The sequence below is a fragment of the Exiguobacterium sp. KKBO11 genome (assembly GCF_001644945.1).
GTDB lineage: Bacteria > Bacillota > Bacilli > Exiguobacteriales > Exiguobacteriaceae > Exiguobacterium_A > Exiguobacterium_A abrahamii.
In genome coordinates, this window is the sequence record NZ_LUCU01000022.1 from 343434 (window position 1) to 401104 (window position 57671).

56 protein-coding genes and 1 other annotated feature (2 of these 57 cut by a window edge) are annotated in these 57671 nt (G+C 49.2%); of the genes, 15 read left to right on the forward strand and 41 right to left on the reverse strand.

What is annotated here, in order from left to right; genetic code table 11:
- The 3 genes in view from dhaM to dhaK are tightly spaced (at most 24 nt apart) and all read right to left on the reverse strand, a layout consistent with a single transcriptional unit that may run on beyond the window.
- On the reverse strand, nt 1-313 hold the 5' portion of the coding sequence (gene dhaM, locus AYO36_RS08810) for a dihydroxyacetone kinase phosphoryl donor subunit DhaM (RefSeq protein WP_064300202.1). The gene continues 56 nt to the left of window position 1, outside the view; only the first 313 of its 369 coding nucleotides appear in the window; its start codon is at nt 311-313; its stop codon lies off the left edge, out of view.
- Entirely contained in the window at nt 306-908 is a 603-nt protein-coding gene (gene dhaL / locus AYO36_RS08815; protein ID WP_029341247.1) for a dihydroxyacetone kinase subunit DhaL, read from the reverse strand. Before dhaL ends, dhaM begins: the two co-directional genes overlap by 8 nt.
- Nucleotides 909-932: 24 nt before the next feature.
- A complete protein-coding gene (dhaK, locus tag AYO36_RS08820; RefSeq protein ID WP_064300203.1) occupies nt 933-1901 on the reverse strand; it encodes a dihydroxyacetone kinase subunit DhaK in 969 nt (322 codons plus the stop codon).
- Between the two features lie 155 nt (nt 1902-2056).
- Between dhaK and AYO36_RS08825 the strand changes: the two genes are divergently transcribed.
- The 3 genes from AYO36_RS08825 to AYO36_RS16765 all read left to right on the forward strand — a co-directional run bounded on the left by AYO36_RS08825 (nt 2057) and on the right by AYO36_RS16765 (nt 3327).
- On the forward strand, nt 2057-2758 hold the full coding sequence (locus AYO36_RS08825) for an AzlC family ABC transporter permease (RefSeq protein ID WP_023467762.1): 702 nt from the start codon (nt 2057-2059) through the stop codon (nt 2756-2758).
- Entirely contained in the window at nt 2737-3063 is a 327-nt protein-coding gene (locus AYO36_RS08830; RefSeq protein WP_064300204.1) for an AzlD domain-containing protein, read from the forward strand. Before AYO36_RS08825 ends, AYO36_RS08830 begins: the two co-directional genes overlap by 22 nt.
- 87 nt (nt 3064-3150) lie before the next feature.
- A complete protein-coding gene (locus tag AYO36_RS16765; RefSeq protein WP_156501845.1) occupies nt 3151-3327 on the forward strand; it encodes a hypothetical protein in 177 nt (58 codons plus the stop codon).
- A gap of 49 nt (nt 3328-3376) precedes the next feature.
- Here AYO36_RS16765 and AYO36_RS08835 read toward each other — a convergent pair whose 3' ends face one another.
- The 6 genes from AYO36_RS08835 to hflX form a co-directional block, all read right to left on the reverse strand.
- Nucleotides 3377-3652, reverse strand: coding sequence for a GNAT family N-acetyltransferase (locus AYO36_RS08835; RefSeq protein WP_064300205.1), 276 nt, complete (start codon nt 3650-3652; stop codon nt 3377-3379).
- Nucleotides 3627-3863 carry a (4Fe-4S)-binding protein gene (locus AYO36_RS08840; protein WP_064300206.1) on the reverse strand — a complete coding sequence of 79 codons (237 nt, stop codon included), beginning with the start codon at nt 3861-3863 and terminating at the stop codon, nt 3627-3629. Before AYO36_RS08840 ends, AYO36_RS08835 begins: the two co-directional genes overlap by 26 nt.
- 116 nt (nt 3864-3979) lie before the next feature.
- Entirely contained in the window at nt 3980-5326 is a 1347-nt protein-coding gene (gene glnA, locus AYO36_RS08845) for a type I glutamate--ammonia ligase (protein WP_023467759.1), read from the reverse strand.
- 45 nt (nt 5327-5371) lie between these two features.
- Nucleotides 5372-5770, reverse strand: a complete 399-nt coding sequence (locus AYO36_RS08850) for a MerR family transcriptional regulator (protein WP_023467758.1) — start codon at nt 5768-5770, stop codon at nt 5372-5374.
- Between the two features lie 140 nt (nt 5771-5910).
- Nucleotides 5911-7188, reverse strand: a complete 1278-nt coding sequence (locus AYO36_RS08855) for a methionine gamma-lyase family protein (RefSeq protein ID WP_029341241.1) — start codon at nt 7186-7188, stop codon at nt 5911-5913.
- A gap of 2 nt (nt 7189-7190) precedes the next feature.
- Complete coding sequence (hflX, locus tag AYO36_RS08860; RefSeq protein WP_034785946.1) at nt 7191-8432, reverse strand: GTPase HflX; 1242 nt, start codon at nt 8430-8432, stop codon at nt 7191-7193.
- A gap of 138 nt (nt 8433-8570) precedes the next feature.
- Between hflX and AYO36_RS08865 the strand changes: the two genes are divergently transcribed.
- Nucleotides 8571-9542, forward strand: coding sequence for a site-specific integrase (locus AYO36_RS08865; RefSeq protein ID WP_064300207.1), 972 nt, complete (start codon nt 8571-8573; stop codon nt 9540-9542).
- Between the two features lie 108 nt (nt 9543-9650).
- Here AYO36_RS08865 and hfq read toward each other — a convergent pair whose 3' ends face one another.
- Nucleotides 9651-9899 (reverse strand): RNA chaperone Hfq, encoded by a 249-nt coding sequence (hfq, locus tag AYO36_RS08870; protein ID WP_023467753.1) that lies wholly within the window; start codon nt 9897-9899, stop codon nt 9651-9653.
- Between the two features lie 48 nt (nt 9900-9947).
- On the reverse strand, nt 9948-10874 hold the full coding sequence (gene miaA, locus AYO36_RS08875) for a tRNA (adenosine(37)-N6)-dimethylallyltransferase MiaA (RefSeq protein WP_029341237.1): 927 nt from the start codon (nt 10872-10874) through the stop codon (nt 9948-9950).
- Nucleotides 10875-11381: 507 nt separating this feature from the next.
- Between miaA and AYO36_RS08880 the strand changes: the two genes are divergently transcribed.
- Nucleotides 11382-11909 (forward strand): P-loop NTPase family protein, encoded by a 528-nt coding sequence (locus AYO36_RS08880; protein ID WP_029341236.1) that lies wholly within the window; start codon nt 11382-11384, stop codon nt 11907-11909.
- A 37-nt stretch (nt 11910-11946) separates the two neighbouring features.
- On the opposite strand, the gene AYO36_RS08885 is transcribed toward AYO36_RS08880, so the two are convergent.
- Nucleotides 11947-12945: an ABC transporter permease gene (locus AYO36_RS08885; RefSeq protein WP_034785942.1), complete on the reverse strand. Its 999-nt coding sequence runs from the start codon at nt 12943-12945 to the stop codon at nt 11947-11949.
- Complete coding sequence (locus AYO36_RS08890; RefSeq protein ID WP_029341234.1) at nt 12938-13858, reverse strand: ABC transporter ATP-binding protein; 921 nt, start codon at nt 13856-13858, stop codon at nt 12938-12940. The genes AYO36_RS08885 and AYO36_RS08890 overlap by 8 nt, the downstream gene beginning before the upstream one ends.
- Nucleotides 13859-13984: 126 nt before the next feature.
- On the opposite strand from AYO36_RS08890, the gene AYO36_RS08895 reads away from it, so the two are divergent.
- Nucleotides 13985-14749: an SGNH/GDSL hydrolase family protein gene (locus AYO36_RS08895; protein ID WP_023467747.1), complete on the forward strand. Its 765-nt coding sequence runs from the start codon at nt 13985-13987 to the stop codon at nt 14747-14749.
- Nucleotides 14750-14787: 38 nt separating this feature from the next.
- Here the strand turns inward: AYO36_RS08895 and AYO36_RS08900 are convergent, their stop codons facing one another.
- On the reverse strand, nt 14788-15138 hold the full coding sequence (locus AYO36_RS08900) for a DoxX family protein (RefSeq protein ID WP_029341233.1): 351 nt from the start codon (nt 15136-15138) through the stop codon (nt 14788-14790).
- A 207-nt stretch (nt 15139-15345) separates the two neighbouring features.
- Between AYO36_RS08900 and AYO36_RS08905 the strand changes: the two genes are divergently transcribed.
- Nucleotides 15346-16476 (forward strand): S1C family serine protease, encoded by a 1131-nt coding sequence (locus AYO36_RS08905; RefSeq protein ID WP_023467745.1) that lies wholly within the window; start codon nt 15346-15348, stop codon nt 16474-16476.
- A gap of 77 nt (nt 16477-16553) precedes the next feature.
- On the forward strand, nt 16554-17801 hold the full coding sequence (locus AYO36_RS08910) for a lysine N(6)-hydroxylase/L-ornithine N(5)-oxygenase family protein (protein ID WP_064300208.1): 1248 nt from the start codon (nt 16554-16556) through the stop codon (nt 17799-17801).
- Between the two features lie 277 nt (nt 17802-18078).
- Here AYO36_RS08910 and AYO36_RS08915 read toward each other — a convergent pair whose 3' ends face one another.
- A complete protein-coding gene (locus AYO36_RS08915; RefSeq protein ID WP_064300209.1) occupies nt 18079-18939 on the reverse strand; it encodes a DUF4003 family protein in 861 nt (286 codons plus the stop codon).
- A gap of 124 nt (nt 18940-19063) precedes the next feature.
- A complete protein-coding gene (locus tag AYO36_RS08920) occupies nt 19064-20776 on the reverse strand; it encodes an ABC transporter ATP-binding protein (protein WP_064300210.1) in 1713 nt (570 codons plus the stop codon).
- Between the two features lie 195 nt (nt 20777-20971).
- On the opposite strand from AYO36_RS08920, the gene AYO36_RS08925 reads away from it, so the two are divergent.
- Together AYO36_RS08925 and AYO36_RS08930 are read left to right on the forward strand one after the other, a co-directional pair.
- Entirely contained in the window at nt 20972-22405 is a 1434-nt protein-coding gene (locus tag AYO36_RS08925) for a C40 family peptidase (RefSeq protein WP_064300211.1), read from the forward strand.
- 89 nt (nt 22406-22494) lie between these two features.
- Entirely contained in the window at nt 22495-22674 is a 180-nt protein-coding gene (locus AYO36_RS08930; protein ID WP_064300212.1) for a hypothetical protein, read from the forward strand.
- Nucleotides 22675-22703: 29 nt separating this feature from the next.
- Here the strand turns inward: AYO36_RS08930 and AYO36_RS08935 are convergent, their stop codons facing one another.
- Nucleotides 22704-23894, reverse strand: coding sequence for a helix-turn-helix domain-containing protein (locus AYO36_RS08935; protein WP_064300213.1), 1191 nt, complete (start codon nt 23892-23894; stop codon nt 22704-22706).
- Nucleotides 23895-24014: 120 nt separating this feature from the next.
- Here AYO36_RS08935 and AYO36_RS08940 point away from each other — a divergent pair, with 120 nt between their 5' ends.
- A complete protein-coding gene (locus AYO36_RS08940; protein WP_064300214.1) occupies nt 24015-25283 on the forward strand; it encodes an MFS transporter in 1269 nt (422 codons plus the stop codon).
- 19 nt (nt 25284-25302) lie between these two features.
- Here AYO36_RS08940 and AYO36_RS08945 read toward each other — a convergent pair whose 3' ends face one another.
- The gene (locus tag AYO36_RS08945; protein ID WP_023467737.1) at nt 25303-26313 is read right to left on the reverse strand and encodes an LLM class flavin-dependent oxidoreductase; all 1011 of its coding nucleotides are present in this window, start codon (nt 26311-26313) and stop codon (nt 25303-25305) included.
- Nucleotides 26314-26476: 163 nt separating this feature from the next.
- On the opposite strand from AYO36_RS08945, the gene AYO36_RS08950 reads away from it, so the two are divergent.
- From AYO36_RS08950 to AYO36_RS08960, 3 genes are all read left to right on the forward strand, one after another.
- Nucleotides 26477-26962: a pyridoxamine 5'-phosphate oxidase family protein gene (locus AYO36_RS08950; RefSeq protein WP_023467736.1), complete on the forward strand. Its 486-nt coding sequence runs from the start codon at nt 26477-26479 to the stop codon at nt 26960-26962.
- Nucleotides 26963-27079: 117 nt separating this feature from the next.
- A complete protein-coding gene (locus AYO36_RS08955; RefSeq protein WP_029341224.1) occupies nt 27080-28048 on the forward strand; it encodes a cation diffusion facilitator family transporter in 969 nt (322 codons plus the stop codon).
- Nucleotides 28045-28341 (forward strand): MGMT family protein, encoded by a 297-nt coding sequence (locus AYO36_RS08960; RefSeq protein ID WP_064300215.1) that lies wholly within the window; start codon nt 28045-28047, stop codon nt 28339-28341. Before AYO36_RS08955 ends, AYO36_RS08960 begins: the two co-directional genes overlap by 4 nt.
- Before the next feature lie 63 nt (nt 28342-28404).
- Here AYO36_RS08960 and AYO36_RS08965 read toward each other — a convergent pair whose 3' ends face one another.
- From AYO36_RS08965 to AYO36_RS09005, 9 genes are all read right to left on the reverse strand, one after another.
- Entirely contained in the window at nt 28405-28926 is a 522-nt protein-coding gene (locus AYO36_RS08965) for a pyrophosphohydrolase domain-containing protein (protein ID WP_064300216.1), read from the reverse strand.
- A 61-nt stretch (nt 28927-28987) separates the two neighbouring features.
- The gene (locus AYO36_RS08970; RefSeq protein WP_064300217.1) at nt 28988-30637 is read right to left on the reverse strand and encodes an aromatic amino acid hydroxylase; all 1650 of its coding nucleotides are present in this window, start codon (nt 30635-30637) and stop codon (nt 28988-28990) included.
- A gap of 60 nt (nt 30638-30697) precedes the next feature.
- Nucleotides 30698-30902 (reverse strand) — a binding site (T-box leader).
- A 70-nt stretch (nt 30903-30972) separates the two neighbouring features.
- The gene (locus AYO36_RS08975; RefSeq protein WP_023467731.1) at nt 30973-32118 is read right to left on the reverse strand and encodes an FUSC family protein; all 1146 of its coding nucleotides are present in this window, start codon (nt 32116-32118) and stop codon (nt 30973-30975) included.
- A gap of 105 nt (nt 32119-32223) precedes the next feature.
- A complete protein-coding gene (locus AYO36_RS08980; RefSeq protein WP_064300218.1) occupies nt 32224-34158 on the reverse strand; it encodes a PTS fructose transporter subunit IIABC in 1935 nt (644 codons plus the stop codon).
- Between the two features lie 17 nt (nt 34159-34175).
- Nucleotides 34176-35096: a 1-phosphofructokinase gene (gene pfkB, locus AYO36_RS08985; protein WP_064300219.1), complete on the reverse strand. Its 921-nt coding sequence runs from the start codon at nt 35094-35096 to the stop codon at nt 34176-34178.
- Nucleotides 35093-35839 (reverse strand): DeoR/GlpR family DNA-binding transcription regulator, encoded by a 747-nt coding sequence (locus tag AYO36_RS08990; RefSeq protein ID WP_029341218.1) that lies wholly within the window; start codon nt 35837-35839, stop codon nt 35093-35095. Before AYO36_RS08990 ends, pfkB begins: the two co-directional genes overlap by 4 nt.
- A gap of 287 nt (nt 35840-36126) precedes the next feature.
- A complete protein-coding gene (locus tag AYO36_RS08995) occupies nt 36127-36951 on the reverse strand; it encodes a fumarylacetoacetate hydrolase family protein (protein ID WP_064300220.1) in 825 nt (274 codons plus the stop codon).
- 131 nt (nt 36952-37082) lie between these two features.
- On the reverse strand, nt 37083-38525 hold the full coding sequence (locus AYO36_RS09000) for a SulP family inorganic anion transporter (RefSeq protein WP_023467725.1): 1443 nt from the start codon (nt 38523-38525) through the stop codon (nt 37083-37085).
- A gap of 72 nt (nt 38526-38597) precedes the next feature.
- The gene (locus AYO36_RS09005) at nt 38598-39506 is read right to left on the reverse strand and encodes a TetR/AcrR family transcriptional regulator (RefSeq protein WP_035398167.1); all 909 of its coding nucleotides are present in this window, start codon (nt 39504-39506) and stop codon (nt 38598-38600) included.
- A 169-nt stretch (nt 39507-39675) separates the two neighbouring features.
- Here AYO36_RS09005 and AYO36_RS09010 point away from each other — a divergent pair, with 169 nt between their 5' ends.
- Nucleotides 39676-41148, forward strand: coding sequence for a DHA2 family efflux MFS transporter permease subunit (locus tag AYO36_RS09010; RefSeq protein ID WP_023467723.1), 1473 nt, complete (start codon nt 39676-39678; stop codon nt 41146-41148).
- Here AYO36_RS09010 and AYO36_RS09015 read toward each other — a convergent pair.
- From AYO36_RS09015 to AYO36_RS09080, 14 genes are all read right to left on the reverse strand, one after another.
- Nucleotides 41127-41657: a 4Fe-4S single cluster domain-containing protein gene (locus AYO36_RS09015; RefSeq protein WP_064300221.1), complete on the reverse strand. Its 531-nt coding sequence runs from the start codon at nt 41655-41657 to the stop codon at nt 41127-41129. The genes AYO36_RS09010 and AYO36_RS09015 overlap by 22 nt on opposite strands.
- Complete coding sequence (locus tag AYO36_RS09020; protein WP_064300222.1) at nt 41629-43458, reverse strand: anaerobic ribonucleoside triphosphate reductase; 1830 nt, start codon at nt 43456-43458, stop codon at nt 41629-41631. Before AYO36_RS09020 ends, AYO36_RS09015 begins: the two co-directional genes overlap by 29 nt.
- Nucleotides 43459-43698: 240 nt before the next feature.
- A complete protein-coding gene (locus AYO36_RS09025) occupies nt 43699-45738 on the reverse strand; it encodes an ATP-binding protein (protein WP_064300223.1) in 2040 nt (679 codons plus the stop codon).
- A 101-nt stretch (nt 45739-45839) separates the two neighbouring features.
- Nucleotides 45840-46364 carry an AAA family ATPase gene (locus AYO36_RS09030; RefSeq protein ID WP_064300224.1) on the reverse strand — a complete coding sequence of 175 codons (525 nt, stop codon included), beginning with the start codon at nt 46362-46364 and terminating at the stop codon, nt 45840-45842.
- A gap of 101 nt (nt 46365-46465) precedes the next feature.
- Nucleotides 46466-47149 (reverse strand): LrgB family protein, encoded by a 684-nt coding sequence (locus AYO36_RS09035; protein WP_023467718.1) that lies wholly within the window; start codon nt 47147-47149, stop codon nt 46466-46468.
- Nucleotides 47142-47531 carry a CidA/LrgA family protein gene (locus AYO36_RS09040; protein ID WP_050677344.1) on the reverse strand — a complete coding sequence of 130 codons (390 nt, stop codon included), beginning with the start codon at nt 47529-47531 and terminating at the stop codon, nt 47142-47144. The genes AYO36_RS09035 and AYO36_RS09040 overlap by 8 nt, the downstream gene beginning before the upstream one ends.
- 428 nt (nt 47532-47959) lie before the next feature.
- Nucleotides 47960-49792 carry a DNA mismatch repair endonuclease MutL gene (gene mutL, locus AYO36_RS09045; RefSeq protein ID WP_064300225.1) on the reverse strand — a complete coding sequence of 611 codons (1833 nt, stop codon included), beginning with the start codon at nt 49790-49792 and terminating at the stop codon, nt 47960-47962.
- A 10-nt stretch (nt 49793-49802) separates the two neighbouring features.
- Complete coding sequence (gene mutS / locus AYO36_RS09050) at nt 49803-52334, reverse strand: DNA mismatch repair protein MutS (RefSeq protein WP_064300226.1); 2532 nt, start codon at nt 52332-52334, stop codon at nt 49803-49805.
- A 62-nt stretch (nt 52335-52396) separates the two neighbouring features.
- A complete protein-coding gene (locus AYO36_RS09055; protein WP_023467714.1) occupies nt 52397-52834 on the reverse strand; it encodes a YlbF/YmcA family competence regulator in 438 nt (145 codons plus the stop codon).
- 111 nt (nt 52835-52945) lie between these two features.
- Complete coding sequence (locus tag AYO36_RS09060) at nt 52946-53773, reverse strand: DNA-3-methyladenine glycosylase family protein (protein WP_064300227.1); 828 nt, start codon at nt 53771-53773, stop codon at nt 52946-52948.
- On the reverse strand, nt 53770-55038 hold the full coding sequence (locus AYO36_RS09065; RefSeq protein ID WP_064300228.1) for a DUF445 domain-containing protein: 1269 nt from the start codon (nt 55036-55038) through the stop codon (nt 53770-53772). The genes AYO36_RS09060 and AYO36_RS09065 overlap by 4 nt, the downstream gene beginning before the upstream one ends.
- Nucleotides 55039-55143: 105 nt before the next feature.
- On the reverse strand, nt 55144-55431 hold the full coding sequence (locus tag AYO36_RS09070; RefSeq protein WP_029341204.1) for a hypothetical protein: 288 nt from the start codon (nt 55429-55431) through the stop codon (nt 55144-55146).
- 124 nt (nt 55432-55555) lie between these two features.
- Nucleotides 55556-57010 (reverse strand): phytoene desaturase family protein, encoded by a 1455-nt coding sequence (locus tag AYO36_RS09075; RefSeq protein ID WP_082874217.1) that lies wholly within the window; start codon nt 57008-57010, stop codon nt 55556-55558.
- On the reverse strand, nt 57007-57671 hold the 3' end of the coding sequence (locus AYO36_RS09080) for an alpha/beta hydrolase (protein WP_064300424.1). The gene runs 952 nt beyond the window's last position; only the last 665 of its 1617 coding nucleotides appear in the window; the start codon falls outside the window, past its right edge; it ends in the stop codon at nt 57007-57009. Before AYO36_RS09080 ends, AYO36_RS09075 begins: the two co-directional genes overlap by 4 nt.

The window sequence follows — 57671 nt, forward strand, 5'->3', positions numbered from 1 at the left end:
GTCCGCTTAAGACTGCCGCTAAAAACGCGCCTTCGACGAGTGGTACGTCGATAAACCGAACCGTCCGTTCGCCACTATATAGTTCAAGGGCCAGTTCCGTGTTCATCGTCGCAGAACCGATATCCGTTAAGACGACTCCATCGTCGTCCAGTGTATTCAATGTTTCTTCGATGCGCGTCGCGTCCGTTCCGATGCTACCGTCCTCAAGACCTGCTGCTATTAAGACTGGTGTATCCGGCGCCATCTCTGCCAGCAGTTCCTTTAGTCCAGTCGCGAGCTTTTCACTATGGGAAACGAGTACAAGATTAACCATGAAGCACCTCCGCGATTTCGCCAAGTAACAACGCACTCGATAGACTTCCTGGGTCCTGGACGCCTTCCGTCGCTTCACCGAAATAAGACGCACGCCCTTTCGTTGCGATACGCGCTTTCGTATCAGCAAGCGCTTGATCGATTGCCGCTTTCAAATCCCCTTCTTGCGAGAGCGCCTCTTGGAACGGTGTCCAGATATCGACCATCGTCTTTTGACCGAATTCCGATTTCCCACGCGATTTGATGCCTTCCGTCGCTTCATGGAAAGCATCCGCGAGTTCTGCACCTTCGACTTCTGTTTTCCCTTTGAACGCACCAGCGAACTTAACGAATGCCGTACCGTACAAAGGACCGGATGCCCCACCGACCGTCTTGATCAGCGTCATCCCGACCTCTTTCGATAAAGCTCCTAAGTCCTCATACTCGCCGTGTTCTTCTAACGTCTTTTGGACTGCTTGGAAGCCACGTGACATATTGATCCCGTGGTCCCCGTCCCCGATTTCCCGGTCAAGGTCCGTCAATTCATCCTTGTGCTGTTCAATCTGTTCCGCTGCTTTGATGAGCGCGCTTCGTAACTGTTCCGTCGTCAACTTCATCTTTGTACACCCCGTTTATCTAAATTAGAATCCAATCGCTTTCGTTTCTGCATCGAGATAGCCGAGCAGTTCATCATCCACTGGTAAGAGCGTGATTGAGAATCCGTGCATCTCGAGCGACGTCATATAGTTTCCAACGAACGAACGGGCAATCTCGTAACCGTGTGCCTGAAGTTCTTCCGCGACGTATTTATACGTGATATACAGTTCGGATTCTGGCGTTCCACCCATCCCATTCACCATGACGGCGACTTTTTTGTCTGGTACCTCTTTCGTCAGACGATCGAGCAACTCTTTGACGATCGCATCCACGGAAGCGACCGCTTTTCGTTCAAGTCCTTTTTCACCGTGGATCCCGATTCCGATCTCCATCTCGTCATCATGCAACTCAAAGCCTGGCTTGCCACTCTCCGGCATGTAACATGGTGAGAGTGCCATTCCGATCGAACGAACGCCCTGGATGACTTTTTCCGCAACTGCTTTGACTTCACTCAGTGATTTCCCTTCTGCAGCCGCAGCTCCGGCAATCTTATGGACGAAGACCGTTCCCGCAACCCCACGACGATCCTCTTCCTTTTTGATCGCGATGTCATCATTGACGACGACCGTGTCGACTTCGATGTCCTCGAGTTCAGCGAGTTCCTTTGCCATATCGAAGTTCATGACATCACCCGAGTAGTTCTTGACGACGAGTAAGACACCTTTTCCACCATGAGCTGCCTTGATGCCTTCGAGCACCATGTCCGGTGTCGGTGACGTGAAGACTTCCCCACAAACAGCCGCAGCAAGCATACCGTCCCCAACGAATCCAGCATGTGCGGGTTCGTGACCACTTCCTCCACCAGAGACAAGACCGACTTTTCCATCGAGCGGTATTTTCCGTGCGACGACATTAACACCTTCGACCTTCTTATACAAATCAGGGTGAGCTAGTACGAGTCCGTCGACCATGTCTGACACGAACCGGTTTGAATCTTTCATTAATTTGTGCATGAAAAACGCTCCTTTACCAATCTGATTTTTGCCGTACCACTTACTCTTTACCACTAAATCAAGCCGAGTATGTCGAAAAAAACGATGAAAATATTGACCAGTTGGTGACGATATTCCGCATGAGTGCTATGCTCTTAAAAAAGAGGAGGAATCGAATGTCATCAGCCTTTCAAGCAGGCGTCCGTGCCTGTCTACCCACTGTCCTCGGATATATCGGCATCGGTTTTTCAGCTGGGATCGTCGGTCGTGCCTCCGGCTTATCCCCTCTTGAAGTCGGATTCATGTCCGTCTTCATCTATGCCGGCGCCGCTCAGTTCATCATCACGAGTCTCTTACTCTTAAATGGTCCTGCTTCTGCCATCATTCTGACGACGTTCATCGTCAATCTCAGGCACTTGTTAATGAGTCTGACGCTTGCGCCACATGTTGAGACACGTCATCTCCGCGACCGCCTCGGTACCGGAACGCTACTGACGGATGAGTCGTTCGCTGTCGCGATGAACACTGCCCAAAAAGGGAAGCTCTCCCCGTCCTTCATGCATGGCTTGAATCTGACTGCTTACTTCAGCTGGATCGTCGCAACCGTTCTCGGCGCCCTTGTCGGCAGCTGGTTCCCTGATCCCGAGCGCTTCGGTCTCGATTTTGCCCTGACAGCGATGTTCATCGGCTTATTGTACTTACAGTTTGAAGGGGAACGTTCCCGTATTGCCGTGAATAGTTGCCTTTTACTGATTGTCTTACTATTGCTTTACATAACCATGCGCTACTTTTCTCCAGAAGTCGCCGTTCTTTGCGCGACGCTCGGTGGTGCAAGTATAGGAGTCGTGATCACACGATGGAAATCCGCCCGGAATTAATTGCTCTTTTTTTAGCTTGTGGACTCGTTACATGGATTCCACGCGTCTTACCGTTTCTCGTCCTTCATGGACTGACGTTACCGCGCCTCGTAACAGAATGGCTCTCGTTCATTCCGGTCTGCCTGCTTGGTGCCCTCTTTTTTCAGAATCTCCTCATCGCTCAAGATGAGGCGTTTCCGACGGTTTCGACGCTTCATGTCTTCGCTGCCCTCCCGACCATGGCGGTCGCGATTTTCAGTAAAAGTTTATCCTGGACGGTCGTGACTGGTGTTATCACGATGGCGTTTCTACGATTGTATCTATAAGCAAGTCATTCATCTTTAGCCTATTTCGATGCATATCTTGTGTTATCCTTATAATAGAAATAAATGGATAGTGAAGGAGGTCCTGATATGCCAAATAAGCAGTTCATACCCTATTTGATATTGCTGTGCGCCATTTTTCTGATCGCGAGTCAAATGGATCTACCTTATCTGCTAAAACAAGGATTGATTGTGTTGTACGCCATCGCCTATTTCGGCACGCTGATGGTTTCTCGCAAAATGAAAGTTAGGGATCATAAACAATGACTCGAAAAAATCTCCTCTGGTCTTGAGAGACTAGAGGAGATTTTTGTGTTCACGTATTTGCTTGTACGTCCTGATAATCGGATTGATGTTCAAACTCTTTTTTCGCAAACGGACATAGCGGTAGCAGTTTGACGTTTGCTTCCCGGGCCCAGTTGACGATCTCGGCAACGAGTTGTTCCCCAATCTGTTGATTGCGGTGCGCGGGATCGACGTATGTGTGATCAATGACCCACATGCCGTTGTTCGTATCGCTGTAAGTGATTTCCCCAATCACTTCACCTTCCTGATGGGCTTCGATTTTACGTTCCGCTCGTTTCAGCTCCATTTGCTTCCCTCCGTTCGTAAGATAAGGCGCCGCTCGGACAACCGTCGACGACCCGCATGATATCTTCCACCGGTGCCCCGTCCGCTTCAATCCACGGACGCCGCTTGACATCAAAGACAGTTGGTAGACTTTGTACACAATGACCAGAGTGAATGCAGACTTCCGAATCAAAATAGACCGTGATCTCTTTGCCTTCATATCCTTTTTTCATGATGTATCGTCTCCCTTTCTTTGTACTCTTGTATCTTTCCACATCCTTGACTCAATCCCTGTCTGCGCTATGAAAAAAGCACTTCCGGACAGAAGTCCGAAAGTGCTTGAGTTGGATTAGAACAAGACCATGTACTGATCGCGTTCCCATTCCGTGACTTGCGTCCGGAACATATCCCATTCGATTTCTTTCAATTCAACGAAGTGCTCTGCGATGTGATCGCCGAGAGCGTGCATGACGACGTCATCCGCTTTCAAGACTTCGAGTGCGTGGCTGAGTGTTGATGGAAGATCATCAATTCCGTTTGCAACGCGTTCCGGTTTGTCCATGACGTAGATGTTGCGGTCGATTGGAGCCGGTGCTTTCAAGTTATTCTTGATTCCGTCAAGACCTGAAGCGAGCAATGTTGCAAGCGCAAGGTACGGGTTCGCTGCTGGGTCGACTGAACGAACTTCGATCCGAGTCGAGAGTCCACGTGCTGCAGGAACACGGACGAGTGGTGAACGGTTACGTGCTGACCATGCGACGTAGCAAGGTGCTTCGTAGCCAGGAACAAGACGTTTGTATGAGTTGACTGTTGGGTTACAAACCGCTGTGAACGCACGAGCGTGTTTGAGGATACCTGCCGTGAAGGCACGTGCATCATCCGACAATTGCATGTCTTCGTTGCCTTCATCGAAGAAGACGTTCTCGTTGCCTTTGAAGAGCGACATGTTCGCGTGCATGCCTGATCCGTTGACACCGAAGAGTGGTTTCGGCATGAATGTCGCGTGCAAGTTGTGCTTCGCAGCAATCGTCTTGACGACGAGTTTGAACGTTTGGATGTTATCCGCTGTCGTGATCGCATCCGCATATTTGAAGTCGATTTCGTGTTGACCTGGAGCAACTTCATGGTGTGATGCTTCGATTTCAAAGCCCATGTTCTCGAGCTCGATGACGATCTCTTTACGGCAGTTTTCGCCGAGGTCGACTGGTGCGAGGTCGAAGTATCCACCTTGGTCGTTCAATTCAAGTGTTGGACGACCTTTTTCATCTTTCTTGAAGAGGAAGAATTCTGGCTCTGGTCCAACGTTGAATGATGAGAAACCGAGCTCTTCCATCTCTTTAAGTACCCGTTTGAGCTGACCACGTGGGTCTCCTGCGAACGGCGTGCCATCCGGATTGTGGATGTCACAGATTAAACGTGCAACTTTCCCTGTTCCATCTTCTGTCCATGGGAAGACGACCCATGTGTTCAAGTCTGGGAAGAGATACATATCTGATTCTTCGATTCGAACGAATCCTTCGATCGATGAACCATCGAACATCATTTTGTTATCAAGTGCTTTTTCCAATTGGCTTACTGGAATCTCAACGTTCTTGATCGTTCCGAGGATATCTGTGAACTGTAAGCGAATAAAGCGTACATCCTCAGCTTTAGCGATTTTCAAAATGTCTTCTCGTGTAATGTTGCGACGTGTCATGTGACAAATCCCCTCTCCGATTCGTTTTTATATGGTTACAGGTCCTTACTTGAAGAAACGCCCGAGCTCACCTTGGATGAGCGACGTCTTTCCATGTCGTCCTGCTTCCTTCAATTCATTTTTCAGGAGTTTATACAATTCGCCGTCAGATAGTTCCGGGCGCGTCTCGACGACGCTCTCCGCAACGCGTTCGCGTTTGACGAGATCGTTTTCAAAAATCAATTTGATCCCTGCGATATTCAGTCCCTGATCCAGGTATTCCTTGATCGACAACAAGCGATCGACATCGTTGAACGAATAGAGGCGACGCTTCGTCTCTGTCCGCTCCGGTTTGATCAGTCCTTGTTCTTCGTAGTATCGGATCTGGCGGGCAGATAACGCGGTCAACTCTTGAACGACTCCGATGGGAAATAGTGGCTTGGACTGGCGTGATGAGTCTGCCATGTGGTTCCTCCTTTTTCCTTACTCCATGAGAATAAACCTCTGTCAGGCAACTTGTCAAGCGATGTAAGAAAAGTTAACACAACTTTTTTAATCACTTTACATGAAGTCGTTCAGAGGTCTTTTCACGAGATATTCTAGTATTAAACGTTTTTTTCTGGAATTAATTGTTTTTCCATCAAGTGATTGACGGCTGAGATGATGGCAATCTTAACGTGGCTATACGTCAAACCACCTTGGACGTACGCGGTATAGGGCGCACGGATCGGACCATCCGCTGACAACTCAATCGATGATCCTTGTACGAATGTTCCTGCTGCCATGATGACATCGTCCGCATATCCCGGCATATAATCCGGAATCGGTAACGCATGTGCATTGACGGGTGAAGCAGCTTGAATCGCTTGACAGAAGGCAATCATCGGCTCCGGCGCATGGAACGAAACCGATTGAATCAAATCCGTCCGTTCTGCCGTATGATGCGGTGCCGTATCAAAGCCGAACTGACCGAGCATGCTCGACGTGAACATCGCACCCATCAACGCTTGGCTCACCGTATGTGGTGCCATATAGAAACCTTGATACATATCCGGAAGTGCGGATAACGATGGACCGGCTTCGGCGCCAATCCCTGGCGTCGTCATCCGGAACGATGCCCGTTCGATCAAGTCCGTTCGACCGACGAGATAACCGCCAGTCTTCGCAAGACCACCACCCGGATTCTTAATCAACGACCCTGCCATCAAGTCTGCCCCGACGTGCGTCGGTTCGATTGTCTCGACGAATTCACCGTAGCAGTTATCGACGAAGATCAGTACGTGCGGATGGACAGCTTTGATGGTGGCAATCGCTTCTCCGATCTCGTTGACCGGCAGACTGCGTCGCGTCGCATACCCTTTTGAACGCTGAATCCCGACGACCTTCGTCTGCGGTGTGATCCGTTCGAGAACGGCCGGTACGTCGATCGTCTCGGCGTTTTTCATCTCGACGACATCATACTGGACGCCCAGTTCCTTTAATGAACCGCGTCCGTCACCACGAATTCCGACGATCTCTTCAAGCGTGTCGTATGGTTTTCCTGTGATATAAAGCAATTCATCGCCAGGCAATAACAAACCGAACAACGCGATACCGATTGCATGGGTTCCGCTGATGATTTGCGGACGACAAAGACCGGCTTCCGCACCGAAGACATCAGCATAGATCCGTTCGAGCGTATCGCGTCCTTCATCGTTGTAGCCGTAACCTGTTGACGGCATGAAGTGAAAATCACTGACCTTGTGACGTCGGAACGCATCGAGGACACGGAATTGATTGTATTCCGCGACCTCTTGCGCTTTCTTGACGTACGGGGCGATCTGTTCCTCCGCCCGGTCAATGAGCGGACGGAGCGTTTCGTAATGGGTTAATTCTGAAAACATGTTTACACCTCGTATTGTTTCAATGTCGCGTATAGACGCGTATCTTTACGCAAGTAACCTTTTAAGATGACAGAGCCATCTTCTTCGAACGATTCCTTCAAGTTCATCATGACTTCCTTCGCCGGATTGTAGTGGGCAAAGCCGTCAACCGGAATGCGAATCTCGAGATACTCGAGGATTTCGCTGATCGAACGTTCGATCTCTTCGATCAAGCGCTCGATATCTTGCGGATCAAGCGCAGAAATCAACAGCTTTCCACCGGTGAACAAGCGGTTCAGTTGATCCTTTTTGTTGTAGACTTCGAGCTGCGGAATGTCACCGGCACCGAGTTCATCGAGGACATCGTTCGTCGTCTGCATCTGATTCAAGTAATGCTCACTCGACGCATCAACAACGTGAAGGATCAAGTCTGCTTCCAACACTTCCTCGAGTGTCGAACGGAACGCCGCGATCAACTTCGTCGGGAGATCTTGAATGAAACCGACCGTATCCGTCAGGAGGATTTGACCACCTTCCGGCAAATCAACTTGACGTGTCAACGGATCGAGCGTCGCGAACAACTCATCCTTCTCGTATGTGTCGGCCTGTGTCAACCGGTTGAAGATCGTTGATTTGCCGGCATTCGTATAACCGACGAGCGCGATTTGGAATGTCTGGTTCTCTTTGCGACGTTCCCGGTAACGGGCACGGTGGGCGACGGATGTCTCGAGTTGTTTCGAGATCTCATCAACCCGACGCCGGATATGACGGCGGTCCGTCTCGAGTTTCGATTCACCTGGTCCACGCGTCCCGATTCCGCCACCAAGACGTGACAGTTGTGTTCCCTGCCCGGCAAGACGTGGTAAGAGATAACTCATCTGTGCCAGTTCGACCTGCAATTTCCCTTCGCGTGACTGGGCACGTCCAGCGAAGATATCGAGGATCAACTGTGTCCGGTCGATCAATTTGATCGCTTCCGGGTCCGACAAGGCGATCCGGATATTCTTCATCTGACCGGGCGTGACCTCGGCATTGAATATGATTAAATCAGGTTCAAGTTCGTCTGCTAAGGCAACGAGTTCTTCAACCTTTCCTTTTCCGATGAACGTACGGCGATCAATCGCTTGTCGTTTTTGATCCAGACGACCGACGACGACACCATGCGCAGTCGTTACGAGTGCTTCAAGCTCCGCGACCGATTCTTCATAGACATGGTCCGGGACACCGGGGAGCTGGCAACCAACGACGATAACGCGTTCTGACATAATATCATTCCTTTCACGAGTAAAGACGTACTGCGCCCCTTATCATACCACAGGCACCGGTTCGTCTGAACTTTTTTGGACAGGAAACATCCGTTCGGTTTATGATGGAAGAAAGATTACGATAAGGGGAGGAAAACCATGGCACGCGAACAGTCGTATACGCTTCCAGAGTTCATTGAACGCTATTTGTTTTATCTAACGACAAGTGGACGGCAACTTTCGACCGTCCGCCGCTATCGGTATGATTTAATCGAAGTCCATCGTTACATGACGGATGTCGACCAGCCGCTCGAGACGATCGATGATTTCAAGGCGATTTCAATCGAGACATGGAAGACGTTCATCAATGAGTACTTGATCGAAGAGAAACTCTACCAGCAAGCGACGGTTGCCCGAATCGTCACCGTCATCAATCAAGTCAATTACCAGATCCGGCAAACGAAGGCGAAGCTGATCGAATACGCACAACCGACGCACGAATTGACGGCAAAACACGTCGCTTCCTTCAAAGAATACGAACAGTTGGTCCGGACGAATCAATCCGATCGCGGCTTGACGGAACATCAATTGAAGGCACGTCCGTATTTGATCGATCGAAACGAATTGATTCTTCGTCTGTTTTATCTTTACGGCTTACGTGTTCATCACATCATTGGTTTGAAGATGCACGACCTCAATTTCGCCCAGCAAGAGATGACCGTTCATGACCGACTCGGCAACCGTTACCTGCTTCACCTCGAGCGGGAGGATCAAGATATCATGTTGCGATACTTGAAGACGATCCCGGAGCCGGTCCGCCCCCGTTATAACAGTACCGATCCCTTTTTCGTCGCCTTCGACTTCGCTCGGATGACATTCCGCTGGGTCTACAGCAAAAATGCACCGAAGCAATTGTCGATCGTCATGATTACGAAGATGATGCGTCAGCTGAATGAACGGTCGGATAATAAACGGATCTTGACGCCGTCGATGTTACGCAACAGTTTTATCCTGAAAACATATCAGGACGAGATGACGAAGGAAGAACGCCTACAGAAGACATGCCTCTATAAGGATGTCTCGCTCCGACGTTATGAAGAAGCAGTCGAGGAACTGACACCATTACTGTAACGACACGTTTACGATGGAGTGAAGCAACTGTCATTTTTCGCTTCACTTACGAAGCGCCACACCTGAATGAAACCTAAAAAAAAGACGACCCCCCGGTCGTCTTTTTGCTTAGCGAGAGACTTCTTGTGTCTCTTCTTGCTCATATAACGTCACGTTGCGCGCTGGTGCGAACGTCGAGATCGCGTGTTTGTAGATCAATTGCTGTTTGCCTTCCGACTCCAAGATGACTGTGAAGTTATCGAATGACTTGATCAGCCCCCGTAATTGATACCCACTGATTAAGAAAACCGTTGTCGGGACTGCATCTTTCCGTAATTGATTTAAAAAGACGTCCTGAATGTTGTATGTCGCTTTCATGATTCCCCGTGCCCCCTCTTTTTATCTGTTTCTGTCTTCGGGCAACTCTTATTTAACCGCTTTCAGAAACTCTACAGTTCTATCATAGATAATTTTGAACGTTTCTTCAAATGAAAACTTTCCCATATCCACCCAAACGCCATCAAATTGGTGCCGGAACCACGTCAATTGACGTTTAGCGAAGCGTCGCGTGTTCCGTTTCAGCATGTCGACGGCAGGATCGAGTGGTGCCCCGTCAAGGACCGGTAACATCTCTTTATAACCAATCGCTTGCAACGCCTTCGTTTGTCGGTACCCGGCAGCGTCAAGACGCGCCACTTCTTCAAGAAGCCCACTTTCGACCATCATATCTACCCGCTGATCGATTCGATCATACAAGCGATCCCGGTCTTCCATGTGTAGGACGAACAGTAGACTCTCGTAAAGTGCAGGCTTACTACCGGTCGTTTGTGTCTGACCCGTCCGCGCGACCTCAATCGCCCGCACGACCCGCTGAATGTTATTCGGATGAATCGCTTCGGCACGCACCGGATCAAGTTCCTTCAACTGATCATGTAGCGCATTCGCTCCATGTGTCGCTGCATACGCTTCGAGTTCAGCCCTTAAGGCTGGATCTTCTGCCTGCTCGGTGAACTGATAATCATATAAAATCGAACGGATATAAAGCCCTGTTCCACCAACGATGATCGGTAACTTCCCCCGACTTGCGATCTCATCGATCGTCGCTCGGGCAACCGTCTGGAAACGCGCTACACTCATCTCATCATCCGGTGTAACGAGATCAAGCAGATGATGCGGCACCCCTTCCATCTCTTCGGTCGTCACTTTTGCCGATCCGATATCCATCCCTTGATAGACTTGGACAGAGTCTCCAGATAAGACTTCTCCGTTTAATCGTTTGGCTAGTTCAATGCCCGTCTTCGTTTTTCCGACTGCCGTCGGTCCGACGATGACGATGACTGGTTGTTTCTTCATTTTTCTTCACCCATTCTCTATCTTTTCATTCTGATTCGAGTGTACCACAGCCACTTACTCGGATTAAAAAAATCAACAAAAAAACCGCCCTCCTTGGACGGTTCACGTTTGCTCGTCTTATACGCGACGGATGAAATCGTCATAGATGGCACTAAAGATGCACCACCCACAAATGACGACGCCTGTCAGCATGATGCCCCAATCTGCCATGGTCGTTCCTCCTCTAGTCATCGTTATTCTCTCTTTTGACGGTTTGAACGGTTTGTAAACCCTTTCGAGCAGGTTTGACACCAATTCTTGGAATCAGTATGATAAAAGTACGATTGGTACGTAGCGCGGAGGCTGACCTGCATCGGCTTCCTATTTAGAGGCACTGCCTCTCGATTCCATGTCTTATGCTTGCATAAGGCGACATAGGGAGAATTCGTTCTTCCAAGCGACAGGTCCGGCATCAAGCCCGGGCCTGTTCTGCGTGCCGATACATTATTTCGAAAGGAGCCGATTGTCGTGCGTATTCAAATCATTGGTGGATCAGGTACCGGAAAAAGTACACTGGGCGCCTTCATCGGGCAAGCTGAACAGATTCCCTGGATTGATACCGACCATTATCTTTGGAAAGATACGACGTTCACTGAAAAGCGAGACGTCTCCGAGCGATTTTCCATGTATGAAGCAGATCTTATGTCTTACAACGATTACATCGTCTCCGGTTCTGTCTTCGCCTGGCATCCGGACGGTTTCATCAATAGGGACTTGCTTGTCTTCCTGTCGCTCGACGAATCGGTTCGGATGGAACGTCTCATCGCACGCGAAGCAGCACGATACCCAGATTTTACAGGCTCCAATGAATTCCTTGACTGGTGCCGGACGTATCACACGGCGACGGACCCATCGATGATCGGTACGTTCGCAGAACACCAGTATCAAATGGACCGGTCAATTTCCCCGATTCTCATAGTAGATGCTTCGTTATCGACACAACTTCAGTATCAAAAAATAATCGAGACATACGATCGTTTGTCGCTTCATCCATGAAAAAACGGGTCCCCCTCTATAGGTGGACCCGTTCGTCTTAATACATATCTTTTTGTGTGAAGTTCCAGAACGCAACGACTAGTGCCGCGACCGTCCAACAACCGAGGACGGCAAGGGAGAACGGAAGCGTCATCCCCTCGATCGGTGGCGCTTGTCCATCGAGGTAATTGATCAGTCCGAAGTTGACGTTGACGAGATATTTCGAGCTCGTCCAACTTGAACCGAGCGTCGTCAGTAACGTACCGGAAATCAAAACTGCCATCATGATCCCGATCCCTGTCGCTGTATTTTTGACGAGAACAGAGACCATCAAGGCGATCGTTCCGACGACAGCTGTGACGATCCATGCTAGACCGACGGCCATCAAGAGGTACTCCCACATCGGTAACGTATGCACGAACTCCGTCGAGAACGTACCGCTCGGTGAAGCTTGGAAACCGGTCAAGATCGGTGCGGTCCAGCCGTCATAGCCGAGGACGATCCCGGATATCGCGTAACAGACGGCGACGGTCAATGCCATCAGCATCGACGTATAGAGCAACACCGTCAACCATTTCGCCATCAGGATCTTCCAGCGCCGGACTGGTCGCGACAGTAGCGTCTTGATTGTTCCGTCATTTTGCTCCCCACTGACGATATCCGCCATGATGACGATGATGAACAGCGGTAAGATCAGCGTCAATCCTTGCGAGAAGAAGATCCGGATGAACGTCGGGGCTCCCGGATAGTTCGGGTTGATGTCATTGTCGAGATAGTATTGATTTTGTTTTAGGTCAAACTCAAGGAACTGACGGAACTCATCTTGAATACTGCTGGAAGCAAGACGGTTCTGCGTGTCGACGATGTCTTGTTGTAACTCAACCCGCCAATCGAGCGTTCCCTGCTTTTTGATTTGTTCTTGGATGTCTCGGTACTGTGCGTACGTAAACATCGAGACAAGGACGATCAAAATGATCGCAACGACAGCAAAACGACGTTTTGAAGCGATTTTCGTCACTTCATTTCGAACGAGACCGATCATGTTCGGATTACGCAATGTGATCGCCTCCCGTTAACGTGATGAACAGATCTTCGAGCGTTTGGACTTTCCGTTCAATCGTCCAGACTTCGACACCTGCTTCGAGCAACTGTTTGTTGAGCGCTGGTGTCTTGCTTGCATCCATCAAAGTATGAACCGTATTCGCATCGACGACTTCGGACACTTGGACTTGATCCGATGCTGATAAAATCTCATTTGCCTTAAAGGCATCATCGACACGCCAGTCAACGCCTGGTGCGAGCGACTCGACCAGTTCCTTGACCGTTCCGACTTGAACGATTTTGCCATAACTCATGATCGCAACTCGATCGGCAAGCATTTCGATCTCAGCCAAGATATGACTCGAGACGAGGACCGACAGTCCCGTTTCCTCGACGAGCCGGCGGATGAATTGACGTAAATCCCGAATCCCCATCGGATCGAGACCATTCGTCGGTTCGTCGAGAATCAAGACGCTTGGTCGTCCGAGTAATGCTTGTGCGATTCCGAGACGCTGCCGCATCCCGAGCGAGTATGTCCGGACTTGATCATCAACACGCGCCGTCAAATCGACGAGATCGATGACTTCCTGAATCCGGGCATCATCGACATTCGGTAACATCCGGGCAAAGACTTGTAGATTTTCGCGACCCGTCAAATACTTATACAACTCTGGATTTTCAACGATCGAGCCAATCCGCTCCATCGCTTGGACGAACTGTTTGCGGACGTCGAAGTCACAGACCGTGATTTTACCGGACGTCGGTTTGATCAAGCCGACAAGCATCCGAATCGTCGTCGTTTTTCCTGCCCCGTTCGGTCCAAGGAAGCCAAAGACTTCACCTGGTTGGATCTCAAACGAGATATTATCAATGATCGTCTTTTTTCCGATCACCTTTGTTACACCTTCTAATTTCACTGTTGGTTTCACGTCTCTCACCTCTTATTGTCTATTCTAGCGGAATAATGAATCATTTGACTTGTCAGAACACTTCATTTCCGCACATTCTTTCAACTTTTGCTACAATCAGGTTAGAACCTAGAAGGAGGAACGTTCATGAAGCGATTACGCTGGCCCCTGTTTTTAACCGTCTCACTCGTTTTGACGGCAATCTTTGGATACGGCTTCGTCAGTGCCTATAGTGACGTCGTCAACCCACCAAAACGTGCCGTCCTGACACCTACGAAGGAAGAGCCTGTCAAAAAAGGCGGGACGTACGTCGCGCTTGGTGATTCCTTGACACGTGGTGTCGGAGCATCAAACGGCAATAGTTACGCCGCGATCGTCGGACGCGATCTTGTCAAAGATAACACTGTCGAGCGCTTCCAGAATCTTGCCGTCAGTGGTGCCCGGACGGAAGATTTACTGAAACAACTAGAACAAAAAGAAGTCTTACGTTCAATCAAACAAGCAAAAGTCATCTCGGTGACGATTGGCGGAAATGACTTATTCAACCGTGGTGAAGGCGTCGCGAACTTCAATGCGAAGAAGACAGCCGAAACCGTCACGACGGCACAAGCGAACTTGAAAAAGACGTTCAGTATCCTACGAGAACAAAATCCGGATGCTGTCATTTTCTACGTCGGGCTCTATAATCCTTTCCGTGCAACGGAAAACGGTGAAGCATTCGATGCCATCGTACAAGATTGGAATGCAAAATCACGGACGCTCGGTATCGAGTACGATGTCGAAATTATCGACACATTCAATCTCGTGCGTGACGTCAAACGTGATTTATCGAGTGACCAATTCCACCCGAACGATTCTACCTACGAAGAGATTGCAAAAGCTTCCTTACTTGCTGTCAACAAACGTTTCTAACAATAAAAGCCGCCATTTAGGCGGCTTTTTGTTCCGATTCATTTCAGACGTTTCGCAAGAGAGACGAGCCCCCATTGGAGCGGCAACCGTGTCCAAAGCAACCAAGACGGAAGACGTTTCCCATTAATCGGCTTTGGATTGACTGCCATGTTGACGTTTGCGGGTAAGACAGCATATAAGAAGGCAGGAAGAGTCTTACGAACGAGGTGAACCCCTTTTCCTGTCAACAACATGACACCGTAAGCGATTTCGATGACCCCTGTCACTTGGACGAAGAAGCGCTTGAACGGAATGAACGACGGCATGATGCTGACGAACCCTTTTTCATTGCGGAAATGACCAACTCCCGCAAACAGTAATCCTGCTCCATAGACTAGACGCAATAGCATTATGTTCCACACTCTCTTTCTGTTAATGAAATATATGTTCGAGACAGCTTCAGTGTATCGAAATGACCTGATTATCTCAACTTTTAGAAATTGTCGTCGAATTATGGGGAATGATGAGTCATTTCGGAATGTCTCCCGTAATCAGAGAAGAGGTTGCTTCATTTGCTATGATGAAGTCAGAAATCATACAGAGAGGAATGATGACTTATGGCTGGAAAAACGAAAGCACTTTTACCTGGATTGACTGGAGGCATCATCGGCGCGGTCTTGACGGCTACGGTTGCCTTTCCGATCCTACTCGATCAAGAACAACAAGTCGCTGATACACCACTATCAAATGGTATGCCAAAACAAGTCTCAACGACGACGAATGATCCGGTGACGAACGCAGTCGCTACGGCTCAAAAATCCGTCGTGACCGTAACGAACTATCAAGCGGGCAACTCGATGTCCCAACAAGAAGCAGCGGCTGGTTCAGGGTCCGGTGTCATCTATAAGAAAGAGGACGGCAAAGCATACATCATTACGAACCATCACGTCGTCGACGGGGCATCAAAACTCGATGTAACGTTGAATGACGGCAAGACACTCTCAGCCAAGTTGCTTGGTAGCGACGAAACCTATGACTTAGCTGTGCTTGAAGTGGACGCAAGCGATGTTCCGGGTGTCATCACACTTGGGAAATCAGCGGACTTAAAAGCCGGACAAACGGTCCTCGCAATCGGTAACCCGCTTGGTGAGTTCCAAAACTCCGTCACACGCGGAATCGTCAGTTCGAAAGACCGGACCGTACCGGTCGATACGAACAGTGACGGACAAGACGACTTCAATACGACGGTCATTCAAACGGATGCTGCCATTAACCCCGGGAACTCGGGTGGTGCCTTGATCAATGAACAAGGACAACTCGTCGGAATCAACTCGATGAAAATCGCTGAGTCTGGTGTCGAAGGTGTCGGCTTCAGTATCCCGATCGATGATGCATTACCAATCCTCAAACAGCTTGAAACAAACGGTAAAGTCGAGCATCCGACGCTCGGTGTATCCTTACAAGACGTTGCGGCGTTCCCTGCCGGTTATCTTAAAGATCAGGTCAAACTACCAGACAGTCAAAAAACAGGTGTCGTCGTCATGTCAGTCGAACCGAACAGTCCAGCTGCTGCGGCTAAACTGAAAACAGGTGATGTCATCACGAAAATCAATGATTCCGAAATCAAAGCATTCGTTGACATCAAAACGGCACTGATTAAATCAGATGGACCGCTCTCCTTGACGATCATCCGTGATGGGAAAACGATGACGGTCGAAACCAAAACAACGACGACCGACCAGCTGTAAAGCTTCAGCCTGACGTTTCGTCCGCCTTCCTTTTCGGGTATTGTTTTAGAACAATATCGAATTGGGAGGCTTTTTCTATGTATGACTTAATCGGCATTGGCATTGGTCCGATGAATTTAGGATTGAGCGCACTTGCGCATCCGACAGATTTAAAGACGTTATTTTTTGACGAAAGCGAACAATTTTCCTGGCATCCCGGCATGATGATCCAGGACTCGATGATGCAGACGAGCTTCATCTCCGATCTCGTCACACTCGCCGATCCGACAAGTTCGTTTTCCTATCTCAATTACTTACGATCGATTCACCGTCTCCACACGTTTTACTTCTATGAAAAACTTCTGATTTCAAGACAAGGTTACAACGATTACTTACGTTGGGTCGCAACACAGCTTGAAGATCTCCACTTTTCGACGCGTGTCATCGACGTGCAAGACACCGGTGATAGTTTTGAAGTCCTCGTCGAAGATGTCTCGACCGGTAAACGCGAAACGTTCGAAGCACGAAACGTCGTCATCGGCACTGGTTCAAAACCTGCCATCCCGGATACGTTTGATGAACGCGTCATCCACAATACGCAATATGTCATGAATAAGGCAGATTTACTTCAGCGCAACAAAATCAGCATCGTCGGCTCTGGTCAAAGTGCCGCCGAGATTTTCCTTGATCTCTTGACGACGCCTGCTCCAGAGCGTCCTGAACTCGAATGGATCGCGCGTTCGACACTGTTTGAGACACTTGAGACCGGCAAACTCGGAGAAGAAATTTTTTCACCGAGCTACGTCACGTACTTCAACCAGCTTCCACTCGAAGTACGACAAGAATCGGTTAAGAAGTTCGCCCGCTCTCAGAACGGTATCAGTCCGGAGACACTTCAATCAATCTATGCCCATCTCTATGATTTGACGGAAGAGGAACAACGACAGGTCGCGATCCGCGCGAATCTCGAAGTAAAAGAGATTACGTACGATGAGCGGTTCACGATTGCGATGCAACATCAAGAACTTGAGGATGAACGTATGTCCGTAACAGATGCCGTCATCGCGGCAACTGGTTTTTCGCCATCCCTTCCGAGCTTCATCGACCGACTTGATATCGTGTTCGAAGCACCGAATGCCTGGAAAGTCGATGCCGACTACCAAATCGTGCGTTCGGTCGAGACAGCCCATCATCTTTACGCAACTGCTAATTTAGAGCTGTCACACGGTCCGGCTGCGGATAATCTCGGGATGTCCGTCTCGCGGAACCAGTTGATCTTGAACGCTGTCGCCGGTACGGAACTGTATCCGGTCGAACGACATGCGACGTTTACGACGTTCGATTAAATTAAAGGATGACACTTTAAAAGAACTGACTCAAAAAAAAGAATGACGCGTCTTTTCACGCCCTTTCCTCAGGCGAGACACATGCCAGTTTTCCTGCTTCATTTAGCAGGAAAACTGGTCTTATTTGTCTCTGACAGCGCAAGAATGCGCTTTTTCCTGTAGGAGTGGCGTGTGACGTGTCATTCTTTTTTTACAAGATAAGGGTGGCAGATCATCATTCTGCCACCCTTATCTTGCGGAGATCGACTTTTGAGTCAGCCTCTTTGTCTATTTCATTTCAAGGCTTTTTCGTCAACTCTAGTGCAGCCAGCAATAGCAACGTGGCTTGAACTCGTGTCACACCTGTTTTAGCGAGCAACAAATGAAAGGCAATCAACCAGTTGACTTCGTCTGAAAATCGATTCCGTGCCCGCTCCCGGTCGACGATTCGGGTCACATAAATCCAGTCGACACGTTCCATTGTAGGCAGTAACGCAAGAATCGGCATTAAACGATCCCAGATGATGATTTCTCTCCGCTCTAACAGTTCCCGCCACGCAATGATTCGTTCCTGTTGCGCTGAAGGATCTGGATGCGCCGCTAAGATTTGCGCCGTAATGACACGTTCACTCGTCCGTTCCATATATTGCGCGAGCCATTCTTCCGATGTATCGACACGCTCTAAAAATTCCTCTGGTAATGGCTGCTGTTCAAGCAAGGTCGATGTCACGACGTACTGTTTCGCGGCATTCAAATGAGGTCGTGTCGCATGTAATCGTTCCATATAAGGGAACGCATCAATTCCTTGTCGACGGTTCAGCACTTCGTTGAGTGCAAAAAATGGGCGAACTCCTTTATCACGAATCAAGCGATGTTTAATCTTCTTTTCCGCAACGATGATTTCTTCGATGAGAACATCGGGATCCGTGCTATTTAATTGAACATGGGCAACGAGCAACGGTGTATAGCGGCTCCGAAGTGCTGAAAAACGCGACGTCTTATGTTTGATCGTCCGCATCAGCCGTTCGTAGACAGTTTGTTCAAAAACGGTATCATGAATCGTGTAGGACAGCGCAAAAAAACGATGGAAATCATGTGACGATTCCTCCCGCAAGACGGGATAACTCTCATCATAGTTCTCACAGAATTGACCGTACATCCTTCCACCTCGCCTTCTTTTCTATAAATCGTTTTCCCTAAAATTGGCTTGTACAACCTTATTTTTAGACGAACAAAAAAAGGCGACAGAACATGTCCGTCGCCTCTCATTCTTTCAATTCGATTCAAACTCGTTGTCTCTCTAACAGACGGGAGAAGTAACCACCTTGATCCATTAGTTCATCATGCGAGCCTTCTTCGACGATGCCGTCCTTCGTGACGACGAAAATCTTATCGGCATTTCGAATCGTTGCTAAACGGTGGGCGATAACGAGCGTCATCCGGTTCTCAGACAGCTCGGCAAGCGATTCTTGAATCAGTGCTTCCGTTTCCGTATCAAGCGCAGACGTCGCTTCATCAAGAATCAGAATCGGTGGGTTCTTCAGGAACATCCGCGCAATCGCGAGTCGTTGCTTTTGTCCACCCGACAATTTGAGTCCCCGTTCGCCGATTTGTGTCGCGTAGCCATCAGGTAGATCCGCGATCATCGGGCCGAGATGGGCACGTTCTGCCGCTTGTACGATGTCTTCTTGCGTCGCATTCAGATCACCGTAGGCGATGTTTTCAGCGATCGTCCCTGAGAACAAAAAGACATCTTGCTGGACGATCCCGATTTGTTGTCGCAGAGACTCCTTCGTCATCTGCCGGATATCGATTCCGTCAATCGTGATTGCGCCATCTAGAACATCGTAAAAACGTGGAATCAACGAACAGATCGTCGTCTTCCCTGCCCCTGATGTTCCGACGAACGCGACGGTCTGTCCCGGATCGACCGTCAAATTGATATTCTCTAGAATGAGACGATCGGCTTCATAACCGAACGCGACATCCTTGAATGTGATACCACCGTTCAACCGATCAACGACGAGTGCGTCTGGCGCATCCGGAATCGATGCATCCTCATCAATCATCGAGAGGAAGCGTTTGAAGCCAGCCATCCCTTTTGGATACATCTCAAGTAATGCCGTAATCTTATCAATCGGCTTCAGCAAGATGTTCATATAAAGAATGAATCCAACGAGCTCTCCGGCCGTTAAAGTGCCACGATACGTCAAGTACGCACCGACGACTAAGACGGCGAGCGTCATCAAACGGGTCGTCAAGTAAATGCCAGATAGACTCTTACTCATGACTTTGTAAGCATTGATTTTCGACTGCCGGAACGTCGCGTTGTCTTTTTCAAAACGCTCGATTTCGTAAGCTTCGTTCGTGAATGACTGAACGACACGGACACCAGAGACACTGTCCTCGACGCGTGAATTAACTTCCGCGATGTTACCATACATCCGGTCCCACGATTTATTCATCCGGACGTTCGCATAGCTGATCAACCAGATTAGGAATGGTACAGCGATGATCGTCACGAGCGCGAGTGGCACGTTGATCGTCAACATGATCGAGAATGCACCCAGCAATGTCATGACGGCAATGAAGGCATCTTCCGGACCGTGATGGGCAAGTTCCCCGATATCAAACAAATCATTCGTGATCCGACTCATGATATGCCCCGTCTTCGTATTGTCGAAGAAACGGAACGACTGTTTCTGCACATGGCTGAACAGTTGACGACGCATATCGGTCTCGATATTGATCCCGAGCTTATGTCCAAAATAGTTGACGACGAATTGCATCAACGTACTGATGATGTAGAGCGCTAATAATCCGACGCTGACGAGGATGATCCAGTTCATCTCACCGTTTGGCAACAAGGAGTCGATGAACCACTGGACAGCGAGTGGAAAAGCAAGTTCTAAAACCCCGACGAATAAAGCAGATATGAAATCGAGCCAGAATAATCGTTTGTGCGGGATATAATACTGATAAAAACGGCGTAACATGTGTAACCTCCTTCCGAGTACTTCTAGTGTACTTGAACTTTTTTGAAAATACTCATTCTACCTATTCGTTTTTTTGAAAAACGGTATTACAGTTTTCCAGACAAAAATTATATTTTTAAATCAGGGGAATCAGCGCTTTTTATGACAAAATGGTAACAACGATTTTTACCTATCTATTGGAAGGAGCTATGTCACGTGAAAAAGACTGTTCTCGCCCTCACGACGCTCGCTTTGATCGGTACCACGGTTCCGGTTTCAGCCGCGTCAACGACACTGACTTTGACGGATAACGTCAACATTCGCACGGCTGCCTCGACTTCCGCGAAGGTCATCACGACGCTCAAAAAAGGTACGAAGCTGACAGCTGTCAAGAAAGTCAACAGCTGGTATGAAATCCGCTATCAGTCCAAACCAGCCTTCATCACTTCAGCATATGTCAAAGCGACGACGGAAAAGGCTCCAACAACTACGACTTACATAACGAATACCGATGCCGTCAACATTCGCCAAAAAGCAACGACGAGTTCGAAATCACTCGGAAAACTAGCAAAGAATACAATCTTATCTGTTAAGAAAAAAACAGGAGATTGGTACCAAATCACTTATAAAAAACAAACGGCTTACGTCCATGCGACGTTAGTCAGCAAAAAGACGTCGAACGTCACGACGGATTCAAAACCACCCGCAACGACTCCCGTCAAAAAAGTCGTTAAAGCGGTTGATCGATCGAAAGTCTACACGGTCAATGCGAAGGAAGGCTTGAACGCACGGACTGCTGCAGCGACGAACGCAAAAATCTACAAGACATTACCGCATCAGACGGTGCTCGATGTCACAGGTGCCGTTGATTCGTGGTACCAAGTCAAGCTTGACGGAAAAGAAGCATATGTCGCTTCGACCTATGTCAAAGCTTCAACAAAAGCATCACCACCAACAACACCGACGACTCCCGGAGTCTCTTTGACGCCAGTTGATGCTTCGAAGACGTATCGCGTCAATGCCCCAACCGGTCTGAATGTCCGTACGTTGCCTTCGACGTCGTCTAAAGTCTTCACACAAGTCGGACACGGTTCGACAGTCAATGTCACAGGTGAAACGACAGGTAAAGATAGCGGCTGGTACCAGATCAAGATCGGAACGGGTCTCTACTATGTCGCGAAGAGTTACATCACGACGGGATCCGTCACGACGACGCCTCCGGTCACTCCGACGACACCTCCTGTGACGACCGTTCCTGGTTCAACATTGATGGAACGTGCGATCTCGATTGGTCAACAATATCTCGGTACACCATACGTCTGGGGATCAAGCAGCCCCGTTAATGGTGGATTCGACTGTTCTGGATTCGTTAACTATACCTTGAATGCCGCTGGCTATGCAGTCGGACGAACGAACGTCAACGGCTACTGGAACGATGATCGGTACCTCGGAGCGAAGTTATCAAAATTACGTCAACCGAAGCGTGGCGATATCATCTTCTTCGAAAACACATATGCTGCTGGTCCGACGCATATCGGGATCATGCTGAACAACGATCAGTTCATCCATGCCAACACACCGGCACTCGGCATCAGCCGTGTATCGGAACGCTACTGGACACAAAAACTATTAGGCTTTAAATCACTTTAAACTTTCCTCATCCATCCCTCTGGGGTGGATGTTTTTTTGTCTTATCACTTCACTTTGGGATATACTGGATATGGAAAGGATGTGTCTGCATGTCTTACAAATCACTTTATGTCCGGCTTCTCTTTCTTGCCTTATTGATTTTTGGTGGCTCGATGCTCTTGCATTACATCCAGACGGGAGATGTCTATATCGGACACTTGATCGTTTCCGTCCTTGCATGCGTCTTGTTGATCTTCAGAAGAACGACATCCTCACACGAACAGGCATGAAGCGAACTCGCTTCATGCCTGTTTTTTCGTCATTGAACATTAACCAACGCTTGTATCTCTCGCTCAAGATCGCCTTTGAGGCGTTCACTTTGAAGGTCATCCTTCAATCGAATGACATCCTCCAGCCGTTCTTGACCAATTCCTCGTTGCATCGCTAGTACGAGCGTCTGTAACATCATCGCTTGGTCGAATCCACTCGCAGCAAGCCACGCATCTTGCATCTCCCATATCTTATCGACGCTCTGCTGAAGCGTCTGATTCGGTAATTCGATGCCATTGACAAGGAGATGGACTTCAAGTTGTCCGATGTAATGCTTCGCGTCATCGATCGCTACAGTGACGAGTTTTTCCCACGCCATCTGCATGCCGTCCGTATCGTTTTCAAAAATCGCGATGAGTCCTTTCGTCAAATCGACTTCGATTCGTCCGACGGCAGTCGTTTCACTAAATGCAAAAAACTGCTCCAATCGATCAAACTCTTGCTGTGATTTTTCGATTTCCCCTTCTAGATATAAAAACAGTCCGAGAAAACGTTGAAACGAAATGACATGATAATAGACATCTTGCTCCCGCATATACTGAACCCCTTCACGCAATAAAGCGATCGCTTCTGTGTAGTGATCATCGAACAAACTTGCTCGAAGTGCACGCAAGATTTGGAAATTTAAATAGGTTTTCGGTGCAAGTGGAATCTCGCGTGGTACATCCATTGCTTCGATCAGCTCGTATGCTTCCTTTGTCCGTTTGAGATTGAATAAAAAATAGACTTTCGAGATCTGAACGAGCAACTGCTCATCTTGACGACCGAGCTGTCGAAAAATCCGCTCTGCTTTCTCATAATATATCAAACCAAGCTCCGGGTCAGACGCTCGGAGGGCATCGCCGTATTTATGATAGACCTGCCCTTGCCAATAGGAAGTCGTTTCCGGAACCAAGTAAGGTTCTAGAAGTTCCTGAATTTTTTCGTCTGAAAAATATGGGGTATGCCGCGAACGGATTGTTTCGATGAGTTCCCGCATCTGAACATCTCGCGGATCGAGCATTAATTCTTCGACTGTCACCTGTAATCGCCTAGCAATCGCCTGTAATGCGGGCACAGACGGTGTCGCTTTCCCGTTCTCGACCATACTGAGCATTGACTTCGTGATGATGCCGGTCGCAACATCCGTTTGCGTCATTTTTTTCTGTTTTCGGATCTGTTTGATACGTTCCCCTAACACACTGGTCACTCCTTTTATCATAAAAGTTAAATTATATTGAACTTTATCTTTACATTTTTCTTCCACTCCTTTATTCTACACTAAAGTTCAATAATATTTAACTCTGAAGGAGTGAACAGGATGTCATTTAATTTAAAGCGTGTCTTATTCGGAAAGTTTTGTTCATTATTCGCAGCTAGTCTCTTTACGTTCGTCGCCGGACTGACCGTCTTACGGGAAACGTCGTCTGGTTTTCAGTTTGCGCTCGTCCTGCTTGCAGGATCAGTGCCACGGATTTTGCTCTCACCGGTTGCTGGTGTCCTCGCTGATTGTTGGAACCGGAAACAAATCATCGTCATGACCGAAAGCTTAAGTGCACTCGTCTTGTTTGGACTTTTGCTCTATTCGTTACAAGCCCCTCTACATACCGTTCATTACATCATCGCTAGTGTCCTTTTGACGAGCCTGTCGACGTTCCTGTCCGTTACCTTATCAAGCTCGTTACCGCGACTCGTAGAAGAAGAGGAGTTACAACGCGGAAACGCGCTCTTCTCGACGATTCAATCGACCTCAACGATCACTGCTCCACTCGTTGCGGGATTGCTCATCGCCACTGTCTCCATCACGCAATTCTTGATCTTACCGTTTCTCTTGTTTGCCTCTGCTGCCTGGTGGAATAGCCGCCTCCGCTTTCTTGCAGTGGATACCTCTCCTCCGGCTACTACCGATACTCCGTCTTTCGTCTCGGAGTTTAAAGAGGGCTACCGCTATCTGTTCCGTCAACCAGTATTGACGACACTCGTCCTGATGGCGATCGTCCTGAACTTCTTTTTTGTCGCTTTCGAAATCTTGTTACCGATCATTTTGCTCGATCGACTACAATTCACACCATTTCGGTTTGGAGTGGTCGAGTCCGCACTAGGTGCCGGTCTTCTTGTCGCTTCGTTGCTTCTTGCCTTACCTCGCTTTACGGTGAAACGTCCGTTACGAACGATATTCGAGTCGCTCTTTTTAATCGCCTCTTGTTACGCACTTCCTGCACTTGCTCTACTCGGCTATGTTCCATCTGCTCTACTACTACCTTTTTTCATGATTCTATTGTTCATCGACGGCATGCTCGTCTTACGGATGAACATTCCACTACAGCTCATCGTTCAAAAACAAACCGATCCGACTTACCTCGGACGTGTCATCGGTGTTCTGGAATCGGTCGCAATGGCGATGATGCCGATTGGTACCCTATTGTTTGGTTTACTCAGTGATCATGTGTCTATCATCGTGCTACTTGGAGTCGGTACAGTCGGCTTATTCGGTGCGGCATCATTCGGATTCCTCCGACTTCGTAAAGACATCTTGTCCGAGAGCATTCCTGTAGCAGACGTAAAAAACACGTCCTCCCTCACTTCGTGAGAAAGGACGTGCGAATCGGTCAGACCGTCGCTTTGACGGCATCCATGATTAATTTTAATGATTGTTGTTTTGCTTCCTTGTCTGCGATCATCGAAGCGATCATCACTTCGTCTGTGCCGTAGGAATCGGCGAGCTCTTGCAATTGTTTTGCAACGGATTCCGGATTACCGACGATCATCCGCTTCCGGTTTTCAGCAATCCGGAATTGGTCTTGGAACGTATACGGATACGCCGCTGCCTCTTCCGGAGTTGGCGTTCCTGTCGACGAGACCCCTTTTTCCAGTAAGAGTAGTGACAGATCCAGACTTGAAGCTAACCGTTCTGCTTCTTCTGTCGTTTCAGCACACGTAACGAAGATCGAGACGAGCGTTTGTGGTGTCTCATTGAATGACGTCGCCATGAAGTTATGACGGTAGTAATCCATCACTTCTTGTCCACCTTGTCCATTGATGAAGTGAGCAAAGGCAAATCCGAATCCGCGTTGTGCGGCGTTCAAGGCACTACCCCCACTTGATCCAAGTAACCAGCCCTCTGGTGTCGTATCGACTTCTGGTGTTGCGACGAGTCCCGCGAACCGGTGTCCGGCAGGCGCCCCGTCTTTCAAGTAATCGACGAGATCATCGAGTTGTTCGCCGTAATCGGCTCCACCAAAACGTGGCGACGATCCTTCTTGCAACGCACGTGTCGCAAGCGGCATACCGCCCGGTGCCCGACCGAGTCCAAGGTCGATCCGGTTTGGTGCAAGCCCTTCAAGGACACGGAAGTTCTCTGCGACTTTATAGGCACTGTAATGCGGCAGCATGACACCGCCTGAACCGAGGCGAATCTGTTTCGTCACTGCCGCCATGTAAGCAATCAGGACTTCCGGGCTTGAACCAGCCAGTGTTTTGGCGAAGTGGTGTTCGGATACCCACAGGCGATGATAGCCGAGTTCGTCCGCGATTTTCGCGAGCTCGACCGTTTCGTGTAAGGCATCAGATGGGGATTGTCCTTTAGAGACCGGGGATTGGTCTAAAATACTAAGTTTCATGTATGTCTCTCCTTTTTCTTTCGAATACGTACCTACACTGTACGCCTCCTCGTTGTACCGTGCAACGAAACTGCTTCTTTCCATCATGGGGACGTTTTCATTTTGAGATTCAGGGAACAATGCCTAAGTGAGCATAAAAATCTAACGAATGAGGTGGAGTTACATGTCAACACATACTACGAATCAAGAAGCAGTCGAAACGGTCAAGAAACTGATTGATAAAATCGAAACAGCGATGCTGACGACGATTTCAGCAGAAGGACTCGTATCGCGTCCGATGCAAACACAGGATATCGAATTTGATGGCGACCTCTGGTTCCTCACTTCAAAAGAAACAGACAAATATCAAGAACTACTTAAGAATCCGAGCGTCAATGTCGCATATGTTGACAAATCATATGTCTCGATCCGCGGGACAGCGGAACTCGTTGAAGACATCGAACGGAAGAAAGAGCTCTGGAGCCCACGCTATGAAGCCTATCTCGGAACGACATATGAAGATCCGAAAGTCGTCTTGATTAAAGTCAACACTGAAGCTGCTGAATACTGGGAAACGGGAAACACGACGAAGTCCGTCAAACAAGTATTGAAGAAAGTCGTCGGCAAAGACGATGAGAACGAAATCAATAAAACAGTCGACTTGTCTTGACCAGTTAAACCCGCGCATCTTGCGCGGGTTTTTTCGTGTGAAGATAGTCGTTTTTCTCAAAATGATGTAACATAATAAAGTGAACTAATACGTAACTTAACTAAAAGGAGTACAATCATGGGAGAATTTTTTACATTATTACGCCGGGGAAACCGGTCGGCGCTGACGGCAGGCATCGTTAACTCCGTCATCGCTATCATCAAGGCAATTGCCTACGTCCTGACGGGAAATGTCGCGATGTTCGCGGAGATGATGCATACGCTCGGGGACGCTGCCAACCAATTTTTCGTCTTCATCGGTTCTGCCCTCAGTAAAAAGGCACCAACGAAACGATTCCCGAACGGCTTCGGTCGTCTCGTCAATCTCGTGTTGCTCGGCGCCATCCTCTTCGTCGGCATCATGGCGTACGAAACGATTCATGAAGGGATCGCCCACATCATCGAACCGACGGAATCAACTGGCTTTTGGATCACGTTGTCTGTCTTGTTCGTCGGTGTCGTCTTAGAGAGTGGCGTATTTGTTAAAGCGATGCAAGAGATCGCACACGATGCGAAGTTAGACTCGAAAGGACCACGCTTGATTCTTGACAGCTTCCGCTCACTCAAACAAGCAAAACCAGCCACACGCCTTGTGTTTCTAGAAGATTTGGTCGCAACGGCCGGTGGCGTCGTCGCGATGATCGCCGTCATTATCTCGCATGTGACACCGTTCCATCAGGCAGAAGGAATTGCTTCGATCCTTATCGGACTGATGATGTTTTACGTCGTCGGGAATGTCTTCCTACAAAACGCAGCTGGTGCACTGGGTGAAGCCGATGAGACGATGGCAGCACGTCTCGGTGGACTAATCATGAAGGACCCTGACGTCAAAGACATCAGTAAACTCGAAGTCATTAAGGAAGGCGATCATTTCCACGTCGAAGTCGAGATTGAAGTCGACCCGACGTTGACGATCGCACAAGCGGACGATATCAAGGACCGTCTCGAGCTCCAGATTCGCCTGCAACAAGGCATCATCGATGTGACGATCGGCTTTGATGAAGACGATAAGATTCAACAGTATGTCGTTGCTACGGACGAAACATGACACCATTCACGCAAGATGTCCTGACTATCATTCGTTCGATCCCTGCTGGTCGAGTCATGACTTACGGGCAAGTCGCTCGACTCGCCGGTCATCCGCGTAGCGCACGACAAGTAGCGCGGATTCTTCACAGCATGAGTAAGACGGAACGTCTACCGTGGCACCGCGTGCTTGCTGCTGGCGGAAAACTATCGCTTGAAGGCGATGAACAGCGACTGGCGCTTGAAGCAGAAGATGTCGAATTCCTCACCGCCCGTCAACTCGATTTATCGCGTTATCAAGTCAAAAGTGAATAGATACAACAAGAGAGGGATGACCGGTTCGCAGACCAGTCATCCCTCTCTTTTTATCGTCATGAATCACGCTTTCGACGTACTCGAAGCTACAGCGATTTGCCGACGTACTTCTGCTTCCAGTTGTGGTTCCGGTGGTTGCCAGCCTTCCGGTTTCATGACCTTTTGGTCCGATTCCCGGAAGATTGGTTTTCCGTCCGGTCCAAGCTTCGCCATGTTCGCACGCTGGACGATCTCGAACAATGGAGCCGGATCAAGCCCGATCTCAACGAAGCTTCCCATGATGAAGTAGAGGGCGTCCGTCAAGGCATCCCCTTGTCCGACGAGCCGTTCGACATCTGTTTCGGGTTGTTTCATCTGGAGCGATTTTTCAACCGCTGTATCAAGTCCTGACTTGAAACGTTCGATCGCTTCAAGAAATTCTGCTTCACTCGTCGCCGATTGATGCAGGAACTCAACGACTGCTTCTTCCGCCGTCCAGGTCGAGCGTTTGATTCCACGATCGACCGTCATAGGTGTTGGCGTCGTTGCGCCAGGGTGTGAAAATACACGGTGAAATTCCTTTACGTCTTGATAATAATTTGTCATAACCGATCATCCCCTTTTACCGAATGTCTCCATTCTAACAGGTTCAGAACCGGAGTTCGACTCATTGATGAACGACGTCGAGTAAGGCCATCCCACGCGTGATCAATTCATCTCGCTGCTCAGATGTCGCTTTTAAGCGCTCGAGATCTGCAATCAGACGTGGTTGATCGACTTCATCCGCTAACTCGAGTAATTCAAGACGGAGTAACCAAGCGTCCGGTAACTGGACGAGTGTCTGATCGATCAGTTGCGGTAACCGTTCTCGTCCGGCACGACCTTCGCGAATCTCGCGGACGACTTCGAAGATCGGATCAGCCGCTGTCAACGGACGTTCGATTCGTTCGAACTCGACCGTTTCCGGAATCGGCTTCAGTGCTTCAACTTCCGTTCCCGGGAATGCTGACGTAATGTCACCGACGATCAATTCCATCCGGTCCATCGTCATCGTTTTCCCGTCGTTTGCAAGCGTCGCTGCTTCTAAGACGACGAGCGCCCGATTTCCATTGACGTTTTGAATCGCTGTGATGTCTCCTGTGACATGAACATTTCCTTCCGCCCAGTCGAGACGTTCACCGACTTTGACTTGCATCAATACTTCGTTCAATTCCTTGCCGTGAAGGAGTGTAAAGCCTTCCGGATGATCTGCAAGTCCTTGACCTGTCAACACTTCACCGTTCGCAGCAAGCGCTGTCGGGCCTGTTAGTTTGACGAGATGTAGCGAATCGTGGATCTCTTGCGTTTCAGGAACACCGACGAGCGAGAGACCACTGTCGAAGACGAGCGTCGATAGGTTACCCGATTCGACCGCTTTCGTCAGTCCGTGAATACCACCGCGGATGTAAGACATCGACTGTGCGAATTCTTCAAGTGCATCGCGAAGCTGTTCGAACGATTCACAAACGAAGAGTTCTTTTTGCATGCTCGTCACGTCATGTTTCGTCGCAAGTGCTTTCTCAAGCGAGAATGGATGTTTAACGACCGCGTCCGTTAAGCAGTGACGGCTTTCACCGACTGATGATAGAAGACCTGCACCGTAGATTTGTGGATTGTCGATATCACCAATCAGACCGAATTCAACCGTCCACCAGAACAGACGTGAGATTTCGTTCGCTTCCGAAATCCCTTTGACGTGTGTCCGTGTCTCCGCGAGCTCAATTTCAGCTTGTTCGATATCGGCTGGCGTCGAGAATGGGCTCTCTTTGACGATCGTCAATTTCTTTAGTGCCTTGAACACGTCATGCTCGGCTTTATGGTTAAAGGCATGTGCCCCGATCTCACCGAAGCGACGAACGAATTCCGCGTAAACCGGATTCATCAAGATTGGTGCGTGCCCCGCTGCTTCATGCAAGATATCTGGCGCTGGTGTGTAAAGAATGTTATCGACCTTCCGGATGTCGGTCGCGATCGGCAAGAGTCCGTGCCCTTGGAAATCGAAGAAGGCGACGCCAGGAATGAGACCATCAACAGCGACTGTTCCCCAGCCTCCACGGCTTAGGTTCGCTGTCATTTCACGCACGTTTGGAATCCGTTCCGGGCTGATGCCCGATTCAGCAAGCCCTTCGAGGTATGCCGGGTGTGCTGTATCTTGTAACGTATTTAGATTCAGTCGCATGACGTATCTCCAAACGGCATGATCCGTTGGCGTGTAGTCTTCGTAGTGCTGTGGTGCGACGTGTGGACGTAAGTGACTTGGAATGATTGGTGTAGACATATGAGTTCCCCCTTGAATGAATGTGAGATAACAAAAAAGCCCCTGCCGAACGTATCGTTCGACAGGGGCGACGAAAGCCGCGGTACCACCCTGATTACCCAGTCATTGACTGAGTCACTCATGATCGGGATAACGGTTTGCTCCGCTCGCTTACGCAAGAAGCTCAGAAACTGTAATTCAACACCATCTGTGTACACGTTCGCAGCGCCACGTGCTCTCTGAAACAGGGAGATGGTCTTTACTTCGGTTTCATCATCGCTTAATCTTTCGTTCTGTTATGCTGTTATACTGTTATGCTTTTAGCAAGTAAAGTATCGTTAAGGAGGACTATACGCTTACTTTTTACTTTCGTCAATGGCTTTTTTACGTTTAAATCGATTAAATGTTTTATCGCGGACTGATTTTTGTTCGATCGTCAGTGATGTGATATGACGACGAAGCGCACCGTTGAGCCGTTTTTCGAATGCTTCAAGCTCTTGGATCCACTCATTCATCGAGACGACGATCGGTAAGATTTCCATGATGACTTCTTCCTCGAGTTCATCGCGGTCAAGGAAAGAGTGCTTGACGAAGGCGATGTTCTCTTTGACGAGATCCTCCATCGCGAGTGGTTCTTCCGTCAACAAGAGATCATATGTCAGCAAGACCTTCTCTTGTCGCTGTGCGATATGCATCAAGTGATAAAACAATTCACTCCGAAGATCGTCCGCAATCGAGTCAAGGGCCTTCTCTCGCTCTCTGAAGCGCTCTGCCGTCGCGACACCACGTTCGAGGCACGATTGCATATGTTTGAGAATCAACAGGTTCCGTAAGAGCGAGGCGTGCTTTTGACGCGTTCCTCGAATCTCTTCCTTGTGTAGGTTGAACAGATTTTGTGTCTCAAGGAGCGAATTTGACATTTTATCAATCGCTGCCCGATATGGGGCGACCTTTCCTTCGAAGGCAATCGCTCGCGTGACGACGAGCAGTTTCTCGAAAAGTTTCGTCGCTTTCTGGTAATAGACATTGCCGTAACGCGGCGGGAAGATCAACGCATTGATGCCGAGCGCACAGCCGATCCCGAGCATGACGAGCAAGTAACGAATCAAGACGACTTGCCAAAGTGGTTCGGTCGCTGTCGCCACACTTTCGAGAATGACAATGATCATCAAGACGACGTGTGGAATCGTCCGCCCGAAACCAAAGGCTAGCAAAATCGAGATTGCTGCCATGATGACGATTCCGATTGCAAGCGGATTCGCCGGATTATCCCCTAAAATCCAAAGTGCGAGTAACGTCAAAAAGGCACCAATCAAGTTGGCCTCTGCTTCCTCGAGAAATTGTTTCCATGTCTGATAGACCGAAGGCAGGAGTGTCGTCGCTGCCGAGATCGCAGGCAGGATTGGGCTAAGGTTGAACAGATTACTGATCAACAGCGCCAAGATGACCGCAAGACCTGTCTTGATGGTCCGTGGTCCGATTTGTAAGGATTGTCCACCCATGTCCATCCCTCCTTCTTATTCAGTATGCCCTCTATTCTTCACCGTTAGCCGTCAAAATTCAACAAAAAATCCCCTCCGCTTGAAAACGGAGAGGATTTAGGTGAATTATGATGCTTTCGTACCTGTTCCTTCTGTCATTTCCGCTTTCGCGACCGATTGGTCAACAAGCGGTTTTTTGAGGAAGGATAGGATTGCCGCACCAACGAGTGAACCGATGAGGATCGCACCCGCGTAACCGACGATTGCCATGACCGTACCTGATGGACCATCAAGTAACGGGAAGACGAAGATACCGCCATGTGGTGCTGGGAGCAAGACGCCGAAGACGATCGTCAATGCACCAGCGATAGCTGAACCGATGACGCTTGACGGAATGACGCGGAGTGGATCGGCTGCTGCGAATGGAATCGCACCTTCTGTGACGAACGATGCACCCATTGCGTAAGCAGCGATACCTGCTTCACGTTCTTGCGGTGTGAATTTCTTACGTGCGAACAATGTTGATGAGAAAGCCACGATGAGTGGTGGAACCATCCCACCTGCCATGACGGCTGCCATGACTTCCGTGTTACCTGCTGTAAGAGCAGCTGTACCGAAAACGTATGCTGTTTTGTTGATCGGACCACCCATGTCGATTGCCATCATACCTGCGACGAGCATACCGAGGAGGATTGCGTTCCCACCACTGAGTCCGTTCAGTGAATCCGTGAGCCATGTCATGAACTTCGCGATCGGCTCATTGATGACGAGTAACATGATCATCCCTGTGATGAATGAACCAAACAGTGGATAGAGCAAGACTGGTTTGATTCCTTCAAGAGCTGCCGGGAGACCTTTGAAGACTTTAACGAGTAAGAGAACGACGTAACCAGCAAGGAAACCGGCAATCAATCCACCGAGGAAACCAGCGTTACCACTGCTTGCAAGGAACCCAGCGATCAGACCAGGAGCAAGACCTGGTTTATCAGCGATCGACATCGCGATGAATCCAGCGAGGATTGGAATCAAGAGACCGAATGCAGCTTTCCCGATCGACATTAACTGAGCAGCGAACTCGTTGTATGACGGATCATCCGGATTCGCAGAGTTGATTCCCCAGAAGAAGCTGATCGCGATCAAGAGACCACCAGCGACGACGAGTGGCAACATTGCGGATACCCCACTCATTAAGTGTTTGTAGAATCCACCACGCGCTGGTTTTGAACTTTCGCTTGAACCGCTCGCTTTGTAGACAGGTGCGTCTTGTTTGACGGCACGGTTAATTAATTCTTGTGGTTTACGAATTCCTTGTGCGACCGGTACTTCAACGACGTGTTTCCCGTTGAAGCGATCCATCTCAACCGCTTTATCCGCAGCGACGATGATCGCTGTCGCATCGTTGATGTCTTGTTGTGTCAAACCGTTCTTGACGCCTGTCGATCCGTTCGTCTCGACTTTGATGCGGACACCCATCTCTTCTGCTTTTTGGCGAAGGGCATCAGCCGCCATATACGTGTGTGCAATCCCTGTCGGACAAGCTGTGACAGCGAGGATATACGGTGCGTCTTGGTCGACGTTGTCGCTTGAGACGTCAACTGGACCTTCTTCTTCGCGTTCCTTCGCTTCGATTGCTGCGATGACTTCGTCTTTCGTTTTAGCCGCAAGAATCGTATCGCGGAAGTTCATATCCATCAGATAAACGGATAGTTTCGAAAGTGTTTCAAGGTGCGCATTATCTGCGTTCTCACCTGCTGCGATCATGAAGAACAACCGACTTGGTTGACCGTCGAGTGCTTCGTAGTCAACACCTGTCGAACGACCGAAGGCGATCGCTGGTGTTTTGACTGCTGCTGTTTTTGCGTGTGGAATGGCAATGCCTTCCCCTAAACCTGTCGTACTTTGCGCTTCCCGTGCGAGAATCGCTTCTTTATATGCCGAGCGATCGTTCAGTTTTCCTGCCCGATCGAGGACGTTTACGAGTTCGTCGATGACAGCGGCTTTAGATGACGCTTGTAAATCGAGCTGAATCGTATCACGTGTCAAGAGATCAGTAATTTTCATGAGTAGTCACACTCCTTTTAGGATTGAATGAGTTCAACGACGTTGACGTCTTTGATGAGACGATCGATATCTTCCTTCGTACAAAGACCGAAGGAATAAGCAGACGCGCTACCAGTCGTGACCGCATAGCGGAACGCTTCTTCTGGTGATTTGCCGAGCGCATGGCTGGCAACGAATCCAGCGACGAGTGAATCTCCGGCACCGACAGAATTGACGAGCTTTCCTGCCGGTGTGTTTGCCGTGTAGGCACCTTGACGATTGACGAGCAGTGCTCCGTCTCCTGCAAATGAGATGACGACGTTCTCGGCACCACGCTCGACGAGCTGTTGGGCGTATGGAACGGCCATCTCCTTCGACGTAATCTCGACGTCGAAAATTTCACCGAGTTCATGGTGATTCGGCTTGATTAAAAATGGACTGAGCGGTAAGACTTCAAGCATCGCTTCCTTCGTCGTATCAACGGCGAAGCGGACGTTCCGTTCATTCAAGATCGTCGCGATATGACGATAGAGATCATGCGGTAGACTGCTTGGGATACTGCCTGCGAAGACGACGATGTCACCGGCTTGCATCGTCTTGAATCGGGATAATAAATGCTCCAGCTCTTCCGGTTGAATCTTCGGTCCCGCTGCATTCAGCTCAGATTCTTGATCGGCACGAATCTTCACGTTGATCCGCGTCTCATCTTGAATCGGTGTGAAGTCCGTTAACACGCCTCGTTTCTCGAGTTCTGCCCGGATGAATTGTCCGGTACTTCCCCCAAGGAATCCGAGTGCTTGTGTTTCTACCTCATAGTTTTTTAGGACGAGAGAGACGTTGATTCCTTTCCCTCCGGCCACTTTTTCCGCCTGTTCGACACGATTGACTTGTCCTGCCTCAAATACCGGTAACGTGACATAATAGTCGATGGATGGATTGAGTGTCAGTGTATAAATCATTTCGCGTTCACCACCTCTGTGTATTGACTGTATTTCGCTTCTTGCTCGCTGGATGTCGTCGTGATGATCGTCGCCGCTTGCAAGGACGCCACCCGACTGAAGCTGATTGCATCCAGTTTCGTCTCATCGACGAGTACATACGATTGTTTTGCTAACTCGATCGCTGTCTTCTTTACGAGTGCCTCTTCCGGATCTGGTGTCGTGAAGCCTTGTGTCGGATGAACACCGTTCATCCCAAGGAACGCGACATCAAAATGGTAAATCAACATTCCTTCACGTGCGTTGTAACCGACGAGTGCTTGCGTTGAATGCTTCAGTTGACCTCCGACGACGAACGTCGGGATACGGTGATAGAGTAACGTGTTCGCTAGAGGAAGACTGTTCGTCACGACCGTAATCGCCTTCTCTTCGAGATACGGAACGATGGCAAGCGTCGTCGTTCCGGCATCGAGGTAGACATACATGCCGTCTTCGATCAGGTCAGCGGCCGCTCGTGCGATCCGTTCCTTTTCTTCGACATGTTTGTCACTCTTTTCGAAGTAACTCGGTTCCTCAATTTGCAAATGGTTCGCTGTCGCGCCCCCGTGCACCCGACGCAGATGACCTGCTGTCTCAAGCTGTGATAAATCCCGACGAATCGTAGACTCACTGGCACCGGTTTGCTCGACGATTTTTTGCATCTTGACGACTTCTTCTCGAGCTAGTAATTCGAGAATGAGTTGATGGCGTTTTTTCGTTAACATAAGGTTTCCCTCCACATCTATAATATAAAGCGTTTACATTCAAAAATCAATCAAAAACGTTCAAAAATTATATAATTTCTCTATAAAACGTTCAAAATACGACTTTTTTCGACATTAAACCGTCCTTATAGTTTCATTATACATCAAAAACGGTCATATGATGACTGTTTTATCGAATAAAATCAATCATTTTTCAAATTATCTATGTATTTCGCAAAATAAAAAACCGCTTTCCAAAGTAATGTGGAAAGCGGTGAATGAAATTCAATCATTTCGGTCATCTTCGTTCACTGGACTTCATTTTGCAGGCGACCGATTCCTTCAATCGATACCTCGACGACATCCCCTGTCTGAAGGTAGACCGGTGGTTTCATGCCGTGACCCACACCAGCTGGAGTTCCTGTCGCAATGATGTCCCCTGCTTCAAGCGTCATTCCGCGCGACACTTCAACTAAAATCGTCACGACATCACGCAACATCAAGGCCGTTGATCCCGACTGTCGGAGTTGCCCGTTCACGCGCGTCTCGACGAGGACGTCACTTGGATCAAAGCTGTCCGCTGAGACGATGACCGGTCCGAACGGACAGAACCCATCAAGCGATTTACCACGGAAGAACTGGACGTGTTCTTTTTGTAAATCCCGCGCTGTCACGTCATTGACGATACTATAGCCGAACACGTGATCAAGTGCATTCTCAGGTGTCAGATCACGCCCCGTCGTGCCGATGATGATGGCGAGTTCACCTTCATAATCCAGTTGCTGTGTCAAATCCGCATGCCGTTCGATCGGTTCGAACGGTCCGACGATCGACGTCGGTGCTTTCGTGAACAAGACGAATTTCCCCGCTCCCGCCGTATCCATCTCTTTGATGTGATCGGCATAGTTTTTGCCGACACAGATGACGTTTCGTGCTGGAACATACGGTGCCAGTTTTCGAACATCTCCATTAAGTAGTGGCGCGATATCTAAATCAAGGTCAACATCGAACTCACGTGAAATCACTTCAAACAATGAATCCGTATAGACTTGTGCCGTCACATCATATGTAGCCCCATCCTGCTCAACTCCGATGCCTACTTTTCCTTCTTGCTCAAATCGAAACCATTTCATCTTAACTGCCCCCTTTTGTTTTTAGTATAGCGAAACCAATCAATGGGCGCACTTCTCATCGTCAATCAGAAGAAAACAAAAAAGCAGTCGACACGATGCCGACCGCTTCCTCATATTTTCTTCCTGTTCTCTTATGCAATCCGTTGAGCTAGTCGATCGACAAGAGCCTGCGACTCTTCATTCAATCCAACGAGTTCAACTTTTTTTCCAAGTCGTTCGTATTTCAAGACGACGTTCTCGATCGCTTCGATGGCAGAATCATCAAACAAGTGACACGCCGAGAAATCGAGCGTGATGACGGACGATGGATCAGTTTCGAGCTGGAACTGTTCTGCAAATGCTGTCGTCGATGCAAAGAACAACGGTCCACGAATCGTATAACGGACTCGATCTGTTTGCTCCTTTCGCTCGACTTGAATACGAGAAATTTTTGACGCAAATAATAACGCAGCAAGCAAGATTCCGACAAGAACGCCCATTGATAAATCGTTCGTCAATACGGTGACGAGAACGGTTGCGAGCATGACAGCAGAATCACTCTTCGGTGACGTCTTGAGCATCTTAAATGAGCCCCAGTCAAACGTCGCATACGAGACGAAGAACATGACACCGACGAGTGCTCCCATCGGAATTGTCATCAATAGATCATTCATCGTAAACATCAACAGCATTAAAAACACACCTGCTGTCAACGTCGACAAGCGACCACGCCCACCAGACGTGACATTGATGACCGATTGACCGATCATCGCACAACCCGGCATGCCACCGAACATACCAGCGATGATGTTCGCAATTCCTTGTCCGCGTGATTCCATTGCTTTGTTTGACGTCGTATCCGTCATCTCATCGACGATTCGTGCTGTCAGCAACGATTCGATCAAACCGACGAATGCAAGTGACAAAGCATACGGGAAGATGATTTGGAGCGTCTCAAGTGAGAACGGGACGTCCGGCAAGAAGAAGCTTGGTAACGCCGCTTCGATTTGTCCCATGTCTCCAATGACTCGTGTATCGAGTGAGAAGACGACCGTCAACACCGTCATGATCGTGATCGCAACGAGTGGTGCCGGAATCGCTTTCGTCACGCGTGGGAATAACAAGATGATGGCGAGTGATGCGGCGACCATTGCGTACATGATCCAGTTCTGACCTTCAAACTGCGGCAGTTGTGCCGAGAAAATCAAAATCGCTAAAGCATTGACGAATCCGACCATGACGGATCGAGGAATGAATCGTAATAACTTAGCAATCCCTAAAAATCCGAACGCGATTTGTAGAATTCCGGCAAGGATACCGGCAGCTAGTAAATAGTCGACACCATGGTCTTTGACGAGCTGGACGACGACGAGTGCCATCGCACCGGTCGCAGCTGAAATCATTCCGGGACGACCGCCGGCAATCGAGATGACGATCGCAATGATGACGGAAGCGTATAACCCGACCATCGGATTAACGCCAGCGATCAGCGAAAACGCGATTGCTTCCGGAACGAGTGCCAAGGCAACGACGATTCCGGATAGCAAATCCGCTTTTGGTTGCAGGAACCACTCTTTTTTCCATTGAGTAAACATATGATGATTGAGACCCCTTTTCTAACATGAATGGTCTCAGTGTAATCCGATTAGTTTCAAAAAGCAACCTTTTTAGGAAGTTTTGGTCCGCACACGGGCAATCTCATCGACCATCGCCTTATAGGTCGCCATGATTTCCTGACCCGCAAAGACCGGATCTTCGTCCATCGTCTCGAGTGCACGGCGTAGAAGATGAATTTTCGGTTTCTTACGTTCGAGTAGTTCTTCATAGATGAAATCAAGAACCTCTTCATGGGCTTCCTTCGATTCATCGGAAATCGATGACAAGGTAATCAAGCGCTTCATATGCGCACTCGTCTTCTCGAACAAATCCTTCCGAATGACGACTTCATCTTGTGGACGATCGAGCCAAACGGATAGGAAACGCGGGGGAATCAACTGTTCTTCTGTCCGACTGACGTCTTCGACGAGATGCGTCAATCGATTGAATACATAACGGACGACCCGTTCCGGTTGTGTGTTCGGTTCGGATTGACGGAAGAAGTACATCGCATATTGCAACATCCCTGTATAAATGACCGCTAAATCTAGAAGATACGGTTCCTTCGTCTGACCGAATAAATCACGTAATCGTTCAAACGTCCATTCGATTTCAAGAAGACGGTTATTCTCCATGAACGTCTTCAGTTCTTTTTCATTCGAAGCAATCGCCTCTTCGAACAACGTATACAATTTATATTTTTGCATCAGTTCCAAGTAACAGTTACCTTGTTGGATGAACGTCTCATAATCCGAGACATCTCGTCCGACGAGAATTTCTTTGCGCGCCGTCCGCATCTTTTCAAAGACGGTATTAAATACATCGATGAATAATTCATTTTTAGAGGAGAAATAGTTATAGAACGTTCCCTTGGAAACGTTACTGTGCTCAAGAATGTCCTGGATGGACGTCGATTGATAACCTTTTTCGACGAATAGCTGATAGGCAGCATCTAGTAGTTGTTTCTTTTTTGGATTCATGGTCTTGTCCTTTTCTGTTCAAATGATTGCAATGGTTTAACAATCACTTATTTTAGTGTATGAAGCAAATAATTTGAATTCATTCGACTTGGACTGGTAAGATAGCCAAGTTAGTTATAGAATTCAAGTCTAACATTTTAGACTCATAGTACAAAAGGAGCATAACGAAATGCAATCAAGCAAGCAATCATCACGACTTTATTTAATTTTAACTGTCCTTATGGCAGGTGCGTTCGTTGCGGTCCTGAACTCAACGTTACTTAATATCGCCTTACCGTCGATCATGGGATCATTCGGTATTCAGGCAAGCACCGCCCAGTGGTTGACGACGGGCTATATGCTCGTCAACGGAATCATGATTCCGACGTCAGCATTCCTTGTCCAGAAGTTTTCGACACGTCAACTGTTCTTGACGGCGATGACGCTGTTCTCACTCGGTACGATCATCGCTGGACAAGCACACGTCTTCCCGCTTCTACTCGGTGCGCGGATGATGCAGGCATCTGGTTCTGCGATCATGATGCCACTGCTAATGAACGTTCTTTTGACCGGTTTCCCGATCGAGAAACGCGGACAAGCAATGGGAATCTTCGGACTTGTCATCACGTTCGCCCCAGCCATCGGACCGACATTGTCCGGCTGGATTCTTGAACATTATGAGTGGCGGATGCTGTTCCATCTCGTCACTCCGATCGCATTACTCGTGCTCTTCACGGGTGCCTTCTTGTTGAAGAAAGAGACGGTTCGTAGCACATTGAAACTCGATTTATTTTCACTCGTTCTCTCAAGCTTTGGTTTCGGTGGATTGCTGTATGGATTTAGTTCCGCTGGTTCTGCCGGATGGGGGTCTTGGACGGTCATCGGATCGTTGATCATCGGTGTAATCAGTCTGACTTCCTTCATTATACGTCAATTCATGCTCGAAGAACCGATGCTTGAGTTCGGGATTTTCCGTTATCCGATGTTCGCTTTATCGCAAGGAATTTCGATGGTCCTGAACATGTCGATGTTCTCCGCCATGATCTTGATGCCGATCTATATCCAGACGATTCGCGGTATCTCACCGTTTCACTCTGGTCTCTTGATGTTACCGGGGGCAATCGTCATGGCGATCATGTCACCGATCACGGGTCGTCTGTTCGACCGTTTCGGCGCCCGGATCCTTGCCATCATCGGCTTATCACTGACGGTCTTGACGACGTTCTCGTTTAGTCAATTAGCGGCGGATACGTCATACGCGTTCCTCGTCATCATGTATACGTTACGTTTCCTTGGAATCTCGATGGTCATGATGCCGGTCATGACGAACGGATTGAACCATATTCCGCAACACTTGACGCCCCATGGTACGGCATTGAACAATACGTTGTCACAAGTATCGGGTGCGATCGGTTCAGGTCTGCTCGTGACGATCATGACGTCGCGGACGAAGCATCACGTCCCGGAATTCGCTTCACAACCAGAAGCTGCTAATCCGGAATGGTTACAGATGCAAGCGATGATCGAAGGGATCAATGATACGTTCTTCATCGCGACGTTACTTGCACTCGCGGCATTGATCTTATCGTTCTTCATCAAAAAACGACGGACGACGACACTCGCAGTCGTCGAATCCGTCGATCAAGAACAAAAATATGCATGATCTGATTCTCCCCTGTCTGATGAGACGGGGGAGTTTTTGTTTTTGTGTAACACTCTTTTTTGCAGTTGCTGTCGATCATAAATTCGTTGATTCGTGCTGCCCCGAAAACGTGTCGTTCGGTCGAGTTTCGACAGGATGAACGGACCATCGATGAGTCCGTCTAGTCGCAGTATTAGTGGATGCCACCGTCGACGCTGTAAGATTTCCTCTAGTACATAGCCAGTATATAAAATGACGTCATAATCTGGTCCAAGTTGTTCGAGAAGTTGCACAAGTGCTGCCGCTTGAAGCATCGGCTCGCCGCCGGATAATGTCAAACGACGATTTCCGATCGCCTGAATCCGTTCCACTGTTTCTTTAATCGTCCAATCCACTCCACCTGCCGGATCCCAGGAGGACGGATTATGACAGCCGACACAGTGGTGTGGACAACCGGCAAGAAACAGGACCGTTCGCAAACCGGGTCCATCAACGACAGAATCAGGATGAAGGGAGAGAACGCGTAACATCGTGCTTCACCCGATTCTGCTCTTCAGCCCGTTTTGCCTCATTCCAACGGTCCAGTGTACCGACGAGATATCCTGTGATGCGTCGAATCCGTTCGATTGATCTACTTCCGCAAACCGGACACTGATCCTCGAGTGTCTGCTCCGTTCTGCAATCAAGACAACGATCGACGGGATGATTGATTGACCCATAGCCGATTCCAGCTTCCGCCATCAAACGAACGATGTCTTCAATCGCTTGTGGATTTCCGGCAAGTGCGCCATCTGTCTCGACATAGGTGATATGTCCACCATTACATAATGCATGAAACGGTGCTTCGAGTTGAATCTTTTCACGGATCGTCACGGGCGCATCGACAGGGATATGAAAGGAATTCGTGTAATACGGCTGATCGGTCACTCCTTTGATTTCACCGAAGTCACTGGCATCACGACGTGTGAACTTACCTGATAACCCTTCAGCTGGAGTTGCCAGTAAACTGAAGTTCAATCCCGTCATCTCGCCATAGTTGTCGATGACCGTTCGCATCGCTTGAATCAAGGCAATACCAATCTGGTGTGCCAGTTCGGAATACCCATGATGATTGCCCGTCAAAACGGTCAAACATTCCGCGAGACCGATGAAGCCGACCGCTAACGTCCCGTGCTTGAGGACCGGACCCACCTGATCCGTACTTTTTAGCGTCTCACCGTCTTTCCAGACATGTTGATATAAAAATGGAAACTCGTCAGCCGTTCGACTTGCCTGGAACTCATAACGCGCGATGAGTTGCCGGCATGCAAGTCTTGTCGTCTCTTGGACAGCTTCGAACATTTGATCGACGGTTTGACTCTGAAGTGCCAAACGGACGAGATTGATGCTCGTAAACGATAAGTTGCCTCGACCTGTGACGGACGGGATATCTCCACGATCTTCAAACACACGGGTCCGGCATCCCATGTATGCGACCTCGGCTCCCCCTGGTTGCTCCTGACGGTTAAATGGTGCATCAAGAAACGCAAAGTTCGGAAACAATCGTTTTCCTGTCACGCGAGTGGCAAGTTGAAACAAGTCATAGTTCGGATCCGTCGGTGACAGGTTGATGCCTTGTTTGACTTTAAAGATTTGAATCGGAAAGATCGGCGTCTCTCCTCTTCCTAACCCTCGTTCCGTCGCTGTCAGCAAGGCGCGCTGGAAGAGCCGACCTGCCTGCGTCGTATTCGTTCCATAATTGACGGATAAAAACGGCACCTGTCCCCCGCCGCGTGAATGCATCGAATTCGTATTATGGATGAACGCTTCGCACGCCTGAAACGTCTTTTCATACGTCTCCTGCCATGCGCGCCGCTCCCGCTTGCGTCGCTTCCAATGCGGCACAAGGGCGTTTAGTTTGGTCCATTCGCGTTGGTAGGTCTTTTCGACGAATGGCGCTACATCATCGTCAAAGGTCGCGAAGGCTTGTCCGCCATGCTGCATGTTTTGATTCGCTTGGACGATGATTGCCGCAAGGGCGAGGGCAGAACGGATGTCTTGCGCTGGTCGGATTGAACCGTGTGTCGTCTGAAATCCGTTCGAGAGTAGCTGACCGAGCGGAATCTGAGCACACGTCGTCGTACCGGTCACGTAATAATCGGCGTCGTGGATATACAAGATGTTGTCGTCAAGCGCCTGCAAGACATCTGCTTCGAGATGTCGTCGCATCATCTGCCGCGCTGCTTCCCCAGCAATCCGCTGTAATTTCGCAAGCGGTGTTTTGCCATCAATGTTTGCATTCTCTTGTTCGATATCTTGCGGTGGTGTGAGTAACGCTTCTAAGCTCTCCATGATTCTTCTTCCTCTCACGCTTTTTTGTAATCACTATAGCGAGAGTACAGAAACGTTAGCAATCCCTGCACAATTTACGATTTTTTCAACTGTTTCAGCCGTTCTGTCATCAATCTGTTCGATTTATCGTTCAAATGTCTGCATCTTACTCGTTTTAGCCAAGCGCATGAATTTGGACGAATCTCACACGTGAAACGACAAAAAAGAAGAGGCGCATGATAACGCCTCTTCTTCGTCTCTTCATTCTGCTTCGAGTAACGCGTCTGTCGCACTCGGCAATTTGACCCGGAAGACCGTTCCTTCTCCAAGGATCGATTCGACTTCGATATTGCCATCATGTGCGCGAACGATTTCCTTACAGATCGATAATCCAAGTCCCGTCCCGCCAATCTTTCGGCTGTCTGAGTTGTCGACCCGGTAAAACTTACTGAATAGATGCGGCATCGAATGGCTTGGAATCCCGATCCCGAAATCGCGAACGCTTAGTTCGATCTGATTGTGCTGGTGGGTCATCGTCACGACGACATCCCCGCCGTCCGGTGAGTACTTCACCGCGTTATTCAAGAGATTACCGAGTAACTGTTTCATGCTATTCGCATCTGCCTCGACCATGAAGTCCTGTTCATCATTCAAATCAAGCTGCAGACTGTGTTGCTCCGTCGCTGCTTGATAAAACTGAATTTGTTCCTTGACGATTTCTTTCAGGTCAAAGATTTGTTTGTCATACTCTTGCTTTCCTGACTCCATCCGCTGGACGTTCAAGAAGTCACTGACGAGATCGGTCAGACGTTTTGATTCATCGTGAATCGTCTGCAAGTATCGCTTGTTCCGCTCAGGATCCAAATCCCGTTTCAACATGAGCTCCGTAAAGCCATAAATTGAAGAGAGCGGTGTTCGAAGTTCATGCGATACCGTTGAGACGAGTTCCGACTTCACGCGGTCCACTTCTGTCTCAGCCGTGACGTCACGGAAGACGAGAATCGTTCCTTTTGAATGTCCCCCGTGCGCAATGGCTTCGGCATAGACTTGAATGAAGTATTCACCTTGGTCGATCGACAAGGAGAACATGCCCTCCGGAATCTCACCCGATAAGACTTCTTCAAAGTATGCTTCAAACGCTTCCTTTTGGTCCATCTGCTCGAACATCGTTTCCGGTCGGACTTCGAGGAAGGTCATCGAATCGTTGTCTTCTTCGACTTGTAACGACTGGAAGATATCGAATAACGCCTGATTTCCTAAGATCGTCTTCTCTTCGTGTTTGATGTAGAGAATCGCTTCCCGAACGGAATTCAACAGTTGTGCCGTCTCTTTTCGTTCGTATTCCATCTGTTCGTAAAGTGACATTCGCATCAATGAGATCGCGATTTGTTTCGAGAACGATTCCAGTTCCGCTAGATCCTGCTGGTTGAATGGTGCGTCAAACCGTGCTAGATAGAGACAGGCAATCAATTCTTCTTTTGCCGGATCCATGATCGGAATGACACCTTCATAGACGTGATACGGATACTTGATGAGATCGTCGTTCGCGACCTTTTTTGAGGAATGTGCGGTTTCCTTTGAAATCATGACTCGCTTTAGTAGTAACGACTCCGTCTTCAGACTCTCTTGTTGTTCTTCTGTCATTTCTTTTGGAACGACTTGAGCGATTTCATTATTCTTGATCAATAACAGAGCACCGAATTCCGTCTTCGTCAACCGGACGATCGTACTGATGACGGATGAATAATCGAATAAACTCTCCTTTGAAGCAAGCGTTTCGATCAGTTCATTCCGATCCTGCAAATGGAGTTCATTCGTCCGCGTCAATTCAAGAGCACGCTCAAGCTCGTTCTGTTTTTGCTTCAATACTTCCTGATTGTGTTCCATTTCTTGATTCTTAGCTGACAATTCCGCATGTTGTGATGAGATCGACCGTGCCATCTGGTAAAATGATGCCGTTAATTGACCGACTTCATTATGGCTGTCGACATCATGCTCGAGCGAAATCGACTTGCCTTCTGCAAGGCGACGACTCTTGACGTTTAATTCGCGGAGTTGTGACGTCACCCGATGAATCAATGGGCGAACGATGAACAATAGACAAAATAAAAATATCATCAAGTTCAAGAACCAGAACCATTGTGTCTTTTGTAACTGGTCGAGTACTTGTTCCTTCGTCCGACCGTCTGCATTATCCACGTATAAATAACTGGCAACCGATGTGATGACACTTAGTGCAAAGACACTATAAAAAATCGCCATCAACTGTCTGCCCAATTTCTCAGTCATCCAGTGTTTCATATTCATAAATCCTCCTAGCAATAAGTTGCCCTTCGTTCAAGATTGTTTCCTCCTCATCTATTATCATCTAATGATTCCCGGAAACATCTTTCTTGAATCCTTTATGGTCGGGCAGGCGAGAGTCCAATCCCGGTCACGAGGGCAATCGCATCGACGATTTGTCCTTTCGTCAGATCATCCGTCTCGATCTGTTGACTGAACAATGGATCGGTCAGTTGACGTAAGCGTTGTTCTGCCTGTTGACCACCCCATGAATTCGGATGCTCGAAGCGGCTAATCAACCGACGTTTGACAGTCGTCTCCTTCGCCATCAAGGCGATATGACGGACGTCATGACCGTTCGCTCGTAACGTCCCGATGATTTCCTGAAAGTACGCTGGATTCGTCAATGTCATCGGTACGATGATCCGCGCCTTTTCCGTATCGAGCTGCTCGAGGAGCTGTCGATTGAACGCACGCCACAACGGCTCATCCTGAAAATCATCCTTGTTTTCCGGCAGTTGCGCTCGTAAAAAATAGCCTGTCTCCTCTGGATCAAAGATGTGTGATCCGCTCCAGCGTTGTTGTAGCCCTTTTGCTGCCGTCGTCTTCCCGACGCCAAACGTACCGTTAATCCAAATGATCATCTGATTCTCCTCCACCCTGTTTTCTGTTGTACTATACTGCAAAAGTGGTCGACAAGTTTCAATCGGTTACAAAAAAACACTCCGTTTAAAAAACAGAGTGTTTACCCATATAACCATGTGATTAAAAACGGTGCGATGACACTGGCACAGACGGCCGTCAAGACCATCGTCAGCAGACCGACCGCCCCTTCCCGTTGGTCAAGACTCATCGATTTCGTCGCGCCCATGACGTGGGCAATCGAGGCTAGTCCAACCCCACGGCTGACGAAGTGACGAATCTTCAAGCCCGTCATTAATTTTGGTCCGACGATTGATCCTGTCAATCCTGTCAATAAAACGAAGGCAGCCGTCAGCGTTGTCGTCCCGCCAGCTTTTTGTGAAATCGCTAAGGCAACGGGTAAAGTGACCGATTTGGGTAACAAGGCAAGATTCGTCGTCCGCTCAAGATGGAGTAGCAGACCGAGTAACAGATCTGAACTCATTGCAATACATGTTCCAAGCAAAACACCAAGCCCGATTTCCGGTAGAAAACGGCGAACGTGATGCCGGACCCGGTAGAGCGGAATCGCAAATGCCGTGATCGCTGGACCGAGCATCTTCGACAAGTATTGTCCACCCTGCATGTATTCTGCATGTGAGACGCCGCTATAGACGAGAATTACGATCAGGACAGCCGTCACCGTCAGGATCGGTAACGTCCAGACACGAGGATGACGTTGATAAAGGAACATTGCGCCACTGAATAAAAGAATGGTCAGGATGATCCAAAAAAGTGTCTCACTCATGTGGGGTCACCGCCTCTTTTCGGTGTGCCAAGCGATCGACGATATACGCTGATCCGACTAACGTCAGCAGGCTGCTGACGACGACGATCAACACGACTTGAAGACCAGATGTTCGAAGGAATGCCGTATAATCCATGATTCCGGACAGTGCTGGAACGAAGAATAACGGCATGACGAACAGCAGAAAGGTTCCGCCCCGTTCAACAGCGACGAGAGGAAGCAGTCGACTTTTTAACGTCACGTACAGAAGAATCAAGCCGATGATGTTACCGGGTAATGGTAACTGGAAAGTTTCGCTCACCCAGTCCCCACTGAGTGAAAAACAAAAAATAAGTGCGATTTGAGCAATGATTTGAATGATACGCATAACGCGTGAAAGCATGATAAAGGTCCCCTTGTTAACAGTTTCGGGTCTTATTATCCGCCTCTTCCCTTCAACAATCAATGAAATCTAGTTAATCAACTGAAGTAACCGTTCTCATGAAAATCCATACCTTTTTTGTATTAGGACAAACAAAAACCAGTCAGTCGTGTATCAGTACAATAAATGATTCGAGACGAACAAAAAGGGGCTGACTCCAAAAAAGAATGACGCGTCTTTTCACGTTCTTTCCTCAGGCGAGACACAAGCCAGTTTTCCTGCTTCATTCAAGCAGAAAATCGGGTCTTGTTTGTCTCTGATAGCGCATAAATGCGCCTGTTCCTGTAGGAGTTGCGTGTGACACGTCATTCTTTACAGAAACTGACTTTTGAGTCAGCTCCCTTTTTAATCTGAGACGACACCTGAATGGGGTCGTCTCCTCTTCATGATTACATGACCCGTTTAAATAACTTCTCAAGTTCATACGTCGTCCATTCGATGATGACCGGACGTCCGTGTGGACACGTGAACGGCATCTCCGTCTTCGCTAGATCGTCAATCAACCGGCGCATCATCTCATCGTTCAACGGATGATTCGCCTTGATTGATTTTTTACATGCCATCATGATGGCGGCATCTTCCCGGTACGTCTCAAGATCGATTTTTCGCTTCATCAAGGCTTCATCGAGTAATTCCTGAATCGTCTCTTCCTGCCGATGGGATGGGAACCAGGTCGGAACTTCTCGAACGATAAAACTTTGTGGACCGAATGGTTCGAACTCGATGCCGACGTCTTTTAGCAACGGAAGGACCTCATCCATCCGTTTCATATCATCCGACGAGATTTCAAACGTATACGGCAAGAGCAATTGCTGTCGTTGTTCCGGTGGTCGACCGAACATGACCTTATACGTCTCGTATTTGATTCGTTCCTGTGCTGCATGTTGATCAATCATATACATCCCGTCTTCCCCGGCACAGACGATATAGGACGAATGAAGCTGACCGATGACGTCGAGATGCGGAAAGCGCGGACGCGCGGCTGGTTCCTCAATCGGTTCAACAAAGTCTTGCTTGACCGGTTCGATGGGCTCGAACAGATCATCCTCGTTGCTAAACGGTAATGATTTCTCTACAGGTGGTCGATCGTCCTCTTGCGGCTTTTTCGGAATCGGATAATTCCAGACCGCTCGCGATGACGTTTCTTCGACTGGTTCCGCGACGTAAGAAAAATCGAGTTTTTCCTGGCTACTCGGATCCTTTTTTGGTTTCGGTGGCGTCACTTTCGGAATCAGCGTCTCCCGGCTGAGCGTCATCTTGATTGTCTCCTGGATCAACTGGCAGAGCTCCATCTCTTTTGAAAGACGGACTTCTCGTTTCGCCGGATGGACGTTGACATCGATCAGGAGTGGATCCATCGTCACCTCGATGACTGCAATCGGATACCGCCCAATCGGTAAGAGCGTATGGTAACCGTTCAAGACCGCTTGCGTCAGGGCGAAGTTTTTGACCGAACGTCCATTCAAAATCAACGTGATGTAATTCTTTGAGGCACGGGTCACTTCCGGTTTGACGAGATGACACGTCAATTGATAATCGGCATTCGCACCTTTTGCGACCAACGTCCCTTGGATCGTTTGATGACCGTAGACGCTCGCCAGCGCTTGCCGGACGTCTCCTGATCCGTTCGTCTGAATCAACGTCTTCCCTTCATGGGTAGCCCGAAGCTTGACGTCCGGATGGGCGAACGCCATCCGGTTCAACACGTCCGTGATCGCCGCAAGCTCCGTATGCGTCGTCTTCAAATACTTCAATCGAGCCGGTGTGTTGAAGAAGAGATGCTCGACCGTCAATTCCGTTCCCCGGTTCATTGCTGCTGGCGTCCGTTCGACGACCGTCCCGTACTCCAGCGTCACTTGAACCCCTTCCGCGTCCTCACGTTTCGTCTTCAACGTCACTTTACTGACAGACGCGATCGAGGCAAGTGCCTCTCCGCGAAAACCAAGTGTCTTGATTCGGAACAAGTCATGCTCGTCCTTAATCTTACTCGTCGCGTGACGGACGAAAGCCAGTTCAGCGTCATCCGGGTAAAACCCGTGTCCGTTGTCGCGGATCGTCATCCGTTTCATTCCGGCTTCTTCGAGTTCGACATCGATTTGGGTCGCACCGGCATCAAGTGCGTTCTCAACCAGTTCCTTGACGACCGACGCTGGTCGTTCGACGACTTCTCCCGCAGCGATCCGGTTCGCTAAACTATCGGATAATTCACGAATGATTCCCACTGCATTCTCCTCACTTTCTTGCTTCGGCTTGTAGGCGGTACAGCGTATTCAATGCCTCGAGTGGCGTCATGTTGATTAAATCAAGACTCGCCATCGTCTCACGCAGCGGATCCGCTTCTGAGAACAGACTGAGTTGATCAACCGGCTCTTCCTGAACAGGAGCTTTGACAGGTGCTGCGACCGGAATAGGCTCTGCCTGCTCGAACTCGGACAAGAGGACTTGCGCCCGTTCGATCAGACTATCTGGTAAATCAGCTAACCGCGCGACATGAATTCCGTATGATTGGTCGGCTTTTCCGTCGCGTACTTCATGCAAGAAGACGACACGCCCATCTTGTTCAACGGCACGGACGTGAACGTTCGCTAATCGATCAATCGATTCTTCGAGCACTGTCAGTTCATGATAATGGGTCGAAAATAGCGTCTTCGCTCCAACGTGCCGGGCGATGTGTTCAACGATTGCTTGTGCGAGTGCCATCCCGTCGTACGTCGAGGTCCCGCGACCAATTTCATCTAGCAGGATCAACGACCGGTCCGTTGCACGCGTCAAGGCTTCTTGTGTCTCGACCATCTCGACCATGAATGTCGACTGTCCACTGACGAGGTCGTCTGCTGCCCCGATCCGGGTGAAGATTTGATCGAAGATCGGCAGTTCCGCTTGAGCAGCTGGTACGAACGAGCCAATTTGATGCAATAAAGCAATCAAGGCGAACTGTCGCATATAGGTCGATTTACCGGACATGTTCGGTCCAGTGATCAACAGCATCTCGCGTCCTTCGTTTAAGGTAATCCCGTTCGCGACGTATTCACCGCGCGGTAAGACTGTCTCGATGACCGGGTGACGTCCTTGCTGAATATCAACCGTTCGTCCCGTCGTCGTGATTGGTCGGACGTAGTCATGCGTCTCAGCAATCTCAGCTAGTGCGACGAGGACGTCGAGTTCCGCGATCCGGCGACTGACCCGTTGCAAGCTTTCGATATGTCCTTTAACTTCATCGCGCACTCCACAGAAGAGATCGTACTCGAGTGTGACACTCTTCTCTTCCGCCCCTAGGATCAGCGCTTCTTTTTCTTTTAACTCCGGTGTGATATACCGTTCGGCATTGGCGAGTGTCTGCTTCCGTTCATACCGTCCTTCTGGCAACAGCTTGGCATTCGCACGCGATACCTCGATGTAATAACCGAAGACGCGATTGTAGCCGATCTTCAACGTCTTGATGCCGGTTGCTGCCCGTTCACTGGCTTCAAGTGTCGCAAGCCATGTCTTTCCGTCTTTTGAGGCGACGAGTAACTCGTCGAGGTCTGGGGAATAACCGGACTTAATCATTCCGCCCTCTTTCGTTGAAATCGGTGGGGCTTCGACGAACGCGCGATCGAGTAGATCGCTCAACTCATCGTGCGGATCGAGTCCGAGACTGAGTTGACCGAGACGTTCACTCATCATCTCCTCAAGCGCTGATTGAATGCGGGGAATCAATCGCAACGTCGACTTCAATTGAACGAGATCGCGCGCTGACGCTGTTCCATACCCGACCTTCGCGACGAGTCGCTCGAGATCATAGACTTCGCGTAACGTATCTTTTAGTTGTTGACGCTCGAAATAGTGCTGCAACAATTCCTCGACAGCGTCGAGCCGTTCCGTGATGACACGTTCCGATAACAACGGTTTTTCTAACCAGCGTTTCAGCATCCGTCCGCCCATCGCTGTACCTGTCACATCCAGTAGACCAAGCAACGAACCCTTTTTATCTCCTGTCCGTGCCGAGCGGACGAGCTCGAGATTCTTGACCGTATTTGGTTCGAGTTGCATGAAGTCGCTCGCCTCATAGACGACAGCCGGTTGCAGATGCGTCAACGCTCGTTTTTGTGTATCGTGCATGTAGGCATAGAGGACGGCAAATGCTTCCGCTTGAGCTGTATCAATCGCACGGTCACCGTGCGGATGCGTCTCGCGCCGTGAACTACGCGTCAGTGGAATCCGTAAGTGTGCGAGCGCTGTCTCATGTTCCTCTGTCGTGACGATGATTTCCCGTGGCAGGATGATGCTCAGTTCTTTGACCACACCGTCGAGTGTCGCAACGCTAGTCAAGGCACTCTCACCGGTCGAGACATCACCGCGGGCAATCCCAAAGCGACCGTCCTGTTCGACGACCGCGACTAAGTACCGATTCTCTTTTTCCGTCAAGGCGGACATCAACGTTCCCGGTGTGATGACTTGGATGACTTCGCGTTTGACGAGTCCTTTCGTCAACTTCGGATCCTCGACTTGATCGCAAAGCGCCACTTTATAACCACGCTCGATCAACTGTTCGATGTAGCCGTTCGCTGCGTGATGAGGCACGCCACACATCGGAATCGGATGTTCCGCGTTCTTTCCATTTTTCGCCGTCAGCGTTAACTCCAGTTCATGGGCGACCTTTTTGGCATCCTCAAAGAATAATTCGTAAAAATCACCGAGCCGATAAAACAAAAAGGCATCCGGATAATCCGCCTTGATCGAGAAGTATTGTTTCATCATCGGAGTGTTGTGTACTGCTTCCATTCTTCCACCTCATTCGTAGAAAAAGCCGACGGATGTCCGTCGGCTTTTCGTTCATTTCGTGATTAGTAGCCGCAACCGCCGCTTTTGTTTTCTGCTTCCATGCCGCTACCTGTCTTACCAGCGAGAACATCTCCGTCCGTCGCTTCGATGATTTGATCCGTAATCCCGTTCGAGATCGTCACCGTGATGTATTGGAGAAGTCCGTTGACTTCTTCTTGTGTTTCTTGGAACTGTTGGACGACAGGCATCTCATCGAGCTCAGCGAACAATTTATCGAGCTTCGCTTCGACACGTGCGAGTGCTTCTGTTTTGCCGTAATGCTGGCAGTTGACTGCCTCTTTTTGAAGGAACTTGATTTGTTTCATCATCTTTTGGACTTTTTCATTTCCATTGATGTTGGCTTCTGCCGCTTTAAATCGTTCTACTTCCGGTGTCTCTGAAATCATTTTGGCGATTTCATTGGCTTTTTCGATGATTTGTTCATCTGTATACATCCACATTCGTCCCCTCTATCGTTAGCGAACACGTCGCTTCCCTTAGCATTCTGAACGATTCCTCGTTCTGTCGCATTCATTATACCGTTCTCGCGATAGAGTGACAAGAATAGTTCCTTATTCAATCGAACGCCATAATAGATAGGCGGCGTGACTACGGACAGGGGCAAATTCCTCTGCCAGTCGCGTCGCCTCTTCAACAGTCGGTCGGTAACCGAGTAACTGTTCGAAAGCCCGTAATATCCCGATGTCCGATGCCGGAAACAAATCTGGACGACCGTATCCGAACATCAGGACGTTTTGGACAGTCCATGGTCCGACGCCTTTCAGTGCAATCAACGTCTCAGCGATTTCTGCGTCGTCGGCTGACGTCAATGCATCATAATCAATCGTTGCTGTCGCTACGCCAAGCAGATAATCGACTTTACGTCCTGATAGTTGCAGAGCAAGCAAGTCCTCGCGACGCGCCGTTGCTAATTGACGCGGTGTCGGCGGAAGAATGATTCCGTCCTTGACCGTTCCGAATGTTCGAAAGACACGTTCCGTCAACGTATGGGCAAATGACAGATTGATTTGTTGATGAATGATCGAGCGAATCAAGGCCGTGAACGGTGAATGATCAAGCACGAGTCGTTCGTCACCGAACTGTTCGACGATCGCGTGTAACGACGTCGCCTTGAGACGCTGCGCAGGATTCGGCTCATTGAGTCGAAAGCGTCGATTGATTTGCGTCAGCACCGCTGTTTGCGGTCCTGAACCGTCAATCCGTAACGTGTAACCATCGATGGCTTCCATCGTCGTGATGTATGCCTGATCGTTGATGAAGACCGGAACGACGAGTCGCCCATCCTGTTCGATTTGTAACGGGTCTCCCGTCAAACGAGACACGACTCCTTTAAAATCAAATGCTTCCGACAACGTCACATCATATGTCCACCGGCTCATCCGACGAACACCTTGATCGCACCGAGAATCAAACCGATGATGAATCCACACAATGCCCCGTTGACCCGAATCCATTGCAAGTCACTGCCGACCTTATCCTCGATCATATGAATCAGTGTCTCCGTATCGAACCGGTTTAAGTTCTCGCGGACGAGTCCACCGATTTTTTGGTGATTTTGTTCAACGAAACGAACGAGTTGCTCCTTCATCCATTGATCACTGCTATCCTTGAACGTCGGATGCTGTTCCCAGTCGTCTAAAGCGCGCGAAAGCATCGGCATCGCCCGTTCCGTCCAGAAGGCATCTGACGTCAAGTAGCGTTCGAGTTCGATCAGACCAGCATCATACGCGCGTTCAATGACCGGAACGAAGTCAAACCGGTCGACCTCGCTTGCCTTCCAGGCATCGATTTTCGCTAGACGCTCTTCATCAATCGACAACTGTGCCAGATTTCGACGCAGATGATCAAGAATCGCTAAACGATTCGGGTGATGGACGTGTCGCATATCTTGAATGACCGTCAGCAAGACACCTTGAATGACAAGACTGAGTTTTTCTTCTGAATAGACTTTTTGGACGGTTCGCGCCGTCACCCGCAAGAACGTATTCTTTTCTTGATCGATCATCGCCGTATAGGCAAGGCGCCCAATCTGATCGCGGATGACGGGGTCTTCGAGCAGACGTTGCCCATAATCGAGTAACTGATCCATCAGCCACTCGTCGAGGCGACGTTCCTCGTTTAACTCCATCGCCCGTACCGCTAGCCGTTTTGACGGATACGCTTTGATCGTCTCCGTCACCCGTGTATTCGCAAACTCAAGAATCGCCTCTTTCGGTAGTTTCCGTATTAGACCAATCAACAGTTCGGTGACGGTCGCTCGAAAAGCAGGCAGAACGAGAATCGAACGTAAGATTTTGATGACACGATCTGCGAGCGTCATGTGCTGGAGTTTCGCGACGATACTCTCTTTATTGAGCAAGTCCGTCTCGAGCATATGAACGATTGATTCGATGACCCGTTCCCGATTTTTCGGCAACAGGTTCGTATGGGGAATCTTTAAGCCAAGCGGATGGCGAAACAACGCCGTGATCGCGAACCAGTCGGCAATCCCACCGACGAGTCCGGCTTCAAAACCACTCTGGAGCCAAAAGACCCACGCATTTTCTTTAAATGGCAATGAGACGACGAATCCGACCGCCATGAAAATCAACGAGACGGTCGCAAGCCGCCGTGTCGATGTTTTAGGTTGTTCAAGTGATGACACATCGTTTCCTCCTTCAACTGAGTCACTTATCTACCTTACGAACGGGACAAGGATTAGGTTTCGACACGAAAGAGCCCCAGTCATCGACTGGGACTCCCTATGTACTTAAAACGTGTATTCACCAAAACGGTCGCCATCCCATGTCGCGGTTGCCGTTGAGACAAAATAGACCAGTCCGTTGCCGAATGTATTTTCCATTAATGAAACGAGTTGTTGACCATTCGTCTGCTCGACGAACGCTAATCGGACTTCTTCTTTCCCTTGATAAATCCGTTCGTAGACACTTAAACCGCGTGCATTGAGAAACGTACGCGCCGACTCGAATTGAATCGGACCGACTTCAGGTCGTCGTTCCTGAATGAACGACTGACATTTTTGTTCGAATGTCTCCATGGTTCTTCACTCCTTCTCTCTTTCTGTTCATGGATATCATGTTCCCGACTCTTCCTCATCATAATCCTCAAATGTGAAAAAAGCGACAGATGCGTCGCTTCTTTCATCATTTTACGACGATTTCTCATAATCTGACGTCAAACTGTCGGGCAACATGAATCGCAGACGTCGTCGCCCCAATCGTCCCGGCACCCGGAAAGATCGTGTCCCCGATTGCAAAGAAGTGATTGATGCCCGTACGAAACGGCGCTGCGAACAAGAGACTTGTACTCGGACGTTGCGGATATCCCCCGACTCCACCATCCGGACGGAACGTATAGCGTACCCACGCACCGGGTCCACCCGGATGGCGTTCGATCGCCTGTTGCACGAAGCCAGGAAACTGTTGTTCAAGAATAGCTTCGAAGATCGCCGACATCACCTCGACCTGTTCGTCGTAGCGTTTCCGGTCCGTCTTATCAAACGTACCAATCGGAACATGACATGACATCGTCAGCGTCCGCTGACCGGCTGGTGCACGTAACCGGTCGTCCGGACGGGAGAGGGAGATGAAGGCATGACCTGAAGGTAAGGACGGATCATGAACTTGCCGGAATGCTTCGTCAGACAAAATGATCGACTCCGGAATCGCCGCATAATACGTAAACGTCGCCCATTGCTGTAGCTTTTCTTGTCGCTGATACGTCCGTCGTAACGTTCGTCGCATATCCGAACTGACGACTTCCCTGATGCCTTCAAGCGGAACTGCGCAGATGACAGCATCAGCAAGCATCAAGCGTCCGCGACGATCCTCGATCAAGAAACCATCCGGTGTCTTTCGAATCGACGTGACTTTTCGCCCAAGGAGACAGGTTGCCCCGCTCGCCTCGGCTATCTCTTTCAATTGCTCGGCCAGTCGGTATAATCCACCCGGGACATAATAAGCACCTTCATGGTAAATCGATAAGGCGACGGCTCCTAGTAAAGCTGACGCCTCCTGTCCTGTCTGCATGCTGTCGAGTAAGATCCCGTCGATCACTTGTGCGAACAGCGTATCCGCTAGTCGATGTTTGCGTAACAGATGACCAATCGTCAGCGGAAAATACGGTAAGAGGACGACACTTTTCGTGTGACGGACTAACCGCCGGACGTCGGCTAAATCTTGAAGTGGCAATGCCGGCAGTTCTGCCATCAGTGGACGAATTGCCTCGTGTATCTGCTCGATTTCAGCAAAGAATGCCCGAATCGACGATGCCTGCTCCGGAAAATGTGAAGTCAATTCGGTTAGAAACGCATCACGATTTTGATAATAATGAATCAATCGTCCTTCGATGCGAATCGTCATGACGACGTCGAGTGGCTTGACCTGGTGCGTCACTCCGAGATGATCGAGCACACGGGCATGAATGCCACCCGGTTCAAATCCCATCCCAAGGGTCGCTCCAACTGGATACGTCAAGTCCCGGCGCGTGAACTTCCCGGCTGATCCTCCCCATTCACGGCTTCCCTCAAGTACCGTGACGGCATGTCCTTCTTGTGCAATCAATGCCGCAGCCGTTAGACCGGCAATTCCTCCGCCGACGATGACGACCTGTTTCATGATGGTTCCTCCTCCGTGACTCGATTTTCTTTAAACAGGAAATTGCGGATTTCGCGGAAGACCGGCTCCCGGCGATGAATCGTGAAGTGATCATACTTATAGGATTTCGTCTGAATGTTATCCGTGTAGTTCTCGAGTGCAAACGAACTCTTCAACGAAATCAGATTGAAGTCGCCTCCTTTGGCACCAAACGAATAGACGAGTACGTCGCGTGGCCACGTCTCAAGCCGTTGGGTCAGATTGTTCATCGCTGGAGAACCTTTCGCAAGATCACGTATGGCAGGACTGTTCGTATTCGTGCCGAGTGGCGCAAGTGTCAAGCCAAGCTTCGCGTAATCCGAACCGGCGATCGGTGAGTCGAGCGTCACGACTTTTCGGACGTGATACGGCATCTCCTCTTGGACCGTGTAGGCGACGACATCGACACCACCCATGCTGTGCCCAACGAGCTGAATATCGGCAAAGGTCGCTTTTTGTTTCGCATCGTAAGCTGCAATCGCCGCATTCAACCACTTTTGCTGATCGACAAGGCTTGCCTCATCATCTGCGAAGACGATTCGGACAAGTGGGTAGCCGGTCGATGATGGTTTGACGCTACAGGTCGCTTTCCCGGAACGGGTCACGTCACATCGACCGCCATCATCGGCGACTTTTTTATTCG

What these genes read in the sequence shown, in the direction of transcription:
- dhaL (WP_029341247.1), bottom strand. Translation starts at nt 908, where the DNA reads ATGAAGTTGACGACGGAACAGTTACGAAGCGCGCTCATCAAAGCAGCG.
- dhaK (WP_064300203.1), bottom strand. Translation starts at nt 1,901, where the DNA reads ATGCACAAATTAATGAAAGATTCAAACCGGTTCGTGTCAGACATGGTC.
- AYO36_RS08825 (WP_023467762.1), top strand. Translation starts at nt 2,057, where the DNA reads ATGTCATCAGCCTTTCAAGCAGGCGTCCGTGCCTGTCTACCCACTGTC.
- AYO36_RS08830 (WP_064300204.1), top strand. Translation starts at nt 2,737, where the DNA reads ATGGAAATCCGCCCGGAATTAATTGCTCTTTTTTTAGCTTGTGGACTC.
- AYO36_RS16765 (WP_156501845.1), top strand. Translation starts at nt 3,151, where the DNA reads ATGCCAAATAAGCAGTTCATACCCTATTTGATATTGCTGTGCGCCATT.
- AYO36_RS08835 (WP_064300205.1), bottom strand. Translation starts at nt 3,652, where the DNA reads ATGGAGCTGAAACGAGCGGAACGTAAAATCGAAGCCCATCAGGAAGGT.
- AYO36_RS08840 (WP_064300206.1), bottom strand. Translation starts at nt 3,863, where the DNA reads ATGAAAAAAGGATATGAAGGCAAAGAGATCACGGTCTATTTTGATTCG.
- glnA (WP_023467759.1), bottom strand. Translation starts at nt 5,326, where the DNA reads ATGACACGTCGCAACATTACACGAGAAGACATTTTGAAAATCGCTAAA.
- AYO36_RS08850 (WP_023467758.1), bottom strand. Translation starts at nt 5,770, where the DNA reads ATGGCAGACTCATCACGCCAGTCCAAGCCACTATTTCCCATCGGAGTC.
- AYO36_RS08855 (WP_029341241.1), bottom strand. Translation starts at nt 7,188, where the DNA reads ATGTTTTCAGAATTAACCCATTACGAAACGCTCCGTCCGCTCATTGAC.
- hflX (WP_034785946.1), bottom strand. Translation starts at nt 8,432, where the DNA reads ATGTCAGAACGCGTTATCGTCGTTGGTTGCCAGCTCCCCGGTGTCCCG.
- AYO36_RS08865 (WP_064300207.1), top strand. Translation starts at nt 8,571, where the DNA reads ATGGCACGCGAACAGTCGTATACGCTTCCAGAGTTCATTGAACGCTAT.
- hfq (WP_023467753.1), bottom strand. Translation starts at nt 9,899, where the DNA reads ATGAAAGCGACATACAACATTCAGGACGTCTTTTTAAATCAATTACGG.
- miaA (WP_029341237.1), bottom strand. Translation starts at nt 10,874, where the DNA reads ATGAAGAAACAACCAGTCATCGTCATCGTCGGACCGACGGCAGTCGGA.
- AYO36_RS08895 (WP_023467747.1), top strand. Translation starts at nt 13,985, where the DNA reads ATGAAGCGATTACGCTGGCCCCTGTTTTTAACCGTCTCACTCGTTTTG.
- AYO36_RS08900 (WP_029341233.1), bottom strand. Translation starts at nt 15,138, where the DNA reads ATGCTATTGCGTCTAGTCTATGGAGCAGGATTACTGTTTGCGGGAGTT.
- AYO36_RS08905 (WP_023467745.1), top strand. Translation starts at nt 15,346, where the DNA reads ATGGCTGGAAAAACGAAAGCACTTTTACCTGGATTGACTGGAGGCATC.
- AYO36_RS08910 (WP_064300208.1), top strand. Translation starts at nt 16,554, where the DNA reads ATGTATGACTTAATCGGCATTGGCATTGGTCCGATGAATTTAGGATTG.
- AYO36_RS08915 (WP_064300209.1), bottom strand. Translation starts at nt 18,939, where the DNA reads ATGTACGGTCAATTCTGTGAGAACTATGATGAGAGTTATCCCGTCTTG.
- AYO36_RS08920 (WP_064300210.1), bottom strand. Translation starts at nt 20,776, where the DNA reads ATGTTACGCCGTTTTTATCAGTATTATATCCCGCACAAACGATTATTC.
- AYO36_RS08930 (WP_064300212.1), top strand. Translation starts at nt 22,495, where the DNA reads ATGTCTTACAAATCACTTTATGTCCGGCTTCTCTTTCTTGCCTTATTG.
- AYO36_RS08940 (WP_064300214.1), top strand. Translation starts at nt 24,015, where the DNA reads ATGTCATTTAATTTAAAGCGTGTCTTATTCGGAAAGTTTTGTTCATTA.
- AYO36_RS08945 (WP_023467737.1), bottom strand. Translation starts at nt 26,313, where the DNA reads ATGAAACTTAGTATTTTAGACCAATCCCCGGTCTCTAAAGGACAATCC.
- AYO36_RS08950 (WP_023467736.1), top strand. Translation starts at nt 26,477, where the DNA reads ATGTCAACACATACTACGAATCAAGAAGCAGTCGAAACGGTCAAGAAA.
- AYO36_RS08955 (WP_029341224.1), top strand. Translation starts at nt 27,080, where the DNA reads ATGGGAGAATTTTTTACATTATTACGCCGGGGAAACCGGTCGGCGCTG.
- AYO36_RS08960 (WP_064300215.1), top strand. Translation starts at nt 28,045, where the DNA reads ATGACACCATTCACGCAAGATGTCCTGACTATCATTCGTTCGATCCCT.
- AYO36_RS08965 (WP_064300216.1), bottom strand. Translation starts at nt 28,926, where the DNA reads ATGACAAATTATTATCAAGACGTAAAGGAATTTCACCGTGTATTTTCA.
- AYO36_RS08970 (WP_064300217.1), bottom strand. Translation starts at nt 30,637, where the DNA reads ATGTCTACACCAATCATTCCAAGTCACTTACGTCCACACGTCGCACCA.
- AYO36_RS08975 (WP_023467731.1), bottom strand. Translation starts at nt 32,118, where the DNA reads ATGGGTGGACAATCCTTACAAATCGGACCACGGACCATCAAGACAGGT.
- AYO36_RS08980 (WP_064300218.1), bottom strand. Translation starts at nt 34,158, where the DNA reads ATGAAAATTACTGATCTCTTGACACGTGATACGATTCAGCTCGATTTA.
- pfkB (WP_064300219.1), bottom strand. Translation starts at nt 35,096, where the DNA reads ATGATTTATACACTGACACTCAATCCATCCATCGACTATTATGTCACG.
- AYO36_RS08990 (WP_029341218.1), bottom strand. Translation starts at nt 35,839, where the DNA reads ATGTTAACGAAAAAACGCCATCAACTCATTCTCGAATTACTAGCTCGA.
- AYO36_RS08995 (WP_064300220.1), bottom strand. Translation starts at nt 36,951, where the DNA reads ATGAAATGGTTTCGATTTGAGCAAGAAGGAAAAGTAGGCATCGGAGTT.
- AYO36_RS09000 (WP_023467725.1), bottom strand. Translation starts at nt 38,525, where the DNA reads ATGTTTACTCAATGGAAAAAAGAGTGGTTCCTGCAACCAAAAGCGGAT.
- AYO36_RS09005 (WP_035398167.1), bottom strand. Translation starts at nt 39,506, where the DNA reads ATGAATCCAAAAAAGAAACAACTACTAGATGCTGCCTATCAGCTATTC.
- AYO36_RS09010 (WP_023467723.1), top strand. Translation starts at nt 39,676, where the DNA reads ATGCAATCAAGCAAGCAATCATCACGACTTTATTTAATTTTAACTGTC.
- AYO36_RS09015 (WP_064300221.1), bottom strand. Translation starts at nt 41,657, where the DNA reads ATGTTACGCGTTCTCTCCCTTCATCCTGATTCTGTCGTTGATGGACCC.
- AYO36_RS09020 (WP_064300222.1), bottom strand. Translation starts at nt 43,458, where the DNA reads ATGGAGAGCTTAGAAGCGTTACTCACACCACCGCAAGATATCGAACAA.
- AYO36_RS09025 (WP_064300223.1), bottom strand. Translation starts at nt 45,738, where the DNA reads ATGAAACACTGGATGACTGAGAAATTGGGCAGACAGTTGATGGCGATT.
- AYO36_RS09030 (WP_064300224.1), bottom strand. Translation starts at nt 46,364, where the DNA reads ATGATCATTTGGATTAACGGTACGTTTGGCGTCGGGAAGACGACGGCA.
- AYO36_RS09035 (WP_023467718.1), bottom strand. Translation starts at nt 47,149, where the DNA reads ATGAGTGAGACACTTTTTTGGATCATCCTGACCATTCTTTTATTCAGT.
- AYO36_RS09040 (WP_050677344.1), bottom strand. Translation starts at nt 47,531, where the DNA reads ATGCTTTCACGCGTTATGCGTATCATTCAAATCATTGCTCAAATCGCA.
- mutS (WP_064300226.1), bottom strand. Translation starts at nt 52,334, where the DNA reads ATGGAAGCAGTACACAACACTCCGATGATGAAACAATACTTCTCGATC.
- AYO36_RS09055 (WP_023467714.1), bottom strand. Translation starts at nt 52,834, where the DNA reads ATGTGGATGTATACAGATGAACAAATCATCGAAAAAGCCAATGAAATC.
- AYO36_RS09060 (WP_064300227.1), bottom strand. Translation starts at nt 53,773, where the DNA reads ATGAGCCGGTGGACATATGATGTGACGTTGTCGGAAGCATTTGATTTT.
- AYO36_RS09070 (WP_029341204.1), bottom strand. Translation starts at nt 55,431, where the DNA reads ATGGAGACATTCGAACAAAAATGTCAGTCGTTCATTCAGGAACGACGA.
- AYO36_RS09075 (WP_082874217.1), bottom strand. Translation starts at nt 57,010, where the DNA reads ATGAAACAGGTCGTCATCGTCGGCGGAGGAATTGCCGGTCTAACGGCT.